Origin of the sequence: Terribacillus halophilus, assembly GCF_900162685.1 — a bacterium.
Taxonomy (GTDB): domain Bacteria; phylum Bacillota; class Bacilli; order Bacillales; family Amphibacillaceae; genus Terribacillus; species Terribacillus halophilus_A.
This window is the reverse complement of record NZ_LT727828.1, coordinates 990400-1047456: the sequence shown is the minus strand read 5'-3', so window position 1 is coordinate 1047456 and position 57057 is coordinate 990400. Positions and strand designations below refer to the sequence as shown.

The following is a 57057-nucleotide window of genomic DNA, read 5'->3' as shown; positions in this document are numbered from 1 at the left end:
ACTGGTTAATCCGATCAAAGATAACATCCGCAACAATAATCTCAATGCAGAAGCTGCTCTTGACGAGACAGCGACAATGTTCATCGACATGTTCCGCAGCATGGATAATGAATATATGAAAGAACGCGCAGCTGACATCCAAGATGTTACCAAGCGTGTGTTGGCACATTTACTTCAGGCGTCATTCCCTGACCCAGCACTTATAGATGAAGAAGTTATCATTATTGCAGAGGATCTTACACCTTCTGATACAGCGCAATTAAACAAGCAATTTGTGAAAGGGTTTACAACCGATATCGGCGGCCGTACTTCTCACTCCGCTATTATGGCTCGATCTCTTGAGATTCCAGCTGTAGTCGGTACAAAATCAATCACTAGCTCTGCTGCTCAAGATAGCATGATTATCGTCGACGGTATAGAAGGTACTGTTATCATCGATCCTACAGAAGACGAGCTATCTGCATACAGAGCAAAACAAGAAGCTTTCGAACAGCAAAAGCAAGAATGGGCGAAGCTGAAAGATGAACCTACTGTCACAACGGACAACGTGCATGTAGAGCTTGTAGCAAATATCGGTACACCAGAAGATGTTACCGGCGTCCTGAACAATGGCGGCGAAGGTGTTGGCCTTTACCGTACCGAATTTCTTTATATGGGCAAGAGCGAGCTTCCTAGCGAAGACGAACAGTTCGAGTCTTATAAAGCAGTTCTTGAACAAATGGGCGACAAACCTGTTGTCGTTCGTACATTGGATATCGGCGGCGATAAAGAGCTCAGCTACTTGCAGCTTCCGAAAGAACTGAACCCGTTCCTAGGCTTCCGCGCAATCCGCCTATGCCTGGAGCGCGATGATATCTTCCGCGTACAGCTTCGTGCTCTCTTGCGTGCAAGCGTATACGGTAATCTGAAAATTATGTTCCCGATGATTGCTACATTGGAGGAATTCCGCCAAGCAAAAGCAATTCTTCTTGAAGAAAAAGACAAGCTTACAGCTGACGGCGTATCTGTTTCTGATGCAATTGAAATCGGTATCATGGTGGAAATCCCTTCTACTGCAGTTGCTGCAAAACAATTCGCAAAAGAAGTTGATTTCTTCAGTGTTGGTACAAATGATTTGATTCAATACACAATGGCAGCAGACCGCATGAACGAACGCGTAAGCTATCTTTACCAGCCGTACCACCCAGCAATCCTTAACCTGGTGCATAACGTTATTGAAGCAGCGCACGCAGAAGGCAAATGGGCAGGCATGTGCGGCGAAATGGCTGGCGATGAAATTGCGATCCCACTTCTTCTCGGCCTAGGCCTTGATGAATTCAGCATGAGCGCAACGAGCATCCTTCCAGCAAGAACACAAATCACAAAGCTATCTAAAGCAGACATGCAGCAGCTAAGCCAAGAAGCATTGACGCTAAGCACAGCTGATGATGTAGAACAGCTAGTCCGTCAAAGAACAGGACAGTAAAAAAACAGCTCTCCAGTATGGGAGAGCTGTTTTTTCCTTATTTACTTTTCTTATCCAGCATCTGACGAATTTCGTTCATATCTTTTTCTGATAAAGCATCATCTTCAATAAACTGAACTAACATGGATTTCATTGTTCCACCATAGATTCGTTTAAGAAAAGACTTGGCTTCAGCACGCTGACATTCGTCCTCCGCATATAGTGGATAGAAGGTGTATACTCGCTGTTCTTTATTTACACCAACAACCTTTTTTTTCATAAGTCGATCCAGCAGTGTACGAATTGTCTTCGGCTTCCAATCTGCTTTGCCCTGAAGAGCAGATACAACCTCATTCGCGGTCCTCGGAGAATTCTCCCAAAGAATTTTCATTATTTCCCACTCTGATTCGGCTATATTAGGTACTTCTTTTGCCATCATCAACACTCTCTCTTATTTATAAATCTGTTTCTCTTCCAGTATTTTCAATGTAATTTTAGCGGCGTTACTACCAGTTGCATTTCCATTTCTCAGGTTCATTGCAAAATAATAAGTGTCTGATTTTGTTTCTACAAAACCAATAAACCATCCATTCAATGCCTTCCCATTAACAATACCCGTTCCCGTTTTCCCATAAAGAACAGCATCACCCTTTTTCTCTAACATCATAGAAGCTTTGACTGCTTTCCTGTAAGCAGGCTTCACGCCTAATCTATTCTGGTTAAAGTCACGCAATAATTCTACTTGTTCAAATGGAGATATCTTTAATGATGATTCTAGCCAGAAGTTTTTCGCAGATGTATCTATGTTTCCATAATGGTATTTCTCTAGCATATCTTGTATAGTCTTTTTCCCAACCTGTTGATCCAGATAATGAAAGTACCACGTTACTGAATTCTTCATTGCAGATTGCAAATTTTGATTTTGATTCCATGTCTTATACGCATAATTGCTTCCGTTCCATTCTACGTCCGTAGCAGTTGGCTGGATAACACCTGCTTCCAGAGCTATTAAAGCACTAAATATCTTATACGTTGAATTAGGAGAAACTCTTTGCATGCTCTGTTTCTTATTGTGTATATAATATTTATCAGCCTTCATACTATACAAAACAAAGGTACTGCGCTCGCTGTTAAAAAATCTGTTCAAATCTTCTTCTGCTACGTTTTTCCCATCAATATTATACTGCTCATCTGTAGAAGATGCTGCCCTAAATACAGGAATTTGTGAAGCTATAACAATGCCTAAGACTATAAATATGACTACACTCTTCCAAATGAGATTTTTTGCATATTGAATTCCACAGGTTATATGTAATATTCGTTTCTTCAAGTGGCGTTTTGAACTTCTAATTGAATTAATTATTTGGTCGGGCTGTGGCTGCTTTAATCTTTCTGCATAGTGCAATATAGTCCTGCCATAATCTAAATTCTTCTCTTCCCTATTTCCCAAGGAACGCATAACAGCCGCATCACAAGCAATCTCACGGTCTAATCGCATTTCCTTCAGCGCATACCATACAAACGGATTGAACCAATGTAATACAGTTGCAAATAAAAAGAAATAATTCCAGTGCACATGTCGGCTTTTATAATGATGTAATTCATGAAGCGTAACATTTCTGATATTTGTTAATGAACTTCCTTTTTCAGTTGCTGCCGGAAGAATCAGATATGTATTAAAAAAACCACAAATAAATGGTGAAGTAACTGCAGCAGACTGCTTTAGCTTAATTTTTTTCCGGATGGAGAGCTGCGTTTTGCATGTTAGAAAAATCTCATTTATTTCTTTATCATGAACGGGATTTGCTCGATTTATTAAGAGCATTAGTCTTAACTGTGTTATTAAAACCACAATTATACCGATAACAACCCCAGTTATCCAGACAGCATTCGTCAGCTCATCTAATAGAGGGATATTTATACGTGCAACCGAAGTGCTAAAGTTATTCATCCACCCAGTCTGATGAGTATCAGTTGAAACTGAATTACTTACAATATTCATCTTGTGACCATGATGAATTGATAAAGGGTACTTCATTCTAATTTGCTTAAATGGAAAGAAAGGCAGCATCAGAGTTCCTAGCAGAAAAAACCATAAATAATATCGCCAAGCCGGTGCTAATTGTCCAGCCAGAAAACGTCTGATTAATAGAATAATACCTATGGTTGCAGAAGATAAAATCATCACTAGCAGCAGTTCAGCAAAAGTCACTCTCTCTTCCCCCTACCAATCTATTCTATTGCATTTTACAATTGACAGCTTTAGATTACAAGTGTAATATTGATTACACTTGTAATCTTATATAGGAAGGGGTTTACTTGTGAAAACTTTAAGCTACATAGCGAGTGCATTTTTCATCTTTTGTATTCTGGCTGGTTGTTCCAGCAGCTCCAGATTTGAAGATGTATCAATGACAGCTACTCAAGCTCCAGCAGTAAATACAGACGCATTTAGCCAATTGGAAGAAACCTATGATGCACGCCTTGGCATTTTTGCAATTGATACGGGATCCGGGGAAACAATAGCTTACCGAGAAGATGAACGATTTGGTTTTGCTTCCACTCATAAAGCTTTATCAGTAGGTGTTTTATTGCTACAAAATTCTGTTGAGAATCTTAATAAAAAAATCTCAATTACAAGCGATGACCTTGTCAACTACAATCCGATTACTGAAAAAAACGTGAATACGCAAATGACGCTAAAAGAGTTAAGTGAAGCTTCTATTAGTTATAGCGATAATGCAGCTGCAAATTTAATCTTTGCTGAAATAGGTGGGCCTAAAGGATTTGAACAAGGATTACGAGCTGTCGGCGACCAGGTAACAGACTCTTCAAGAATCGAGCCAGAATTAAATCATGTAAAGCCTAATCAAATTCAAGATACTAGCACACCAAAAGCTATGACAGAAAGCTTGCGAGCTTTTACGTTAGAAGATCACCTATCGTCTGAAAAACGACAACTACTAATCAAGTGGTTAAAAGGCAATACAACTGGTGACACCCTGATTCGAGCTGGTGTACCTGCAGATTGGGAAGTCGGTGACAAATCCGGTGCTGGATCCAATGGTATTCGAAACGATATTGCCATTCTATGGCCACCTGACAAAGAACCAATTGTATTGTCTATTATGTCCAGTCGTGATAAAGCAGGAGAAGAATACGATGATAGTTTGATTTCCAAAGCAACTGAAGAAGTTATCACGCTGCTTTCTGAGAATGAATAAATAATTCGTTTTGTTCTTCGAGTCTAATTCTTGAGACGCCCGAATATTTCTGTTGAGCTATACTTTAAAAATCCAAACAGTACTGCATATAATAGCAGTATCGTTTGGATTCTTTACAGCGAAACTTATTTCTAATGCACTGGCAAATTTGTGTTATAGGAAAGCTACACTAGAGCAACAAGCAAACGGAAACCTCTCGAAAAATCACTACTTATTCTTCGTGTAATGTTACATGTCGAAGCATTTTTCATACATCATTTACCAATCCGCCAAAGTATGGCAAACTAAAACCATTGCTGGAAATCATAACTTTAAAAGTTGCTTCTTCTTTCGGCTAATCTGTTGCAAACAAAAACTTTGCCGCAGAGTTATTTATCTAAGTTAATATAGTAAAGGTCGCGGGGTGAGCACCATATCCGCAATTATAATCGTTTTCGGTTCGGTAGCAGCCTGCACAACGATTCCGAAAAATCTGAAGTTCGCTAGTCTCAACCTTTCAAGCTGTATCTTGCCCGAAGCAGTATAGCGGCCCTATCATCAGCTCTCTTAGCAATGACATTGTATTATGTTTTAAGCCGTATCATGCTTCCTATTTGATTAAGGACAGGTCTAACGAAAGGAGAAGAAAATGGTACAATTCTGGCTTATGGCCTTTATTCTTACACTGATTATTATTGGCGTTTCATTATTATTTAAAAACAAGGTTGCAATCATGTTTTTAGTTCCATGTATCTTTTTATTGATAGGCATTGTTATTCTGATAGTGAGCTTTATCATCGGTCGATGGACAGGTATGAGCTTAAGTATTGTAAGTATTTCCGTCTTTATTGCTTCTGCAATCTCTTTGATTGTATTAGGGGTTATCGGCTACATACGAAGTAAATGATGATGTAAAGAAAGGGTAATTCTCCACATATTCGTTTCGGAGAATTACCCTTTTCATTTTAATTATACGATTTTGCTTACGGATTCGTAGACCAAAGACCTGCAGATTTAATGAATGTACGGCTGTTTAATTTCAGCTGTGCTACGATAAATTCTGCGATATCTTCTGGCTGCATGACTTTTTCCGGATTACCGTCTGTCAGTTTGTTTTCGACTGCCATATCGGTAGCTACAGTGCTTGGAGTCAGCGCAGTAACACGGATGTTATGCTTCCGAACTTCCATTGCCAATGATTCTGTCAATCCAAGTACACCGAATTTTGATGCACTATAGGCGCTTGTAGCAGGTGCCCCTTTTTGTCCTGCTGTAGATGAGATGTTAATGATGTCGCCTGATTGTTGCTCAATCAAGTCTGGAAGCACAGCACGTGTAGTGTTATAAACTCCCATCAAGTTAACATCAATTATTTGTTTCCACTCAGCTGGATCTAAATCCATAAAGCCGCCGAACTTTGCAATACCCGCATTGTTGATTAAGATATCAACGCCCCCGAGTTCTTCTTTAACCTTCGTGATTGCTGCTGTAACATCTTCCAGACTGGAAACATCCGCCGCAGCGTACGCAGTCTTCACCTCATTAAGAGAATCTGCTACTGTTTTCACGTTTTCTTCTGTACGTCCAATCAAGCCTACGTGCACACCTTCAGCAGCTAACGCATTTGCAAGCGCGCGGCCAATACCACGTCCTCCACCTGTTATGATTACTTTCTTACCTTGTAATGATTGTGCCATTATATGTATTCCTCCCTTATCAAACCTGATTTATCGTATCAAGGTCTTCCTAAATCAACAAGCTATTTGCTCACTAGCAGTATTAGTATCACCGAATATACGAGTATCACTAGTTTTTTTTAGTAAGAAAAAGGATGAGCAGTTTTCCTTGCTCATCCTTTTCTTATACTTATTTATTTAGGTTATAGAAAGATGCTAGTCCGCCGTAGATGCCGGATGCTTTCAACTCGTCTTCAATACGAAGAAGCTGGTTGTATTTCGCAACACGGTCTGTACGGGATGGTGCACCAGTTTTAATTTGGCCAGCGTTTGTCGCTACAGCGATGTCAGCGATTGTTGCATCTTCAGATTCACCAGAACGGTGAGAGATAACAGCAGTGTAGCCAGCGCGTTTTGCCATTTCGATAGCGTCGAATGTTTCTGTTAGTGTACCGATTTGGTTCACTTTTACAAGGATAGAGTTGCCAACACCTTGCTCGATACCTTGTTTCAAGCGTACTGTGTTTGTAACGAACAAGTCGTCACCAACAAGTTGTACCTTGTCGCCAAGACGGTCAGTCAATAGCTTGTGACCTTCCCAGTCGTTTTCATCCAAGCCATCTTCGATAGAGATGATTGGGTATTTGTTTGTCATTTCTTCATACCAGTTAACCATTTCTTCAGATGTGCGGACAACGCCTTCACCTTTTAGGTTGTATTTGCCATCTTCGTAGAATTCAGAAGAAGCAACGTCCATTGCTAGTTTTACTTCCTCGCCTGGTTTGTAGCCAGCTGCTTTAATTGCTTCTACAATTGTTTCTAGTGCTTCTTCGTTAGAAGAAAGGTTTGGTGCGAAACCACCCTCATCACCTACACCAGTATTCAAGCCTTTGCCGCTTAATACTTTCTTCAGGCTGTGGAAGATTTCAGCTCCCATGCGAAGCGCTTCTTTGAAAGTAGGAGCGCCTACAGGCATAATCATGAATTCTTGGATATCTACGTTGTTATCCGCATGCTCTCCGCCGTTTAAAATGTTCATCATTGGCGTTGGAAGTGTTTTTGCATTGAATCCGCCTAGGTATGTGTAAAGCGGTACACCAAGGTGATCTGCTGCAGCATGCGCTACTGCCATGGATACACCAAGAATAGCGTTAGCACCGAATTTACCTTTGTTATCTGTACCATCAAGATCGATCAACAGCTGGTCGATGATCACTTGGCGTGTTACATCAATACCGATCAATTCTGGTGCGATTTTTTCGTTTACATTGGCAACAGCTGTTTGAACACCTTTGCCTAGGTAACGATCTTTGTCACCATCACGAAGCTCAACTGCTTCGTATTCACCAGTAGATGCACCACTTGGTACGATTGCAGAACCGAATGCTCCGGATTCTGTTAAAACTTCTACTTCAACTGTAGGGTTACCGCGGGAGTCTAGGACTTCGCGCGCATATACGTCAGTAATGTATGGCATTGTTTATTCTCTCCTCTTATTCTTTAATTAAGCTGCTTCCAGTCATTTCTTCTGGCTTCTTCACATCTAGAAGATCAAGTAATGTTGGTGACAAATCAGCTAGAATACCGCCGCTGCGGAGTTCTGCGCCTTCTTTTGTCACAATAACTGGTACAGGGTTCGTCGTGTGGGCCGTCATTGCTTTATCATCCATCGTCACTACTTCATCTGAGTTACCGTGATCTGCAGTGATGATGGCATGACCGCCTTTTTCAATAATTTTGTCAACGATTTTGCCGAGGCATTCGTCTACTGCTTCAATTGCTTTCACAGTTGGCTCCAGCATACCGGAATGACCAACCATATCCGGATTAGCGAAATTCAAAATAATTGCCTGGTGTTTGTCCTGATCCAAGTCATCAAGTAACGCGTCCGTCACTTCATAGGCACTCATTTCAGGCTGCAAATCGTATGTCGCCACTTTCGGGCTGTCAATCAAGATGCGATCCTCACCAGGGAACTCTTCTTCGCGGCCGCCGCTCATAAAGAACGTGACATGCGGATACTTTTCTGTTTCGGCAATTCGCAGCTGTTTGATGTTATTTTGAGAAAGTACTTCCCCAACCGTGTTGTCCAAGTTGACCGGTTTGTAAGCTACATCGCCGTCCACTGTTTCACTGAAGTTCGTCATGCAGACGAAGTGATTGATTGTCGGCGGATGTTCACCGCGGTCAAAGTCACGGAAATCTTTGTTAGCAAATGTCCGTGAAATCTGGATAGCGCGATCCGGACGGAAATTGTAAAAGATGATCGCGTCATCATCTTCTATTTTCGCTACCGGCTCACCGTTCTCCTCTGTAATAACAGACGGCAACACGAATTCATCGTAGATTTCATTTTTATAAGAATCTTCAATAACATCAGAAGGATTGCTGTAAGCAGGTCCTTCTCCATAAACCATGGCATCGTATGCTTTTTTCACACGATCCCAGCGCTTGTCACGGTCCATAGAATAATAGCGGCCTGTAAGCGTCGCAATCTTACCAACGCCAAGCTCTTTCATCTTATCTTCTGTTTGATCAATAAATTCTTTTGCACTGCGCTGACCAACATCACGGCCATCAAGGAAGCCATGAATATAAACTTTCTCCAAGTCATGCTTTTTCGCAAGCTCTAATAGTGCAAACAAATGCTCGATATGACTGTGTACGCCGCCGTTGGATAAAAGACCGAAGAGGTGCAGACTCTTGTCGTTCTTTTTCGCATGCTGGACAGCATTCACAAGTACATCGTTATCATAGAAGTCGCCTTCCTTAATGGACTTGTTCACACGAGTCAAACTTTGATACACGATGCGGCCAGCACCGATGTTCAAATGTCCTACCTCGGAGTTACCCATTTGTCCTTCAGGCAAACCGACAGCCTCTCCGCAAGCTTCCAATTGGTTATGCGGATACTTGTTCCAGTAACGGTCAAAGTTTGGCTTCTTGGCATGCTTCACTGCATTTCCCTTTTCCTCATCACGGATACCGAATCCATCAAGGATAATTAGGGCTGCTAGTTTATCCTGACTCATTTTGTACCAGCCTCCACAAGCGCTAGGAAGGAATCTGCTTCCAGGCTTGCACCGCCGACTAGAGCGCCGTCGATATCAGATTCAGAAAGTAATTCATCCACATTAGCTGGCTTCACGCTTCCCCCGTATTGGATGCGTACAGCTTCAGCTGCTTCTGCAGATACTTTCTCTTTTACAACATTGCGGATAAACGCACAAACTTCATTTGCTTGCTGCGCTGTTGCTGTTTTGCCTGTACCAATTGCCCATACTGGTTCATAAGCAAGAATAAGCTTGCTTACTTGATCAGCAGAAAGACCTTCCAAGGCTTTCTCTACTTGGCCGCCAACAATTTCATTTGTTTTATCAGCTTCACGCTCTTCTAACGTTTCACCGATGCAGACGATTGGTGTAATACCATGATTGAAAGCTGCGTGTGTTTTTTTGTTAACAGAGTCGTCAGTCTCATTGTAATATTCACGACGCTCAGAGTGACCAATTACGGCATACTCAACACCAATGCTTTTTAGTGCTGCTGGACTGATTTCACCAGTAAAAGCACCGTTGTCTTCATAATGCATTGTTTGAGCTGCGATTTTTAAATCTGTACCTTCCGTACGTTTCACAAGCTCAGTCAAGTACAAAGCTGGTGCACAAACAATTGCTTCCGCTTTGTCGCTGGATGGAATTTTCGTTTTTGTTGCTTCGATGAATTCCTCTGCTTCAGAAAGTGATTTATTCATTTTCCAGTTTCCTGCGATTACGTTTTTACGCATTTGTTTCCCATCCCTTCATCTTTTTTATTTGTCGTTTAGTGCAGCTACGCCTGGGAGTTCTTTACCTTCCATGAACTCTAGGCTGGCACCGCCGCCAGTCGAGATATGATCCATTTTGTCAGCTAGACCGAACTTCTCTACCGCTGCCGCGGAGTCACCGCCGCCGATGATGGAGAAGCCTTCCCCTTCGGCTAATGCTTCACCGACTGCTTTCGTGCCGCCAGCAAATGCGTTTAATTCAAACACACCCATAGGTCCGTTCCAGATAATCAATTTAGATTCTTTCACGATTTGCTGGTATTTTTCGCGTGTTTTCGGTCCGATATCAAGTGCTTCCCAGTCGGCTGGAATCGCATCAATCGCTACTTCTTTTTTATTGGCATCTTCGGAAAAATCATCTGCAACGATGACATCTACTGGCATCACCATATTGACACCTTTGTCTTTCGCTTTTTGCATGAATTCCTTCGCCAAATCGATTTTATCTTCTTCTAGCAAAGATTTACCAATTTCATACCCTTGGGCTTTCACGAATGTATAAGCAAGACCGCCGCCGATAATTAGATTATCGACTTTATCAAGCAAGTTGTCGATAACACCGATCTTATCTTTTACTTTCGCTCCGCCAATAATAGCTGTGAACGGACGTTCCGGATCAGATAATGACTTACCAAGAACCTCTAGCTCACGCTCCAGCAATAGACCTGCTACAGCTGGCAAATGCTTTGCTACGCCTTCGGTAGATGCATGTGCACGGTGTGCAGCACCGAACGCATCATTCACATACACATCCGCCATGGATGCAAATGCTTTGGCAAGTTCTGGGTCATTTTTTTCTTCACCAGGCTCAAAACGAACGTTTTCAATCAGCAGAACGTCACCATCAGTTAGATTATCAATCGCTTCATTTACTTCTTTGCCGTGTACTTGGTCTGTTTTGCTAACTTCTTTGTCTAAAAGGTCACTAAGACGCTGTGCCACTGGATCCAAACGCAATTCGTCCTTTACTTCGCCTTTCGGACGACCAAGATGGCTGGCAAGAATCACTTTAGCTCCTTTTTCGACAAGATGCTTGATTGTCGGAAGGGCAGCCTTGATCCGTGTATCATCAGTTACTGCGCCATTTTCCATTGGTACGTTGAAATCCACACGGCAGAAAACGCTTTTGCCGGCTACGTCGATATCGCGGATAGATTTCTTGTTCATACTACGCCTCCTCGAATAACTAGTACCTATGTATCTGTTCTTTGTATGTATTCGCCATTGTCAGGTTCTGTTCCTTCTTGTCGAAAACATAAAAGAACAGGCATAGGTCAAAAGGGAGGGAGGTGCGCCTCCCTCCCTTTCTACCGTTGTTTAATTAGATGCCTTTGCTTTTCAAGAATACAGCCAAGTCTACACAACGAGAGGAGTAGCCCATTTCGTTATCGTACCAAGATACAACTTTCACCATGTTATCTTCCAATACCATTGTAGAAAGAGCGTCTACTGTAGAAGAGTTTCTGTTTCCGATGTAGTCGGAAGATACAAGTGGCTCTTCAGAGTAGCCTAGTACGTGGCTAAGTTCGCCTTCTGCAGCTTCTTTAAGAGCAGCATTTACTTGTTCAGCTGTAACGTTTGTATCGAATTCAGCAACCAAATCGATAAGAGAAGCATCTTTAACTGGTACACGCATAGCCGCACCATTCAATTTGCCTTTGAGTTCTGGCAATACTAGAGAAACTGCTTTAGCTGCACCTGTAGTTGTTGGAATAATGTTTTCACTTGCAGCACGTGCGCGACGATAGTCTTTATGCGGCATATCATGGATTTGCTGATCTCCAGTATACGCGTGCACTGTATTGACTAGACCGCGTTTAAGACCGAATGCATCGTGAAGTACTTTTGCAACTGGCGCCAAGCAGTTAGTTGTACAAGAAGCGTTAGAAATAATTGTGTGTTCAGCTGGATCGTAGCTGTTTTCATTAACACCCATTACGACAGTAAGGTCTTCGCCTTTAGCTGGTGCAGAGATGATAACTTTTTTCGCTCCCGCATCAACGTGTTTCTTCGCATCTTCACCATTTGTGAAAATACCAGTAGATTCAACTACTACTTCTACACCAAGATCTCCCCAGCCAAGGTTAGCAGGATCGCGTTCAGAAAGAACTTTGATCTCTTTGCCGTTAACAACTATGTTAGAGCCGTTAACAGAAACTTCTGCATCAAGGGTACCGTGTACAGAATCATACTTTAACAAATGGGCAAGCATATTCGCATCAGTAAGGTCGTTGATTGCAACTACCTCTGCTTCGCCGTTAGTTAGTGCTTGACGGAATACGTTACGTCCAATACGTCCAAAACCGTTAATACCAATTTTTACTGTCATAAAAAATTCCTCCTTGTTATATCTAAATGTGTAAAGAGTTGTTACCCCTTTATTAACTGGTTCGCTGCCGCCTCATCCGTCACTAGGATATTGTTTCTTCCCAGTTTGAAATAGGAGGCGATTGCTCGAGCTTTTGAGGCACCGCCTGCAATAGCTATTACATTTTCTGCTTTATCTAAATCCTCCAGCTGCAATCCGACCGTGCGTACACGATGAACCACATTCCCCTCAGCATCGAAGTAATAACCAAATGCCTCACTTACCGCGACACCGCTCTTGATTTGCTCAACAAGCGGTTCAGGCGTCCGTCTTCGTTTCGCCATCGTCATAGCGTCACCGATACCGTGAATGACTATGTCTGAACGGTTGATGATGGACAGGACTTCCTTTACGGAAGGCTCCTCGATAATTGTCTGATAAGATTCTTCCCCGATTGGATCAGGAACATACAACAGCCGGTACTGGCTTCTGGCTCGCTTTGCCATCGCAGCACAAATGGTGTTCGCTTCGTTTTCCACCTGCTCGCCAATACCACCGCGTGCAGGTACGAACATAACATTCTCAGCTGTATGGATCGGCGGCATAGCCGCGGCCAATGCTGCCATCGTTGTGCCTCCTGTTACCGCAACCGTATAATTCGGATGCAGCATCTTCTCCAGAAGGTGCGCACAGCGTTTTCCCATCTCTTGTTTTACCCAATCCTGGGTATCACTATCACCGGGGACTACTATACAATTATCTATTCCTAGTGTTTCCCGTACACGCTGTTCCAAAACACTTATTTCAGAGGCTTCGAGCATAAAAGCTTTCAGCTGCTCGTGAACATCAAGTCCTTCCTTGGTGATCTGCACTCCTTTTGTTGTAGTGAAAATCAAACCTTGGCTTTGTAAGAACTCTATTTCACCTCTTACTACCCGTTCTGCAAGATTCATGTTTTCAGCAAGTGTGCGACGTCCCAGCGGTCCCATCGTTTTGACAAACTGCAGGATGCCGTATCTTCGCTGCATAATTGTCAGTACATCTGGGAAAAGCTTCTTTTGTAGATCAATTATCGATCGCATAACATACCCCTTTTCACCAAGCTAAATGGGTCAAAAACGTCCCGGTATGCCATATATTGTCCCACTTGCTATAAAAAAAATTCCTCTTGCAAATTCATCATAACAGTAAGGCCTCATACAATCAACTTAAAACTCCTAAAAAAATAATTAATTCATATATTTTTTTAACTTAACAATTTAATAACAAAAAGGCATCGACCTGCAGCCGATGCCTTTTTGTTATCATTATGAGATTGCCGTTTCCGGAACAGCTGCTTTTTCTTTTTTCTCCCATGGACGAGAGCGCCATCTGCGATATGCAAAGATTCCGCGGAACCATTCGTCGAGACCCATTGCAATCCAGACACCTAATAATCCGAGACCAAAGGATACGCCTAATCCATAACTCAGAAGAACCGCAATCCCCCACATGCTAATCACACCGATAATAGCCGGGAATTTCGCATCACCTGTTGACTTTAATGAACTCATTAACACAATATTCATCGCACGACCAGGTTCTGTGAACGCAACCGCCCAAAGAATAGGAATACCTACAGCCAAGATAGCTGGGTCATCCGTAAACATTTGTAAAATAGGCGCACCAGTCAGCGCAAAGCCCATTGATACGATGAAAGAAGCAACCATGGCGATTTTTAATGTTCGCAGTCCGCGTTTCAGCGCCTTGTCATATTGTTTCCCTCCAATATAACGAGATACAAGCAGCTGAGTTCCTTCTGCGATAGCTAACGTAAACAAGTAGCAAAGCATAGAAATATTATTAATATAGACACGTGCTGCCAGCGACGCATCACCAAAGTTCGCAACAATTGCAGTAATGACAATTTGCGAATATTGATAAGACAAGTTCTCCGCTGCTGACGGAACACCGATAACAAGGATGTCTTTAATGTCTGGCACGTGCAGCTTGATCAAATGTGTACCAGTAAAACGAATTGCCAAGTAGCGATATACAAAATAAAACAGTACAACAACGGCAAATATACGCGCAATCACGATTGTCCAGGATACACCGACAACTCCTGTAATTGGCATGCCGAATAAACCAAATATCGCAACCAAATAACCAAGCACACTCAATACATTCATTAAGACAGCGACAACCATTGATACTTTTGTCCGGCCATTCGCACGAAGAATCGCACTAAGTGTCAAGGACAGAGATTCCAAGAACAGTGAAGCACCGCATATTTTCACAAAGGTGGTCGCATAAGCAAGCGTATCACCTTTCAAATCAAAGAAACTTAAAAATGCCGAACCAAAAAGGACGACGACAGCAGAAACAATCAAACCGAACCAGAAGTTCATGCCGAAAGCTGTCCGGGCAGTCTGCCGAGCTTTTGCCAAATCTTCTGCACCGAGCTTCTGGCCGATAATAATCATAGAAGCAATTGACGTGACGTTAAAAACCAAAATAAAAATGCTAATCAGCTGATTGGCTACGCCGACTCCGGCAGCAGCTAAATCTGAGTAATGACTCAGCATCAGTGTAGCAACGATACCCATTCCCATATGAAGTGCTAATTCAATAAACAGCGGCCAGGAGATACGAAACAATGTTTGCTCAGAAGCAGTAGAAGTTGGATGACCCAACAGACATTCTCCTTTTCATTAAAATCAAACTCACTCTATATTAATCCTTTTTTCTGGAATGTAAAGGGCTTTGCGCTAATTAATTGAAACAATTTTCTCCGTTTATAGCAACGCTTGTCACGGTAGCGTTTTCATTCGAATAAACATAATTTATTGAGAAATTAACAAGATAGGATGGATACAAATGCGAATCCCTGCTGCCGATTTAGGCTTAATGACCGAGCATCTCCAATCACACAAAGGCGAGATCAATAAACTGACACGTTATAGAGAGCTGATTGCCAATCCTGCCTTACAAGCAATCTTACAATCCCACCTGCAAATGCTGCAGACACACACAGCTGTCATGCTGGAGCTAATCAATCCGTCAAGATATTCTCACGTAGCGCTTCCTGTCCTTTCCTTAAACGAACAGGTGACTTACGGAAGTCTTACACCCCAGGAGCAAGAGCTGTTACTAGAGCTGCGCAGTACCGCCAAAATGATGGGAAACGTCAACTTCCAATCAGCACAAATGATGAAGGACAGCAATGTCAGACATGTGCATTTACAAATGGCTTATCAAAACAGCATGCTGCAAGATGCATACACGAGACTGCTGCAGCAAACCGAAGGAGAACTTATCCCGCTGGCTGACATGACTTCTCAACAGGCCGTTTATAATAAGTTCCATGTTAATATGCGTGCAAATAAAGACAGCCCTTATTGAGGCTGTCTGTCTTGTCTGTAATCGATATATAAGTTGTCGTTTTGGTCCAGTTGGGCGACGAAAACATCTTTCAGCTTCGTCTGGTGAGAAGCTAATAGATTATCCAGCCACTTTTTATCCTTATTCAATGTCTGTAAAGAATCCTCCAATACTCGCCCGTCAATGATGAAGGTTTGCGGCAGCCCTCTTCCGCTGCTCTGCTCACTTTGCGGCTTTTTTGGATTAGGGGAAATCGTCCCATCTGTTTCGAAAAAAGCAAAATCTACATCATCCAAATAAAAGATGTTTTTTTTCCTTAACTGGTGCAGCAGACTATCAACAGAAAGTCTGGCATGCATCATGCCTTGCTCGTATATTTTGCCGTCTTTGATAATTAAAAGCGGCTCGCCACTCAATACTTTTCGCGCCGAAAAAACTTTGATGGTTAACAACCCTAAAGCTAATGTCAGCAAACCAAAGATTAATAACGCATACACACCCGTTGTCAACCGAATTTGCTTGTTTAAAATAAGGTTAGCGGTAACGGAGCCAATTGTAATGCCGGTAACAAAATCAAAGAATGTCATTTGTGCAATCAGCTTTTTTCCTAAGACCCTCGCAACGATAAACAAGACCGCAAACCCGATTAGACTGCGCAGTGTAACTTCTGCAATCCCCATTGTTTCTTACCCTTGCCCTGGTGGTTCCATCTTGCCTGTGCCGCGCTGGATACGCAGCTCTTCCGGCGGGGTACCATGGATATAAGCAGGTCCCGGCTGCAAAATAGGTATCTGTCCCATTGGCTTTGGCGCTGCGTCATATTCAAAAGTAGCTTGTCCATCTAGGGTTGGTCCATTTGCCCAGCGTCCGCTCTTGCTTTCTTCTCCCTCTGAGAAGTTCATGAACGAATAAGATACTTCTTGCTTTTCCACCTCTTGGTTGAAAGTACTTGGAACAATTGCTCCCTGTGTAGCTTCCAACTCTTCAATGGCAGCCATCCATTGGTTTTGGTGCATCGTATCTCTGGCAATCAAGAAAGAAAGCATATCCCGGACACCAGGATCCGTCGTCATTTCATAAAGTCGGCATACTTGCAGACGCCCTTGTGATTCAGCATTCAAGTTGGCCCGGAAGTCTGCTAGCAGGTTGCCGCTGGAAATGATATAGCGCGCATTCCAAGGATAACCGGTGCTATCATCCGGTTTCGCTCCCAGACCGCCAACAATCGCATGCTGCGGATTCATACCGCCTAGAACTGCTTCTACTACAGGGTCTTTTGCTGCCTCATCCTGGGCGTGCGCTGGCGCACCATCAAGCAGCTGTGCAATCATCGTTGCAAGCATTTCCACATGTGCGATTTCTTCCGTCGCAATATCTAAAAGCATATCTTTGTATTTTCCTTCTGCACGACAATTCCAGCCTTGGAACATATACTGCATCATGACAGAGATTTCACCGAACTGTCCGCCTAAGACTTCTTGTAACTTTTTCGCATAAACTGGATCTGGACGAGTAGGTTTCGCGTTATATTGTAATTGTTTGACGTGATAAAACATGAAATTGACCCCCTAAATACGTTTCCTTTAGGTTGTCCGTTTGCCACTTAACTATTCTGCATCAAAAAAGCCGGCGCACAGCCGACTCTTTTATTACCCAATCTTCTCCATATGCTCCATTATTTCTTCTGAAACTAAGGACGGGTTATCAATCATGCAGAAATGCCCGCATTCTGGGAGTACTTTGAAGGTAGAATCAGGTACTGTCTGGTGGAGCTTCTCTCCCCAATAAGCAGGCAGCAGCCGATCGTATTGCCCGTATAAGAAGGTGGCAGGCAATCGTATTTCCGCAAGTGCCGGCACAAGATCTTCTGTTTGATGGTGGTTAAGCGCCATTGCCGCCTCTTGTAATGCAGCCGGTCCGCCTACGTTATTAAACGGTTCCAGCATAGCGGCAAGCAGTTGAGTGGTTAGAGATTGTTGGTGAAATGTTCCTTCCCTCATCATTTTCTCAATAAAAAATAAGGATGGCTGGAATTCTGGAGCGGTTGGATAGCGTAATGCAATGACATTCGGTAACGGCCAATTGCTGAATGCGACGCCGTCCACAACCATAAAGCTTTCTACTCTTTCTTTATGGTGAACTGCCATAATTTGTGCCACACCGCCGCCCAAATCATGGCCGATTACAGTAGCCTTCTTTACTCCTAATGCATCCAGCAGCGCTATCAAATGCTCTGCTTGTTTCGGAAGTGTTAACTCTTCTCTAGAAGCACGGCTTGATTTTCCGAACCCAACCATATCTGTTGCAATCACCTTGTAGTTTTCAGCCAACTTCGGAATGACATGCACCCATAAAAATGAGTTCGTCGGAATACCATGCATAAGCACAATGACCTTGGAGCCAGTTCCTGCAGTGCGGTAATGTATTTTATGACCTCCTGCTTGTATGGTACTTTCTGTTATATCCATTCTTATCTCCTCCTTCCACCTTATTAGTTACCTCCAGGAAAAAAATTACACTTATTTCGTGTATTATTTCATAAAAAAAACGCCTCCAATTACTTGGAAGACGTCTTTAATGCTAGTTGTTTATCTAATTCCCGCTGCTTCAACTCCCGTCGTAAGATCTTGCCGCTAATCTGTGTTTTCGGCAGTTCTGCCAGCACCTCAATTTCCCTTGGCGCAGCATGTGCGGCTAGATTTTTACGAACAAATAAACGAAGCGAGTCAAGCAGCTCCTGCGTTTCCTCAAAGCCATCCCGTAATGTGATAAACGCTTTAACTATTTCGCCGCGAACAGGATCTGGTTTACCGATAACTCCTGCTTCGGCAACAGCTGGATGCTCAATCAGCTTGCTTTCTACTTCAAAAGGACCGATCCGCTCGCCAGAGGAATTAATCATGTCATCATTACGTCCTTGGAAGAAAATATAACCATCCTCGTCTTTTAGTGCAAGGTCACCGGATATATACCAGCCAGAATAGACAAAATAACTAGCGTATTTGCCTTTGTCTCCCCAAATATCCTGCATTAATCCTGGCCATGGTGTTTTAACAGCCAGCTGACCAATTGTATTGGCGGGTAATTCATTTCCCTCTTCATCCAGGATACCAACCTGGATTCCCGGAAATGCCCGGCCCATCGAACCAGGCTTAATCGGCTCAGCAGGCAGGTTCACAATAATATGACCGCCTGTCTCCGTCATCCACCATGTATCATGGATTCGCAGCTGTAAGTTTTCCCAAGCCCATGTAATTACTTCTGGGTTAAGCGGTTCTCCTACACTTAAGATATGCCGCAAGCTAGATAGATCATAATCTTTATATAGTTCCCCTTTTGCCTTCAGCAGACGGAAAGCAGTTGGCGCACTATACAAGGTTGTCACTTTTAGTTCTTCGATAATCTTATACCACGATTCTGCTTGAAAACGCCCCCCCTGAATGACGATTGTTGCGCGGTTGAGCCATGGAGCAAACAGGCCATAAACACTCCCTGTCACCCAACCAGGATGGGAGGTGCACCAGTAGACATCCTCATCATTGATATCCAATACCCATTTACCAGACACAGCATGGTGAACAAGGGAACGATGGGCATGCAGCACACCTTTTGGTTTGCCCGTTGAGCCGCTCGTATAATGAATCAGCAGTCCATCTTCTTTATCCACCCATTCTACTTCTCCTGAATAAGCAGCAGCCGGATTAGCGGCATTAATGTCTTCTATTAAAAGAATTTCCTGCAAAGAAGGAATATCGTCAGCTGGCACACGATTAATCAAATCTCGATCTGTAATTAGCAGCGTTCCTTTGCAATCATTGATTCGATCGCGAACGGCATCTTCCATAAATGCTTCAAATAATGGTCCTGCGATTGCTCCTACCCGTATCGCTGCCAAGATGGCAACATAACATTCCGGATTTTTCGGAAGAAAGATAAAGACACGATCACCTTTTTTCACACCCTGCGCACGAAGAACCTTTGCATAATGCTCGATCTTTTGCTGCAGCTGTTCGAACGTTAGACTATCCAGTAATACACCGTCTTTCACATAATGCAGCGCTGTTTTGTTGCCATATCCTTCTTCCACATGACGGTCAACAGCTTCATAAGCTGCATTGCACTTCCCGTTTTTTCTGTTTAACAGCTTCTCCTCCAGCGAATTCCAATCATGCGTATTTAATGCTTCTTGATAACTTGCTAGATTATGCTTTCTGTCCAACTTCGGTGACAAGGCTGTAATCATATGCCGTATCCTTCCCTTCTAATAGATTTAGTAAATCTTCTTTCCATTTTCCTAAGCTAGCACTTCCTCGGGAACGAGGCCTTGATAATGCTATTTTCAAATCTTTGGCTAATGTCGATGGCTTTCCTTGCAGCAGCAGCACACGATCGCTTAAGTACAATGCTTCATCAATATCATGCGTCACGAGAACAATCGTAGTGCGGATTTCTCCCCATATTTTCAGCAGCAGTTCTTGCAGCTGCATCTTAGTAAAAGCGTCCAGTGCACTAAATGGCTCATCCAGCAAAAGAATATCCGGTTCGGTGACAAGCGCGCGAGCAATAGCTACCCGCTGTGCCATACCGCCAGAGAGTTCACGAGGATAAAGCTTTTCTGCTTCTTTTAACCCGACAAGCTCTAAATACCGACGGGCTTTTTCCTCATTTAATCGTTTGTCACCTTTCAGTCCGAAAGTAGTATTCGCTAACACGGTCTTCCAAGGCAGCAGTCTGGGTTCTTGAAATATGAAACCGATACGCTGACCTAATTCAATTGTAATACTTCCTTCATATTCCTTATCCAGTCCAGCTAGTGCCCGCAGAACAGTACTCTTGCCGCATCCGCTTGTACCGAGCAGACTTACGATTTCTCCCTGTCCGACAGAAAAATCAACTCCTTGTAATACTTGTTTTTCTCCGAAGCACCTTCCAAGCGATTGTACACGCACCGTCATCCTGCTCCCCCCTATCATTTTGCTAAAGCTGTATCCTGCCAATGAAGCGATCGTTTCTGAATAAGTTTCAGCACCCAATCGGTTAGTTTACCTAGCAGCGCAAATAAGAAAATACTAGCGATAATGACATCAGGAGCATATGTATTTTGACCAAGAATGAGCAAATACCCAAGGCCTTGGCTTGCTCCCATGATTTCTGCTGCGACGACAAACATCCAGCCCAGACCAAGACCACTGCGCAGCCCAGTAAGGAAGGAAGGCAGAGATGCCGGCAAAATGATTCTTCTAACGAGTGCCACTCCGTCCAAACCATACATTCTTCCAACCTCAATTAGTTTTCGATCAACTCCGCGGATGCCATCCACAATGTTCAAGTAAACTGGGAAAAATACGCCGACTGCAATTAACGTCACTTTTGAAGACTCGCCAATTCCCATCCACAGAATAAAAAGCGGTACCCAAGCAAGAGATGGGATAGAACGAAATGCTTGCATCAACGGGTCGAATATCCTTTCCGCGAGTTCAGAATAACCGACAAGCGTTCCAAGCAGAATCGCTGCGATAGTACCAATCACGAATCCGACAAACAGCCGGTAAACGGTAAGTAAAATATGATCTTGCAGGGAGCCATCTTGCACGTAAGCCAAAATGGTAGAAAGAATAGCACTAGGAGCTGGCAGCTGATAGGCAGGAATGATTCCTGCCCGGCTCATTATCTCCCAGACTGCTACTAATAGAATCGGCAGCAGGGAACCGAGCAGTACAGGATGTGTTCGCAGTTTCTTCCACATAAAGAATCATTCCTCCTCTAGTTCTTTTGCGAATGTCGGTTCCAAATAGGCATCGACTGTTTCCGCTATCTCTTTGTTGCCCTTCCATAGATTTGCCTTTTCCAGAACAGCACCTGACTGATTCAGTATTTCCTGTTGTACCTGTCCTGGAACTGATTCGGAGAAATCATTCCGTTCCAGCTGTTTGACGGCAACTTCTTGGCTAATCCCAGCTTCTTTGGCAAGTATCTCTGCTGACTCTTTCGGATTTTCGTCAATCCATGCTCTCGCCTTGTCATAAAGCTTCAATACTTCTTTTACTTCTTCGGGATGATTCTCAGCAAATTCTTCTCGAACATTCAAGAAATTATACGTATTATAATCTGCATTACGATAAAATAGCTGTGCTTCGTTTTCTAACTCTAGTTTTGCCATATGCGGATCAAGTCCCGCCCAAGCATCTACATCGCCAGAAAGCAAAGCACTCGCTCCATCTGCATGCTGCAGATTAACAATTTCGACATCCTGTTCATCCAGACCGGCTTCCTGCAATGTTCGCTGAAGGAATATATATGGATCTGTTCCTACTGTAGCGGCAACTTTCTTTCCTTTTAGGTCAGCTGGATCAGCAATTTCACTTCCCTTTGTCGTCACGAGCGCTGTCCATTCTGGTTTAGATGCTAGGTAGATACCTTGAATCGGATTGCCATTTGCCTTAGCTAATAAAGCTGCACTGCCCGCAGTAGATCCAAAGTCTACACTGTTGCTATTGAGGAATTCCAGCGCCTTATTGCTGCCTTGACTGAGCGTCCATGTTACTTCAATGTCCTGATCCTTGAACACATCCTCCGCCCAGCCTTTGTTTTTAATGACGAGACTTGCTGGCGAATAATAGGCATAATCCAAACGTATCTGCTTCAGGTCTCCCGAAGCACTGCTGGCACTGCCGCATGCTGCCAGGATAATGATTACAAACAGACTGATTAACGCTAACAGACTTCTTTTATCAATAACTGGGATTTTACTCATCAACACGAACCCCATCTTTATTCGTTTCACCTGTATACGTACTAATTGTTCCGCGAAGACGTTGTGCTTCTTTATAGGTGCAGCGATTGTGAACTACTTCCAGTCCAGCTTCCCGTGCAATTGCTGCTGCTTCATGTGAAACGACGCCTTCCTGCAACCAAAAAATAGCTGGTCGAACTTCTGCCGCTTCTTTAGCCAGCTCTACTGCTGCCTCGGGGCTGCGGAAAATCTGCGCTATATCTATTTTCTCCGGTACGCTTGTAAGATCCGGATAAGCCGTTTCACCTAACACCGTTGTTTCTGCTGGATTAACTGGAATAATTTTATAGCCTAGTCGCTGCATCTTTCTTGCCAGGCGATGACTCGGCCGCTGCTCCTTACTGCTCAGACCAACCACAGCAATCGTTTTTTGACGGCCATCAGTATCTTTATCACTGCCGAGTGCATCTCGGATAACAGCTTCGTCATTGATAACTATCTCACGTGATTCAGAGCGGATACCTGTCGCCTTCTCCAAGGCACGGTCCAAGTCATGGAGAAGATCATCCACTGATTCAATACCAACAGACAATCGAACTAATTCTTCTTTTACCCCTGTTGCTGCCAACCCTTCAGCATCCAGCTGCTGGTGCGTAGTAGAGGCTGGATGGATAATCAAAGATTTTGCGTCCCCTACATTGGCTACGTGCGACCAAAGTGCAACATTATTAATTAGCGCAGCACCCGCTTCTTTTCCGCCTTTTATACCAAAGTTGACGATGGATCCAGCACCTGTCGGAAGCACTCTTTTCGCTATTTCGTATGCAGGGTGGCTGCTTAGTCCTGGATAAGCAACCCAATCAACCGCCGGATGCTGTTCCAAATAATTCGCCAGCTTTTCTGCGTTTTGTACATGGCGCTCCACACGCAAATGTAATGTCTCCAACCCTTGAATGAGCTGCCATGCATTAAACGGACTGAGCGCAGCCCCTAGATCACGCAGCAATTGCACGCGTAACTTCGTGCTGAAAGCAAGTGTGCCGAAATCAAATGCGTAGCGGATGCCATTATAGCTTGGGTCCGGCTCTGTGAATGTCGGAAATTTCGGTGAATTCCAGTCAAACCTTCCCCCATCTACTATCAACCCGCCAATTGAAGTACCATGGCCGCCAATCCACTTTGTTGCACTATGGACAACAATATCTGCACCAAGTGTAATCGGTTTGCTAAGGATTGGTGTAGCAAAGGTGCTATCCACAATAAGCGGAATACCCGCAGCGTGCGCTACCTCTGCAACTGCTTCTACATCCAGTACATGCAAACTCGGATTACCGATAATCTCTGCGAAAACAGCTTTTGTGTTAGCAGTAATTGCTGCGCGGAATGCCTCTGGATCGGTTGGATCAACAAATTTTACATTTATCCCATAGCGGGGAAGTGTTGTTTGGAACAAGTTATATGTTCCGCCATATAAATTTGCTGCAGCTACAATTTCATCTCCGGCACTAGCCAAATTCAGTATGCTATAGCTGATTGCTGCCATTCCGGAAGCAACTCCAACAGCCGCGACACCGTCTTCTAATAAAGCAATTCGTTTTTCCAGTACATCTACTGTCGGATTTCCGATACGAGAATAAATATTGCCGGGCTCATCCAATGCAAATAGGCGCTCTGCGTGGTCTGTATCATGGAACAAGTAAGAAGTCGTTTGATAAAGCGGTACCGCTCTGGAACCAGTTGTCGGATCAGGTGCTTGCCCGCCATGCAATGCTAATGTCTCTGCTTTGTATACTGAATTTGTCATTTTTCATTCCTCCAATTTTTCTTTTAATGAAAAGAGCAGCTTCGGATAAGAAGCTGCTCTTTAAGCATAGAACTTCTTATCTCTCAAACTTTCGCTTGCTGGATGTAGCACCTTCTAAGCATTATTGCTTGCAGGTTGCCGGGCTTCATCGGGCCAGTCCCTCCGCCTCTCTTGATAAGCTATTATGAAATTTTCATCGGCTGCTGAAGCACTTCCCGAATATGATGGCCCCATTTCTCAAACTCGAGCAGAAAACCGTCATGTCCGTAAATTGTATCAACGTATACATGTCGTCCTTCCGGAACTTCTGCTGTAAATGCTGAAATGTCTTCTGACGGAAATAAAAGGTCTCTTGAAAAACCAACGGTCAATACAGCTGCCTTCACTTTACTGGCCGCAGTCTGCCATCCGCCTCTTCCTCTGCCAATATCATGCGTGTTCATTGCTTGCAATAATGTCAGATAACAGTTAGCGTCAAATCGGCTGACAAGCTTTTCTCCTTGATGATTGAGATACGATTCGACTTCGAATTCAGTATCAGATTTAGAGGATGCGGCACGGCGGAAGCGTTCATTGTATTGATGATTGGAACGATATGTGATCATGCCAACCATTCGCGCAATTGCCAGACCGGCTGCCGGCTTCCTGTCTGCCGTATATTTGCCATTATTCCAATCAGGATCAGAGATAATAGCGGACTTAGCAATATGATTATAAGCCATCGCATAGTCACTCACATAAGGTGTAGCTGCTAGCGGTATGAGCACATCCATGAAACCAGGGTACATAATGCCCCACTCCATTACTTGCATGCCGCCTAGTGATCCGCCAATTACTGCTCGTAAGTGGGTGATTTCTAGTTTATTTAAAGCGAGGTGCTGTACTTTCACCATATCTCGAATGGTGATCTGCGGAAAGTCTGCCGCATACACTCGATCTGTTGCAGCGTTTCTTGATAAAGGACTTGTCGTACCAGTACATCCGCCTAATACATTGCATGCAATCACTTGATATTTATTTGTATCAACATATCCGCCGGACTGAAGCAAGCCATTCCACCATCCAGGCTGAGATGCTGTGCCTTTGGCAAACTGATCTCCTGTGAGTGCATGACAGATTAACACTGTCTCTGCGCCTGACGGACCGCTTCTTTCATAGGCTACTTCTACATCCGAGAGGCATTCACCTGATTCAAGCTTCACATCTCCAATGTTGATTTTGCCTGCATAATATGACTGTGCAGTCTTCATTTCAGTACATTTGCCTCCCCTCAAATAAAAAAGCCACCCTGAGAGGACAGGGTGGCAATATGTACCGTCATGTCTCTCTCATCTCTAAAGTGTGTACACACTTTCAGGAATTAGCACCTTAAAAGCATTGCTGCTTATAGGTTGCCGGGCATCGTCGGGCCAGTCCCTCCGCCTCTCTTGATAAGAGTTCTATTTATTTGTTAACAGGATTGTAGCATGAGTTTTTTCTATCGTCAACTATGTATTCAGAATTTTTCATCAAGAAAAAATCTTCAAGAATTTGGACGCCCCGCATCGGCAGCTGCCAATGCGGGGCTAAAATGTAACTTTTCTATTGTTAGTGGAGAATGCTTACTTCTGCAAACTCCTGCCGCGGTACTTTTTTCTACATGGTAGTTTTACTTATACGATACAATCCCTACCTCTATTGCATCCTCACGGCTCCAAGGCCGCTCCAGTCTGAATAAGTACTTCTAATTAAACTATAGCAGAACGCCAGAGATCTTCGCGTAAGTTACTTAAAAACGAAGACGTAAACTATTCTATCATGCTTTACAATAAATGTAAAGCCTATCATGCAGCATCTCTCCGCAGCTACTATGCTATTCCCTTTTCCTCCGACTCCAAACCACTTTTATTTCGAGTTTTTTAGATTTAGACCCTTTTCGTAACTTTATATGACATAAATGTTGAAAACACTTACATAACTTGGTTAGAAATATTCACGTAAGATAACCTTACAAGTTTGTTACATTTTTTCACCTGTCACTTATAATGAGAAAAGATTTAAATTTTCAAACAATTAAAGAAAACACAGGGGGTAGAGAAAATGGATATGGCAAATACGGTATTCATGTTTGTCGCAACTGTACTCGTATGGTTGATGACACCAGCACTTGCACTCTTTTATGGCGGTTTAGTAAGAAGCAAAAACGTACTGAGCACAGCGATGCACAGTTTCACCACACTGGCAATTGTCTCCATCATTTGGATTGTTGTTGGCTTTTCCTTAGCATTCTCATCAGGTAATGGAATTATTGGCGGATTAGAATATTTCGGATTGAATAATGTTGGGTTTGACCCTGCGGAAGGTCACACTATTCCCTTTAACTTATTTATGATGTTCCAGATGACATTCGCTATCCTGACAACAGCGATTGTGTCTGGCGCTTATGCAGAACGTATTCGTTTTCCAGCATTCATACTATTCACAGTACTTTGGGTACTCATCGTTTATTCACCGCTCGCACACTGGGTTTGGGGCGGCGGCTGGATTGCGGAAATGGGCGCACTTGATTTTGCAGGCGGTAACGTTGTTCACATTTCGTCTGGTCTTGCCGGCTTGGTTGTTGCACTCGTTATCGGCAAACGAAAAAATGCAGGTGCTACTGCACCGCATAACCTTATCTTCACATTAATTGGCGGTGCATTGCTTTGGTTTGGCTGGTTTGGCTTCAACGTCGGCAGTGAACTAGCTTTTGATGATGTAGCAATGTATGCCTTTATAAATACGAATACTGCTGCTGCAGCTGGTGTACTCGGCTGGATGATCATTGAATGGGCGGTTAACAAAAAGCCCACACTATTAGGAGCTGTGTCTGGAGCAATTGCCGGTCTTGTCGCCATTACGCCAGCTGCCGGATTTGTATCCCCTATTGCCAGTATTCCGATCGGCTTTATTGGCGGCATCGTCTGCTTCTGGGGAGTTGGCTGGCTGAAAAAGAAATTAGGCTATGACGACGCTTTGGATGCCTTCGGATTGCATGCAGTCGGCGGTACATGGGGCGGTATTGCAACTGGTTTGTTTGCTAGTGACTCCATCAACGCAATTGTCACAAATAACGGTCTTTTCTACGGTGGTGGTATTGATCTATTATGGAGACAGGTAGTTGCTATCATTGCAACTTACATCTTTGTTGGTGTGGTAACATTCATCTTAATCTCAATCGTTAACCTGATCTTCAAGGCACGCGCTACAGAGGAAGAAGAAGCAAAAGGCTTGGATCTGACCATGCATGGCGAACGCGCTTATCAGGATTAACTTAATAGGAGGAACTGTATATGAGTGATATGTTTAAGGTGGAGATTATTACAAGAAATTCGACGGACCTTGAGGCATTCAAGATGAAAATGGCGGAAATTGGCGTATCCGGTATGACTTTTTCTCACGTACAAGGCTGCGGAATTGAAGAGGGTTACACAGAATTGTATCGGGGCGTAAAGAAAGTACAAAACGTATTTGATCGTCTCAAAATAGAAATTGTCGTCAGCTCTGTTCCAGTAGACGATATCATCAAAGCTGCTGTAAGCACGCTGCATACTGGTAAAGCTGGTGACGGGAAGATATTTGTCTACCCTATTCAGCAAACCATTGATATCAATACAGGTAAGCAAGGTCCAGACGCTTTATAGGAAAAACGCTCCTTCGGGGGCGTTTTTCTACGTAAAAAAGCCAGCCCTCTTCAGGACTGGCTAAGGAGAAAATTATGAGCAAGCTAGTAACATTAGGGCTATTGTTCGCATAAAATGCAGCAGAAAGATTGTAGAAGCATTCCCGCTTTCGGCCGGCTACGCCTAGCGGGAAAGTTCTGCATTACATTACTGTTCTAGATGATAAATCTTTGCTGTTTTTGGATCATTGCGATCATAGTGGCGGTCTTCATCTACTAGACTTTTAAGCTTCTTTACTGCTTTATCAAATTCGTCTTTGGATAACTGATTCGTCGCAAGCAGAGAGCATAACATGGCGTATGCAATTGGCATTGTATTTACTTCTACGATTACATCTACATCAGAGTTACCGCTATGCGCAACATTAGATTTGTTATCGTTTCTTCCTGCTGTGAACGGATTTTCGTATTTTCTTAAATTGCTCATTTTTCTTCTCCTTTTTCCATTTATTTGTGACCGTGGCCGTGGCCACCTTTACACTTATCATGCTTTTTGCACTTATCTTTCTTCTTTTCATGGCCGTTTTCGTTACCGCCGTTTTCCTCTTGGCTATCAAATTCAAATTCTTCTTCAACGTCAGCGCGTGCTCTTACTCGTACATCAACATAAGAATTGCCGCTGTCTTCTACTCGTGCATAATTGAAGTTTCTAGATCTGCTTTCTGAATCGTTCTCTGAATCCACGCGAACATCTTGATCCTGACGGTTATAACTCATCGTTTGGTTTCCTCCTTCATATTGGTCTTTCTTTTCCCAGTCTTTACTCATCTTGCATTCCTCCTTGTTTTTTTGTTTTCATCTTACAGTTATAAGGTATGCAGCTACTTTAGAGCGTGTATGGTGTAAGTGACCGAGGGCATACATGGAAATTGATTACACGGCAGAGAATCTGCTGCAGGAAGGGTTACTTTCAAGGAAAAACTCTAGATTGATGGATTGATTATCAACATCTTTTGGACAAGTATGCTGTGACGAAGGGTGAGGAGGTTAATTCTACCATTTGTTTTGTCCGAGATAAGGACAAAAAAATCATCGGGTTGATTTGCATTCCGACAGTTTCCTAAAGTGGCGGGATGAAAGTAAAGGAATAACCTTTATATAAAGTTGCAAGTGCAAAGATTAGTGTTATCATTCAGCAACTCCAGCAAGAGATCTGCTGATTTAACGAATTAAATCGTAAAGCCTTTGCGGTTTATAGTTAGGGATATTCCCACTATGAAACGCAAAGGCTTTTTTTGTTTTAATCGTGAATTCTTCGAGAAACCAGGCTTTTCGTTTTTCTGCATAAGACATATAAGACGGGCTTCTGCTGAAACCCGTCTTCCTGTTTATCTGTTTTGCTCTTCATATTCACTTGTTAGGTTAGCCACTTCCTCTGGCATTTCTTCGTGCCGAGTATAATCGCCACCATCCATTTCTTCATAAACAATCTGCTGCTCTTCTCCATTTGCACCATTATAAAGCAGCTCTACATAGCCGCCATCTGCATACACATGAATATCCGACTCTTCTCGTGCCAGATCCATATCTTGCCCTTCACCCGAGAGATGTTCGTTTTCTAACGCTATGACATCTTCAATTTCAGTATCATACGTTGAACCGCAAGCAGCTAAAAGCAGTAAAAATACGGGAAGTGCAAGCAATAGTTTTTTCATCATAAAATCCTCCATCAACAGCGTTTTACTATTCCTTAGCCTTTTTTCTTCCTGTTTAAACTACTTGTCTGCTGGTGGAGGCTTTCTTGTGAGGAGCGAATTATATATTCCGGTGCTTGCAAGTCCAGCAATACCTCCTGCCCAAAGTCTTGCCGTTAGCTCGAAGTCCGTAAACGGATATGCTGCAGCGCCAAGCAGCGCTCCAACGACAACACTAAGTAACGCAAGATAAGGTTCCAAGCGAGGCAAGCTTCTCTTTATCAGTTCCACTACGGCGGTCACAATGGGAGCTAGAATCGTGGAAAAAACGAGTACTTGATACATCGTCTCATTTTGAATTGGATCCATATGCACACCTCCTTCTTGTACAGCATATTGCGTGGACAAGAAGAAACGTGCTGTTGGGGTAACCCAAATAAAAAAGACGCACAAGCCCGGCGCCTGTGCATCTTTCATATTACATCATCGATTTTGGCGGCATTGTATCATGATAGAGGAAAGGAGCTGGCTTCAGTTTTGGCGCTGGACCAAACGGCTCTGGCTCTGCTACATAATTGAACTGCCCTCTGCCATCCATACTCGGCCCATGCGCCCAGCGGCCTTTCGAGCTAGCATCACCACGAGAGAAGTTAAACAATGTATACGCCACTTCATTTTTCTCCAAGCTTCTCGGGAAAGTAGTCGGAACAACAATATCTCCTTCTCGCTCTTCTAGTTCTTTAATGGCGGCAACCCACTGGTTTTGGTGCATTGTATCGCGAGCAATCAGGAAAGACAGCATATCACGCACGCCAGGGTCATCCGTCATGCCATAAAGACGTGTAACTTGCAAACGACCTTGCGATTCCGCATTCAAGTTGGCGCGGAAGTCAGCGAGAAGGTTTCCGCTCGAGATAATATACTTCGCATTCCAAGGGTAACCAGCTGCATCCGCAGCCATCGCACCAAGACCAGCAACAATACCATGCTGTGGATTCGTTCCACCTAGGATAGCATTTAGTGCCGGGTCTGTTTCATAGGCGTTCTTCTGATCCTCAAATGGCGCATCATCAAGCAGGCGTGCAATCATTGTTGCTAGCATTTCAACGTGCGCAATTTCTTCCGTTCCTGTATCAAAAAGCAAGTCTTTGTATTTATCCTCACAACGCGTGTTCATCCCTTGCATCAAATACTGCATCATAACAGAGATTTCACCGTACTGTCCGCCCAACACTTCCTGCAGCTGTCTTGCGAAAACCGGATCCGGCTTGGATGGCTTAGCTTGATATTGCAGCTCTTTGATGTGATAAAACATGCTTTGCCCACCTCTTTCGTTTTTTTCCCAACGCAGAATTTTATGCGCCCAAATAAGTGAATATGCAATACGAAAGCAGTAGAACAAGCAGTTTCTTTAATAAGTGAACTCCTTAGCTGCCCCTAACAGCTGTCTTTAAAAGAATACATATATAAATTGCTCCTAATGCCCTTACTCCGATAGAAAGTACAAAAGAATCCAGCATCCTGCTCAGTTAGCTTATATAACCCCGTTTTGCTTGAATGCTTCAATTTGATCAGAAGAATAACCTAAACTTTGTAAAATAGCTTCATTATTCTCGCCTAAATCCGGCGCAACGGAACGAATGCTACCCGGTGTCTTTTCGAACTTAGGAACAATCCCCGGCACTTTGATGTTGCCTAGTCTTGGATGCTTTACTTCTATTATATTCTCACGCGCTTGGTACTGCTCGTTTTGAAAAATATCGGCAATGCTCAGAACCGGACTGATCGGTACACCTGCTGTATCCAGCATTTCCAATAGAGCCTCTCGTTCATGCTCGCTAATCCAATCCGCAACAATCTGATTCATTGCTTCATTGTTTTCCAAGCGACTTGCATTCGTATGATAACGTGGATCCGTCAGCAAATCATTTCGATTCATGGCTGCTGCCAGTCGATTAAAAGTGGTATCAGTGCTCGTCACAAGAACAACCCAGTGATCATCTTTCGTTATAAATGTCCCGGATGGGGAGGAATGTCCTGCTAAACCAGGGGAGCGTTCACGTATTTTACCGAGCTGATCATATTCTGCCACGAGAAATTCCATCATGCGAAAGACAGATTCATAAAGTGCGACATCAATCATCTGGCCTGTTCCCGTTTCTGCCGTATCCCGGTGGTATAACGCGGTAACGGCAGCAAAAGCGACATAAATGCCGCAAATATAATCTGTCAGTGAAAACGGCGGGCTTACCGGATGACGATCAGTAAAACCTTGCAAATACGTATAACCGCTGAACGCTGTAGCCGGCGTCCCGAAGCCGGCTTTTTCCCGGTAAGGTCCGGTCTGACCATAACCTGACACACGAATCATAATTAAGTCTGGATTAATTTCTTTTAAGACATCATAGCCTACGCCCCACTTTTCCAACGTTCCAGGACGAAAATTTTCTACCAAAATATCATGGGTTGCTGCCAGCTTTTTCATGATTTCAACACCAGCTTCTTTATGCAGATCAAGTGTTAGAGACTTTTTATTACGAGACAAACCCGGCCAGCGCAAAGGCTCTTCCTCTTTAAAAGGACCGACACTTCTGGACGTATCTCCTCTGCCTGGAATTTCAACCTTTGTAACTTCAGCACCAAAATCACCTAATAATGCTGTTCCGAATGGTGCAGCTATCATGGTGGAGACATCCAGCACTTTGACACCTTCTAAAGGTGTGGGCATATTTCAGCCTCCTTTCTTATGGAATGCTTACATGAGACTTATCATCATCGGGAGAATAAATGTCATTGATATTCCACTTACCATCAGTCGGAACAGGTTCATTTTTCATAGCTACATCAATAACAATTGGTTCATTCGCGGCGATTGCTTCTTTTAACGCAGCTTGGAATTGCTCGGCACTGTCAATTTTGATTCCTTTTATGCCATATCCTTGGGCAATTGCTGCGAAGTCAGGCGAATAACTTTTGCCATCACTTTGGAATCTAGTGCCAAATGTTGTATCGTAATGCGCCATTTCCAAGCCCGCAATTGTTCCGAAAGCACGATTATTCATCACGACCCAAACGACTGGAATATTTTCTTCTTTTGCTGTTGCGAGCACCGATGGATTTTGGCCGAATCCTCCATCACCTATTAGGGATACGACGACCTTCTCCGGATCGGCTACCTTTGCTCCAAGTGCGGCGGAACTGCCGAAGCCCATTGTCGCAAATCCGCCTGGTGTTAATATAGAACCTGGTGTATAGATAGGAAATTGCTGGCCGACACCATTTTTATTCCAGCCAACGTCAGTAGTAATGTAGGCATCACGCGGCAGCACTTTCCTTACGTCTGCCAAAATACGTTCTGGCTTCATTGGAAAAGCTGTGCTGTTAACATTTTCTGAAATACGTTCGTGCAATGTTTGGCGATGGTGAATAATCTCCTTTTTCAATTGCTCATTACGCTGAATTCCGTTTGGATATATACGTTTGGCTACTCGGTTTAAGATAGTAAAGGCTTTTTTTAAATCAGCAACCGCTCCGATTTCAACCGGATAGTTGCGGCCAATTTCACTTGGATCTATATCAAGATGAATCAATTTGGTTTTCGGAAAGTTGAAGGTAACATCGTTGTACCAAGAGCTGGAATCTGCTTCCGAAAAGCGTGTTCCTGCGCCAAATAGATAATCAGCATGTTTTGTTTGCTCATTAATGAAGCTCGTTCCCCAGAAACCCGTCATCCCTAATGTTAGTTCATGATCATCCGGAAGTACGCCTTTCCCCATTAAGCTATGTGCAACTGGAATATTCATATGTTCAACAAACAGACGTAACTCCTCAGCAGCATCAGCGAGTACGATGCCTCCTCCGGCATAAAGCACAGGGCGTTGGGCTTTTGCTAATTTTTCCACAATACGTGCAGCTGTTGCTTCATCTAATGCTGGTTTTTCTACGACTTGCGTATGGTGCTGCAACATTCGGAAACTGTCTTCTTCTATCTTTGTCGAAAAAATATCCATCGGTACAGATACCAATACCGGACCTGGGCGGCCGCTTTCTGCCAGCTGAAAAGCCTTTTGCAAGATTTCCGGGAACAGTTCTGCTTGATCTACTCGCCACGCACGCTTTACAAATGGACGATAAATTTCATATTGTGCACCGTCGGCGTGCAAGTTCACTTCTTGGTGCGGGTGTTTCCCGTAATAATAGCTCGGCACATCCCCAGCGATGACTACCATTGGTGTCGAGTCCAAGGCAGCATTGGCAACCCCAGTCGCCGCGTTCGTTAGACCAGGTCCTAAATGACTCAGTACAACAGCTGCTTTTTTCGTCACTCTGGCATATCCATCAGCTGCATGCGAGGCAATTTGCTCATGGCGCACATTAATAAACTTGATCTTGCTTTTCTCGAGTTCCGCCAACACCGCGATATTCGTATGTCCGCACAATCCAAAAATATGTTTCACACCGCGTGATTCCAAGTAAGTGACTAACTGTTCTGAGATTAGTTTTTTCATTATACGTATCTCCTCTCGTTCTCCGTGTTTCGCTTACAGCAAATCCTGCAGTACAACCATCTTCATTTCTGTCATCTCTTCAGCAGCAAATCTTGGACCTTCTCTGCCAATCCCGCTATTCTTAATACCGCCATAAGGCCAGTGGTCTAATCGAAAATTTGAGGATCCATTCACGACAACACCGCCGACCTCCAGTTCGATTGCTGCCTTCCTGATTACCTCAAGTGAGTTTGAAAAGATACCGGCTTGCAAGCCAAATTCTGAATCATTCACTTCTTGTATCGCTTCATCTATATCACGATAAGACAGCACACTGACAACCGGTCCGAATACTTCCTGACAAACAACCTTGCTTTGTTTTTTCGGTTTTAACAAAATGGCAGGCTGGACCGACGCACCGTTCACTTTACCTCCATGAATGAGTTCTGCTCCTTCAGCTACCGCTTCTTCCATCCATTCATGCACCCGTTCTGCTGTCTGTCTGTTCACTACACATCCCACATCTGTCTGTTCGTCTTCTGGATTGCCCACAATAAGTGCTGCAGTATGCTGTTTCAGCGATGCTGTAAATTCATCCAGTATCTTCTCATGCACATAAACTCGCTGGACAGATATACAGCTTTGCCCAGAATTGCTGAATCCGGTTTTCGCACAAATAGCGGCTGCCCGCTCGATATTGGCATCTTCATGCACAATTGTTCCGGCATTCCCGCCAAGTTCCAATAACACCTTTTTCATACCTGCAGTTTTGCTGATCTTCTTACCGCCAGGTACACCTCCGGTAAAAGAAACTAGATTGACACGATCATCTTGTACGAGCTGCTCCCCAATCTCGCTTCCGCCTAATACCATATGAATCGCTTGTGCTGGCATGCCGGCATCCAGCAGTAATTCTACGAATGCGCTCGCAATCAAAGGAGCTTGCGGAGCCGGCTTGACAATGGTGACATTGCCAGCAGCAAAACTCGGTCCGATTTTGTGGCAAATTAAGTTAAGTGGCGCATTGAACGGCGTAATCGCTGCTACGACCCCAACTGGTATACGAAATGTTAACGCCATGGATGAAAGTCCACGCTCGGAAGCACCTCCAGGCAACGTTTCTCCAAACAGTCGTTTTGCTTCTTCTGCAGATAGCTGCAATGTTTCAATCGACCTTGCCACTTCATCTCGCGTATTTTTCAGTGCCTTTCCAACTTCTCTTGCAATTAAATTCGCAAATACTTCTTTACGCGCTTCCAGCAGTTCGGCAGCCCGGTACAACACCTTTGCGCGGAATGCCGGTGAGAAGGCAGCAATTTGCTTTTTATTCGCGTGCGCTGCTTGCAATGCTTCATGAACTTCTGCTTTGTTTGCCGCCAATTGGACCCCGATGCATGCATTCTGATAAGGACCAAATACAGGTGTGGCTTCCCGATTATCATCAATCCATTGACCATTCACATAAGGTCTTCCCTTTCGCATCCCTATCACTCCTTTGACTTGTTTTCCGGAACTTCCCCTGTGTAACGTACAAGATGCGCTTCATTCGGACACGGACCTTTAATCAAAGTCCCTTGCTTCAATTCTTCATAAGCATGCGCTACAATACCCATCCCCCGTGAAAGAGCAAAAACGCCCTTTGCCGCTTCTGCCGGAATGCCAAGCTCGCATTGAATAGCTGCTGAAATACCATCCACATTAATTGTAAATGTGCGTTTCTTTTGTTCAGAAATAGCCTCTCGATAACTCTCTAAAATAGTAAGGTAACTGCCGCTAATTTCTCCATTGTTTATTACTTGCTGCGACAATTCGTACAAACGGTTCACTCTCGGATCGTGATCATGCAGCTGGTGACCGAATCCGGGCAGCTTCTCACCTGCAGAAAGAAACAGCTGCAAGTTATCCGCCACTGCATTCGGATTGATCGCGAGCTCTGCCTTGGTCTTATACAATAATTCCATCGCCCCTTCTACAGCACCGCCATGAATGTCACCGAGCATATTTATGCCTGTGGCAATAGCTGAATTAAAAGACACACCGCATGTCGCCGCCATTCTTGCTGCTGCTATCGAAGGAGCACGCGGGCCATGATCGGCTCCAGCTACAAGCACACTTTCAAACAAGGCAGCTTGCGCTTCGGTCAAGTCTTTGCCTACTAACAGGAAATACAGCATTTGGCTGTACGACACATTCCCAATCAGATCTTCCACTCGCTTTCCGCGGAGTACAATCTCATTTTTCTTAATATCGCTAATCTCTGTTTCCCACCAAGCGCCTCCATTTTTGTAATGCTCTAACGCACTTCGTCCACTCATCTTTTCACTCCTCCACTCTAAGATACTTGTATACTAGGATATGTTTGCATCGCCCATAAACAGACTGATATATTTCTTAGCTGATACTAAACATCTTCTGGCATACTCCTCAAACCCTAATTCTTTCGCGCGCTGCAGATGCGGTATTTCAAGCGAATACGGAACCTGTGGTATATGCTGCAAAATCTCCTTTATAGGAATACCGCCTTCGCCAATGTAAAGACGCTCTTCTCTCATAATCTTTATCATCTGCTCTTTCGCAGATGGAATCTCTTTCACTGCGTCGCATAAGTGAAACATATGAAACCATTGCGCAGGTATATATTTGATATCGCTTACAGTTTCTTTTGACCGATGAAAATGATGGGCATCAATCATCAGACCTGCATTATCTTGCGCAGCTGCCCGCAGCATGTGAACTGCTTGTTTTAGCGTCGCCACGGAAGCCACTGGAACAAATTCCAATTCAATCGTCAGGTGGTAGTGTTTGGCCAGTTCGCATAGCTCAATAAAACGCTCATTCGCAAAAACATCATCATCCGTCCATACACTGCATAGCACATGCCGCGCGCCAAGCTCTGCTCCTACCTCAAAAGCAGGTTCATACTGCAACGGAATCATTCCTTCTTCTATCTTGACCAATTCGATGTCTAAGACTTGCAATCCAGTTTGTCGGAGTGCTGTCTTCGTATCACGCAACATCGATTTATTTTTTGCCAGATTGTAATCTGGTTCATTGTTTAAATTCATCGTAATAGGTCTGATACTCACAAAATCATAGCCTGCCCGCGCAGCAATATAAGTTAACCTAGGAGGGGGACAAGCCAAAGCCGTCAGATGCGCTAAAGAAAATTGATTTCTCACTAAAACCAACCTTTCTATATTTGCGGTCATACGTGCTGCTTACTTGCCGCCTAAAAAGAGCAATGTGAGATCTGGAATCAAGATAACTAGAATCAGCGCTACGAGCATGACAACAATATAAGGAACGATGGCTTTTGAGATTTTCATAATAGATAAACCAGAGATTTCACTAGCGACAAATAAATTAACGCCTATTGGAGGTGTAATAAAGCCTATTACCAGCGATAAAATAATCATCATTCCAAACTGGACAGGATCAAATCCTAGCTCCATTCCCACTGGAATTAATAGAGGTGTGAAGATGATAATTGCTGCTGTTGTGTCCATTACCATTCCAATTAGAAGCAGCATGATAACAACGAGGGAAATGAGTATGACTGGATTATCCGAAACAGACAGCATAGCATTTGCAATGTGAGCTGGCATTTGCTCCAAAATCATCACTTTCCCGAATGCAGTTGCAGCACCAATAATCAGCATAATCGTTGCAGTCGTCAAAGCAGCATTTCGAAACACATCATATAGATCTTTCAACTTCAGCTCTCTATATAGCAATACTCCGGCAATTAAACCGTACGCAACCGCCACAACAGCAGCTTCTGTTGGCGTAAAGTACCCGCCATAAATACCGCCTAAAATAATTATTGGTACTAACAGCGCCCATTTCGCATCCCAAACTGCACGCAGCACACGCTTGATTTGGAAAGGTTCTCCTGTTCCGCTGTAGCCTTTTTTCTTTGAATAGAAGTAAACATAAATCATTAACAAGATAGCAATCAAAATACTGGGAAGGATGCCGGAGATAAACAAATCACCAACAGATGTGCCGCTCGTTACACCATACACAATCATGGGAATACTTGGAGGCAGAATAACACCCAAAGTACCCGCAGCAGCCACTATGCCAGCAGCAAAGCGTCTGCTGTACCCCATCTCTGCCATCATCGGAATCATAATCCCACCGACTGCCGCAACTGTCGCCGGTCCAGAACCGGAAATGGCTGCAAAGAAAAGGCAGGTGATGATTGTCGTCATTGCCACGCCACCGGTTACATTGCCAACGATGGACTTCGCGACGTTGATCAGTCGCTTTGAAAGGCCTCCCTTGCCCATTATTTCACCGGCTAAGATAAAGAATGGCACCGCCATAATGGGGAAGGAATCTACCGATGTGATGAGACTTTGTGCAAGAAATGCGAAGGATATATCTTGAGCAGCTATGATCGTAGCAATACAAGCCAAGACCAATGCTATACCAATAGGGACGCTTAATAGCAATAAGAGACCGAAACTTACGAACATCACGATTGCCGTCATTTTTCACTCTCCTTGTCAGCTTGTTTTCAACACTAGTTCACACTTGTTTCTTGTTCATTTGCTGCACGATGTGATTTGAATTGGAGAAACAGCTGCTGTGTTAAACGCAAGGAAGTAAGCAGCATAGCAACAGGTGCTGCCATGTAAACCAGCCCCATATTCACCTGCAAAGCTGGAGAACGCTGACCCCACATGAAAATTTGGGTACTGATCTTACCGCCATAAATAAGCAAAAAGATGGCGAATAGAAGAAATAAAATATTCACTATAATCTCAAGCTTAATTTGCTGTTTTGCATGTAATAATCGTAAGAACGCATCTATCTTTATATGCCGCTGTTTTTTCACACCATAGCTAATCCCGATAAAGACAAGCCAGATAAAACAATACCTTGCCAATTCTTCTGACCAGCCAATAGACGAACCAAGAATAAACCGCATCCCAACTTGTGCTGTAATAATAACTACCATGACACTCAGCAAAAACACCATCATGCTTTCTTCTGCATATCGGTTCACCCACCGTATAAGCTTCATAGGTTCCTCCTTTAGGTTATTTATTGGTTTGTGCTTCTATTTGCTTCAGCCATTCATCTCCATACTCTGCCTTGTAACTTTCGCGGACTTGCTCTGTTTTTTCTTTGAAGCGATCCATTTCTTCCTCACTTAACTCGGTTATCTTCATCCCTTTGTCTTTCAAAAACGCGAAGCTCTCCTCTTGCTCTTGCAGATTCATTTGGCGCTGCTCCTGCTGCACTTCATCCGCTATTTTCTTCACAGCACTTTTCTCCTTTTCGGTAAGCGACTCCCAGAACGGCTTACTCACCATAAAAGGACTTGCATTGTAAATATGATTCGTCACCGTCAGGTAATCCTGCACTTCATAAAAATGACTGTTCACTACATTTCCTGCAGGGTTTTCTTGGGCATCTACCGTGCCTTGTTCCAATCCTATATACAATTCGCCGTAGTTCATTGGCGTTGGATTTGCACCAAGCGCACTCCAAAGGTTCATATGCCATTCATTTTCCAATGTTCGGATATCGATTCCTTCTACATCTTCTACCGTTTGGATTTCTCGTACATTATTGCTAAGCAGCCGAAAGCCATTTTCCCAATAATTCAGACCAATCACATTTTGTTCTTCTAACTCATTCAAAAGACGTTCTCCGACCTCTCCGTCTAACACATGGTAGGCCTCTTCTTCATTGGCGAACAAGAAAGGAAGATCCATCACATTGAATTCATCTGCAAACTGGGCAATCGGCCCTGTAGACATGGAAGCACCCTGAACGGTATTCAACTGCAACCCCTCAAATATCTCTCTGTCTCCGCCAATTACACTATTTGTGAACACTTCCACTTCAATCGATCCATTTGTCTCCTCTTCCAGCCTTTCTTCAAATAAATACATTGCCTTACTGAGCGAGCGGTCATCCGGCGTTGCGTTTGCAAGACGCATCACCTTGACTTCCTTCTCCGCTGCAGGACCACTATTGCAAGCGCTTACAAAAAATAAAATACTTAGCAATGACATACACAACATCAATCGTTTCATACAACCCCCACTTTCTTCTATATAAAATAGAAACGTTTATTCACTCCGAAGGCTAACCTTTCGCTTCTCTTGCACAGAGAGGTTGATTGCCTCAAGTATTTCTAACGTTTTCAGACCTTCCTCACCTGTTACACGCGGCGAAATATCACCTTTTAGTACTGCTTCAAAATGCTCCAATTCTGCAGTAATCGGATCACCAGGCGCTTCCAGTGTAAAACGCTCCTCTTTTAACGCATGCTTCCATCCATATTGATCTTCACTGTAACGGAAGCAGCGAAAGCTAGGAAAAGCCAGACTTCCTTTTGTACCGAAAAAGTGATAGCAATCTTCTTCATAAAAGTGATAAATTGGGTTTTCCATCACATTGAATTCATAAGACCATGGGGAAGGCACGCCATCCGTAAGGAAGTAGTGAATAACCGTTCCATCTGACGCTTCTAAAATCGCTGTTACAGCATCTTCTACTTCAAACCCACGTATCTTATTACACGCAATAGCGTAAGCGCTTTCAATTTTGAGGTTTGTTACATAAAGCAAATTATCTAAATCATGAATGCCATTGATTAATAATGGCCCCCCACTCGCTTTGATACGCCAAGCTTCTTTATAGTAGTTTCGATCCTTAGCAAGCGCCCACACCATATTAACCCCAACTAACTCACCAATTATGTCACTAGCTAACAATTGCTTTAAGTGATTGATTTTCTCAGAGAACCGGCGATGATGGCCAACCATAAGCATTACCTGCTTTTGCTCGCAATAATCAATCATCTCACGCGCAGCATCTGTTGTATCAGCAATCGGTTTTTCTACTAAACAGTGCAACCCCTGATCGGCACAGTATTTAACAGCTTCTTTGTGCAAATGATTCGGCAGTGTAATGATGACACCATCCAATTGACACTGATCAATCAGCTTTTTGTAATCTTGATACAACGGGACCTCCAGTTCATTTGCCCGTTCCATAGCAGCAGCGTTATTCCCAGCTACAGCAGCTAATGTTAATCCCTTCATTTCCTTTATTTGCTTCGCAAACGTGTAGCCATGATTCAATCCCAGAACTGCAATCTGCATCGTACTAGTCTCCTTTTCGCATACTAGTATACAAGTCTTATCTCATGATCGTTCATTTACTCAGCCTGTGCTACAAAGTAATCCGCATACTTTTCCATAATCTCATCATAGTGATGAAAAGCTTTCCCAAGATGCTGCTTCAGTCGCTCAACGACTCCGTTTGTATCATTTTGCTCAATCAAGGCAAATAATTCTTCATGATCGTGTATGATCCGCTCCATGTCTCGACTTTCAAAGAATTCCAAGTACCGAATTCGATTTACATGCCCTCTCACCTGCCGCACAATAGCACTTAACGTCTGATTACCGCACATCTCTAAAATTTTATCGTGGAACATTTCATCATGTTGATAAAAACTATCTACATCCTGTTTTTCCGACGCAGCTTTTTGTTCGTCTATGATATATGCCACATCTGCCTTAAGCCGTTTTGTCTGTAAAAGAGACGCGTCCCACCAGCGAGCAGCTTCCCGAAAAGCAATGCCCTCCAAACTCTCCCGAACCTGAAACGCTTCTTGCACTTTTCTTTTCGAAATATAACTAACACGAATACCTTTCTGCGGAATAACTTGCACAAATCCCTCGGCAGCTAATAAATGAATCGCTTCTCTGACAGGCGTTCTGCTTAAACCGAGCTCATCCGCTATTGCTGTCTCAAAGATCATATCACCCGGCTTGTGTTTTAACGTAATAATCATCGTATAAAGATGCTTATACACATCATTTGCCAACGTCTTCCGCTGAACAGAAAACTTATTCATTTTTATCAACTCTTTATCTGCCTAATTTTCTGGACAAAATAATACTAGTATACAAGTTAGAACATTATTTGGAGTGATTGCTCCTATACATCCACTGTATGCAGCTGCCTACGAGATATTCCTGAATGGCAAGCCTAAGTTTTAAGTACGGCAGCCTATCTGTAAAACTCATTTATTGTATTTACTGTTTTGTCAAATGGTGGATTTATATGATTTATTGTCCTTCAATAATATTTACATTCTCATCACAATAAAAGTTGCGCTACTTCAAATATTTCATTCAACATACAATTCACTCCTAGACGAAGTTAGTCTCATTCATTTAGGTCCTCTTTTATTAAGATTTTTGTTGCAAATACAACATAATTTAATTACTATTTTACTTAGCAATTACTTTTGTAAAGGGAGATTATATATGAAAGAGGTTCTTAGAGAGATTGGTATGGTTGCCAGGGCATTAGATTCTATTAGTAATATAGAATTTAAACAATATGCCCTTTCAAAAGGGCAATACCTCTACCTTGTCCGGATTTGTGAAACACCCGGAATCATCCAAGAGAAGTTAGCAGAAATGATAAAAGTAGATAGAACTACTACAGCTCGTGCGATAAAGAAGCTTGCAATGAATGACTTTATTGAAAAGAGAGACGATGAAAACAATAAAAAAATCAAAAAACTCTTCCCGACAGATAAAGGTTACAATGCTTATCAATTTATCAGAAGAGAAAATGACTTTTCAAATAAAGTTGCATTAAGTGGACTTAATGAATCAGAGATAAATATTCTTTTTAAACTTCTACAAAGGGTTCGAAAAAATACCGAGAAAGACTGGGAGTATGTAAAGAAAGGTAATAAAAGAATTTATTAATACAAAAGGAGATGTAGACAATGTCTATAAATATTATAAGATGCAACCATGAGGATTTAAATTTACTACAGGTAATCAGTATTGAAACATTCAATGACACTTTTAAAGAACAAAATTCTCCTGAAAATATGAAAGCTTACTTAGATAAAGCTTTTAATACGAAGCAATTGCAAGGTGAGCTATCCAATGACTCCTCAGCGTTTTATTTCATTTATTCAGATGATAAACTTGCCGGATATCTTAAGATAAATATAAATGAAGCTCAATCTGAAAAAATGACCGACGAGTCCCTAGAGGTAGAAAGGATTTATATACGAAAGGATTTCCAAAAAGAAGGATTAGGAAAACATCTTATGAATGAAGCCATAAAGATTGCATCATTACGAAATAAAAAAATAATCTGGCTAGGTGTTTGGGAAAAAAATCTGAAAGCAATAGAATTCTATAAGAAAAATGGGTTCGTTCAAACTGGAGTTCATTCTTTTCATATGGGTGACGAAGAACAGAAAGATTTGATCTTTAAAAGAGCACTATAGTGTCACCCTAAGGTTTGCAAACTGCTTTTGAACAAAAAAATAGCAAGGCGGCAAACTGCCATCCTTGCTATCTCTGTATTTATTAGCGCGCTCGGAGGGATTCGAACCCCCGGCAGACGTGGTACCGGAAACCAATTTTTAATTATGAGAAGATAACATAAGGTTTCATCACTATGCTAATCCTTGATTTAGCGCATGCATATATTATTAGTTTACATTGCTTACGCCTTATGTTGGCTCAGTATGTTAGCCTTTTGGTTTGCAATCAGGTTTGCAAACCAACTTTCAAATTCTTAATCAGTGTATCCCTTTGACCCCAACCTTACCATGGTTCATGTCCTGTACGACAGTGTTCGGGGAGATTGGTATAAATGTTGTCGTATCAGCAGGCTACTTTATGGAAGATTAGTGATTTACTGGTCGACTTAGATTATGGTTATCAATACCAAGAGAAGTTAGAAAGTTCTCATTATATTTGGTAGTTATCTTTATTGTTGGTTTAGTCATATTTAAGGGCATAAACATTATATTAAATTTCAATCAACTAGATGGTAAAGAGGTGTTAGTAAGCGCAATTGCTGCAATCGTTATAGTTACAATTATGGGCGTTGCAAAGAGAAAGAGTTAAATTTACAAAAATAGTTAAATCTAAGCGTTCCCAACTCCAGGTGCTCCCCTCGTTAACCAGGCATCCTTCACAGTCGTGCAAAATCAGGCTAGTACGTCTTGATAAAGGAAAAGCGCTTCTCCCAGAGGTTTTTTTGCCTCTGAGAAAATTGTAGGGTTTTTGCAAATAAAAAAAGGTACCCAATTTGGTACTTTTTTTGTCCAATTATTACTCGTTGAACAAAGTAAAAAAAGCTGCAATGGAGTTTTAATCCACTACAGCTCAATTATTTCTCTTCATATTTATGTAATCTTATAGAATCATGAATATCCAGTACACAATAGTATCGGCATCTTTCTTAGAGACTCCAGCTTTAATTAATTGGTCTCTCACATACTTTTTGCTTGCTTTTTCTGGCTTACCGAGAGCTTTACCGATTTTTTTTGAATTTTTCTTAACAGCTTTAGCTGTTTTCGCACTAAAAGGTTTTAGAGCCCATGATAATGCACGTCCTCCATGCTTCACCATAGTACCGATAGCTTTAAGCCCTTTTAGCCCATGACCGAATACTCCCTGAGTTGTAAATTGTCCCTCCACCGAATTGTTTCTACCATTCATTTGTTGATTAAATTGGGATCTCAATTCGAGTAATTCAGCGTTAAAATTAGGATTGGACATCATATTTTCATTGTAAAACTCATGAAATGCTTCTTCATCATACATACCTTGTGCATCAGGAAACACATCTTGAGAGGGAATAAAGTCATCAACATAAAAAGAATCTTCAACTTTAACTGGAACTACTACCTGTTGTTGCTCAGTAGTCACCTTTTTTTCTTCCGCTTTTGCTACAAAACCTGGAGAAATTGTACCAAAAGCTAAAGTTAGCGCAGTGGCACTGACAGCTGTCTTAATTAGTAAGCTCTTTTTTAACACCATTATCTACCCCTTATGTAATATATTTACATATGATACAATATAAACATATTACAAGAGGGAGATTCTGTCAATGAAACTACCAAATATGTTTAGAAATATTTCTTCGGGAAACCTAATTGGAATTATACTAGTTGCTGGATTAGTTGTTATTGCTACAATCATTGTCTTATCTGTACCAACACTCGGTTTTTACGGTCTGTTCACTTTTCTTGATAGAACTGGCATTGTAAGAATAGATTTGCTTGATGGAGCATTTAAAAACTTCTTATATTTTGGCGCTGTTGTTATTTGTCTGTATACAATTGGTGTTCTTGTAGACTTACTATTTATACTAGCTACCAAAGTTTTATCTATTCCATTCACTCTAAAATTGTTAATTATGTCATTTTTCGCTCAGACAATTCTTGCAACAATTATAGCTCTAGGAGTCGTCCCTACTTTGTTTAACAGAATACACATATCTGCTATAGGCATGCTCATTATCTTTGCAATCCTTGAACTAATAAGTATTGTATTCAGTGATGATCGCAAAAAGCTTGAGGAAAACTAAGAAAGCAGACTTTATGGTCCGTTTTCTTATTTACTTCTCAAACTATTCCTAAGGCTGTTGCTAACCTAAACAATGATAATTTCTTCTTTTTATAATATTTCCCTTTTTTAATTCCTAAATCCATGTATATATTGAGATCATTGATTTCCTTCGAGTTTAAGTATTTCTGATTAATAATTTTTCTTTCAATAAAGTCGAGGGATCCATCCAAAGCCCGCTCCATCTGCCGCACTTTAATTTCATTCAGCTGCTCTGTCTGTCTTAGGAATAAACCTACTACACCAGCATCCTGGTTCCTTTCTATTCTCTATTTGAATCTTCAAGGCCCGATACTGCTTTAGCTCCTTTATAACAAATTGCTGTACTTCTTTTTCATTTATCTCCGGAAGGAGCGTCAGCTCTTTGCGTTCACTTGTCATCCTCCTCTCTTTTTTCATAAGAAAGGTACCGATCCTTTCTTATGAAAAAAGAAATGATGGCTAATAGGCACATAAAAGAGAGGGTACAAATATGAGAGGACATATCAGGAAACGCGGAAATAAACATAGCATTGTAATAGACATTGGTCGCGATCATTTGGGAAAACGTAAACAAAAGTGGTTTTCTGGTTTTGATAGAAAGAAAGAGGCAGAGAAGGAACTGCCCAAGCTAATTCAACAGCTAGAATTAGGAGAAATGTAGATAGTGAAAATATAACCTTTTCGGATTATATGGAAAAGTGGCTGGAAAGGAAAAAGAAAAACGTTACATATGGTACCTATCGTCACTACGAAGCATATTCAAGAAATCATATAATTCCATCTTTAGGGAAATGGCAAACTAACAAGGTCAAGGATTATCACATTGCTGGGTTCTATCGTGCCTTTTTTCTTGGTTCGCTTTATGTCTCTTAAGAAGTATTATCGTTTCCTCATCTAACGAGATAGTCCGATAACTGGTAGGAGTTTTAAGGACGTTTGTCAGTTCGTACCGTCCCTTACCGTCTAGTTCCTCTTTTATCTTCAGTTGTTGCTGGACCGAAAGGATACGCCGATCCAAATCAATTGAATCCCATCGTAAACCCAACACTTCTCCTTGGCGCATACCTGTCATTAATATGCTGATTATAATCTAGTTAATGCAACCGATACTGGAAACTATATTACTCCGCCAAATTTAAATAAGGTGTTTTGGCGCACTATAGAGAATTCAGGTGTAAAACGAATATCAATTCACTCGTCGCGGCACACTCATGCAACTCTTTTATTGAAGATGGGTGTTCATCCTAAGGCTGTGCAAGCGATTAGGGGCATGCCAGCATACAAATAACCTTAGATACCTACTCTCATTTAATTCCAGGTATGCAATTAGCAGCTGCTGATATGTTGGGTCAGCTTTTCAATAAAAGAAGGGATTAAATTCATTTCGGAACACGAAGGTTTGCAAACTGCTTTTGAACAAAAAAATAGCAAGGGCGGCAAACTGCCATCCTTGCTATCTCTGTATTTATTAGCGCGCTCGGAGGGATTCGAACCCCCGGCAGACGTGGTACCGGAAACCACCGCTCTATCCGACTGAGCTACGAGCGCATATGTATTTAATGTGACAACGATTATTATATCGTTAATCGCCTTTTTACGCAAGTCTTTTAATCGAAAAAGACCCGCCAAGGCGGGTCCTGATTTATTACTTCGGATACATATACGCTGGCGCTGGCTCCAGTTCTTGTGGGCCGCCATGTGCTTTTGGTTTAGATTCGTATTTGAATTCACCGCCATCAGGAGCTTGTCCTGATGCCCAGCTTCCTTCTTTGGATTCTTCGCCTTCTGAGAAGTTGATTAAGCTATGGGAGAAGCCATCTGCTTCCAACTCTTTCGGGAAGGAGCCTGGAACAACGATGCCGTTTTTCTCTTCCAGTTCACGTGCTGCAGCAATCCATTGATTTTGGTGCATGGAATCACGTGCTAATAGGAAGGATAGCATATCGCGTACACCTTTATCTTCCGTCATTTCATATAAACGTGCCACTTGCAAACGTCCTTGAGACTCGGCGTTAATATTGGCACGCATGTCAGCAAGCATGTTGCCGCTTGCGATAATGTAGCCGGCATTCCAAGGTACACCGTTACTATCTGTTGGACGAGGTCCCAGACCAGCAACAATTGCGTGTTGTGGGTTCATGCCGCCTAATATGGAGGCAATGATTGGGTTCTGTGCAGCTTCTTCCTGTTCATTGACTGGCGCTCCTTCCAACAGACGCGCAATCATTGTGGCAATCATTTCAACATGACCAATTTCCTCAGCAGCTGTATCCATAATTAGATCTTTATACTTTTCTTCCCCCCGGGCGCTCCATCCTTGGAAGAGATATTGCATTGCAACGCTTATCTCTCCGTATTGCCCTCCTAGGATTTCCTGCATTTTCTTGGCGAATAGGGCATCTGGTTTGTCTGGCTTTGCTGGATATTGCAGTACTTTTTGATGACTAAACATGTTTGAGACCTCCTAATGTGATTGCTAGTATGCTAACTGCTTTCCACGCATCAAACTAAACTAAACCAAAATTTTCATCGATTGTTAATTATGAAATATAATGCATTTGGCAGGAGAATGCCGATGAAAAGTCAAACTTACAAAAGACGGTAAAACAAGCGTTTACAAGCCCCAAATCAAGGGAAGCATGGAATAGGCGAAAGAAAGTTAGTATTTTGTTTGACCTTTATTGACCTTTTAGGTAAGATAAGGTTAGTCATTACTTAGAATAATGAGCTCATATCCAAAGGAGGATCTACCATGAATCTAATCCCTACAGTTATTGAACAAACAAACCGAGGCGAGCGTGCTTACGATATCTACTCTCGTTTACTGAAAGACCGGATCATCATGCTAGGCAGCGCGATCGACGATAATGTTGCCAACAGCATCGTTTCTCAGCTGTTATTCTTGGCAGCGGAAGATCCAGAAAAAGACATTTCCCTATACATCAACTCACCAGGCGGATCCATCACTGCAGGTATGGCTATCTATGATACAATGCAGTTCATCCAGCCAAAAGTATCAACTATCTGCATCGGTATGGCTGCATCTATGGGTGCTTTCCTGCTAACTGCCGGTGAAAAAGGCATGCGTTATGCACTTCCAAACAGTGAAGTGATGATTCACCAGCCGCTAGGTGGTACACAAGGTCAAGCTAGTGATATTGAAATCCACGCTCGCCGTATCATCGAGATGAGAAAGAAATTGAACGAAATTATGGCAGAACGCAGCGGCCAGCCACTTGAGGTAGTTGAGCGTGATACAGATCGCGATAACTTCCTTACAGCTGAACAAGCTGTCAATTACGGCTTGATTGATAAAGTAATGGAAAAGAAACCTTCATAAAAACATAAAATAGCCCTCCAGCTGTTTAAGCTGGAGGGCTATTTTTTTTATCTCTCATGAATAACGAGTGTATCGGCGAACAAATCGTGTACGCCTTGTTTCTTTGGTGTAAAAGCGACTACGATATAAATGAGAAACATCCAGAAAATGAAACGGTGAATGAAGCGGCCGACACCTTCTCGGATAAATGTATCCAGCCAAGACAGCTGTTTACCGTCTTTTCGAATGACACGCAGACCAAAGATCATCTTGCCTAATGTCTGTCCTCGCCATTTAGTCATAAATATGAAATAGGCGAAAAATACAAGCCCGCTAAGAAATGCGCTCAAACTCCAAAACCAAAGCGTTGCTTCCTGGAAGGAGTCAATCATCGTGAAAGGCTTAACAAGAAAGCCTGTCAGGCCGAATACGACGAGAAGATCTACCAGGTATGCCCAGAAACGCATCCAGAAGCCTGCATAGCGTCTGTTGTCTGCTGATGCAGCTTGCACTGTCGCTCCGTGAACGCCATGCTCCTCTTCTTCTCTGTCCTCGTATGTCCATTCCTGTTCCTCTGTTTGGCTGACAGTTGAATCAAGAGGCGTTTGTTCATCTGGATGCACGTTTTTATCTTTATCCATATACATAACGCCTCCTATTCTGCGTAAAGATACATAGCTTCAGGTGAATTCGATTTGCCCATTAATTCCTTGATGCCGAGCAGATCTGAATCAGATACAAACAGACCTTCTGCAGCTGTAGCCCAGAAGGAGCCCATACCAAAGCCATCTCCTGTATATTCGAATACTTCTGCATCTTTAAGTCCTTGCTCTTCTTTCATCATCGCAATTGTATCTTCTAAATCTCCCAAATCATCTACTAAGCCGTTATCCAACGCCTGCTTACCGGAATATACTCGCCCGTCGCCTAGTTCACGTACTTTGGATTCCGGCATACCGCGTCCATCGACAATAACCTGTACGAAATCAGCGTACATATCATCGATGATAGACTGGAGAATTCCTCTTTCTTCATCCGTCATTTCTCTTGTAGAGGACATAATATCTTTGTGTTCTGCACTTTTGATTACTTCTTGTTTAATACCAATCTTGTCAGCAAGCTCTGCATAATTTACCGTCGACATGATAACCCCAATGGAGCCAGTAAGTGTTGCTGGGTGCGCTACAATCTTATTAGCGCTTGCCGCTAAATAATAGCCACCAGATGCCGCTGTGTTGCCCATACTGATATACACTGGCTTTCCATATTCTTCTTGAATCTCGACGACTTTGTCATGAATCTCAGCACTCTCGACGACGCCGCCTCCTGGGCTGTTCACTTCAATTATCACACCGCCAACTGTGTCATCCTGTCCCGCTGCCTCTAATCTTTCTAGAAACTTATTGTGATTGTATGTAGCACTGCCTAATAGAGAAGATTCTTCTCCTGTATCTTGGATGGTACCTTCAACATGCAGTACCGCAATCCGGTTCATCGGATCTCCGTCTTCCATTATTTCTTCACTCATATAGGAGGTTCCGGTTGCAGAGTCGAATGCTTCTGTAAAATCACTATTGATTACGGAGAACAAAAGTTGTAATCCTACAGAAAAAATAACCAAGAACACCGCAATTCCGATTGCCACCCAACGTTTTGTGTTCAAATTATAATCTCCCTTCTATCCTGTTAAAAATGTTACACTACAAGCCTACACTAGGATAGCATCTCTTACCACAAATTAGCAAAAAAAGCCCTGAAATATTCAGGACTTTTTCTGCCAAAATCAGCTGGCTGCTGAAGGTGCTGTGATGAAAGCGGTAAGTTCTTTCATGGCTTGTGCTTCATCTGCTCCGTCGATTTTCAAGGTAATCAATTCATCCTGGGCAATTGCTAGGCTCATTAACCCCATGATGCTCTTCGCATTAACCGATTTGTTCTCTTTTTCCAAATAAACTGTGGCGTGAAAACGATTGGCTTGCTGTACAAAGCTTGCTGCAGGTCTGGCCTGCAAGCCAGTATCCAAGGTGACACGTAACGTTTTTTGAATCACATGTGGATCCTCCCATCCTTCAAGTAAGCGCTACCAAATACATCGAAAAAGAAAACACTCATTTGAGTGTCTTCTAAGTATACCACAAGGCATATATGCTTCATACCTGCTTATGCTTTTTTTATAGATGTCCCATTTCGCAGTCTGTCAGCGAACTCATCAATTTTACGCAAGCGATGGTTGATTCCTGATTTACTAATCTTTCCGGTCGAAACAAGTTCTCCAAGCTCTTTTAAAGATACATCCTGATGCTGCACCCGAAGTTCTGCTATTTCCTGCAGTTTATCAGGCAGCGCTTCAATCCCAACCGTATTTTTGATTAAGTTGATATTCTCCACCTGACGGAAAGCAGCGCCAATCGTCTTATTCAGGTTGGCTGTTTCACAGTTTACAAGCCGATTAACAGAGTTGCGCATATCCCGGACAATTCGCACATCCTCAAATTTAAACAATGCACTATGGGCACCGACAATATTGAGGAATTCCGTAATTTTCTCTGCTTCCTTTAAGTACGTAATATAACCTTTACGCCGCTCGGTACAGCGCGCATGCAGGTCGAAACTGTTCATCAGCTCACAGAGTGCATCACTATGGTCACTATGTGTATGGAAGATTTCTAAATGATACGAAGATGTTTCCGGATTATTAACCGAACCACCAGCTAGGAAGGCACCGCGTAAATAGGCTCTGCGCTTCTCCGCAGTTTCGGTAAACGTCGAACTAATTGTGCGAATAAAGGTAAAGTGGTTTTCCAGAATCTCTAAACTGCGCAGCAAACCCTCAACTTCTTTTGTCAATCTAACTATATACACATTGTTTTTCTTCAGTTTCATTTTCTTCCGCACGAGCAGCTCGATCGGATGCTGATAAATTGCTTTTAGCAGCGTATAAATACGTCTGGCAATTGCAGCATTCTCGGTCTGAATATCCAGTGTATAAACTTGTCTCGAGAAGGATACAGATCCATTCATCCGAATCAGAGCAGCAAGCTCACTTCGCACATCCGTCGTCTCAATCGGTATGTTCGTCAATTCTTTTTTTATTTCTGATGCAAAGCTCATGATGTTCCCCCCTTCTCAGCGCCTGTTCGCTATTACAGTATATCGTAAAGCAATTTTGCTATTTTATGTGTATCATGCCGCAGTTTTCGTTGGTTGTGATCGATGATGTCGGCCTCAATCACTTCAACACCCAAAACCTTCAACCGCTCCATATCATAGACTACTGGAGCAGCGTGCTCCTCTGCGTAATTCTTTCGGATGTCTTGCTCAATTTGGCTATTATTCACGATAATTGCCGAAACAATATCCGCACCGATATGATTATGAATTGCTTCAATATGATCGCCGGCTGTATAGTTCGTCGTCTCGCCGAATTGTGTCATCACATTACACACATAGACAACTTTACCACGCGCTTCTCGTAGGGCATGCTCAATCTCCGGCACAATCAAATTGGGCATCACACTCGTATAAAGACTTCCTGGACTAATGACGATTAAATCAGCCTGCTTAATTGCCTGAATTGCATCTGGCAAAGGTGTAACGGGCAGCGGACTGACAAATACACGTTTAATACGTTTATTAGCAAGCGGAATATTCGACTCACCTGTCACAATCTCTCCATCCTCCATTTCCGCATGGAGCACAACATTCTGATTGGCGATCGGATAAATATTTCCTTTCACTTTCAGCACACGCGAAATCTCTTTAATGCCATTATAAAAATCACCAGAAATAGATGTCATCGCGGCAAGCAGCAAATTTCCCATTGAATGCCCGGATAAGCCGTTTTGACCGGTAAAGCGATGCTGAAATAAATCAATCAGCATTGGCTCTGCTTCCGCCAATGCTGCAATAACATTTCGGATATCACCTGGTGCCGGCATGGCAAGCTCATTTCGGAGTTTTCCGGAACTGCCACCATCGTCTGCTACTGTTACAATCGCTGAAAGATCCACTGGCAGCTCTTTTAACCCTCGCAGCAAAACAGGCATACCTGTCCCGCCGCCGATTGCGACCATTTTTTTCACCATCAGTGGCTCTTCCTTTCTACATCGCGATGCGTCACATGTGTCGCATACGAATTGCTGTATCGTTTTGCCAGATATTCCGCAATCGCGACGGAGCGATGCTGACCGCCCGTACATCCAATCGCAATGATAAGCTGGCTTTTCCCTTCCTTGCGGTATTGCGGCAGCATGAAGGTGAGCATATCCTCCAGCTTTTGCAGGAATGTATGGGTATCTGACCATTTGAATACGTAAGAGGATACCGGCTCATCCAAGCCTGTCTGTGGTCTCAGATTCTCGACATAGAAAGGGTTTGGGAGAAAACGAACATCGAACACAAGATCTGCATCAATTGGTATGCCGTATTTGAAACCAAAGCTTAGCATTTGAACAGTGAAATCTTCATAATCAGCATCTTTGAAACGCTTCATGATTTTTTCCCGAAGCTTTTTCGGTTTCAATTCAGATGTATCTACAATGTACTGCGCTCTGCCCCGCATTTGATCAAGCAGTGCACGTTCCTGCTGAATGCCTTCGAGCGGAAGCCCTTCTGGTGCAAGCGGATGGGTTCTGCGTGTTTCTTTATATCTAGTCACGAGTACTTCATCTTTTGCATCAAGGAACAACACTTGCGGTTCCAGCCAATGCTCTTGCGACAGCTTGTCCAGTGCTTCAAACAAAGAATCAAAAAATTCTCTGCCCCGCAAATCCATCACGAGCGCCACTTTTTTAATATCATTCGAAGCATCTCGCATCAGATCAAGAAATGTCGGCAGCAGTGCCGGCGGGAGATTATCAACACAATAATAGCCCAAATCCTCGAAGCTTTGAACAGCAACTGTCTTTCCTGCTCCGGACATACCGGTGATGATGACGAGCTTTGTTTCGTTCAGTTGTATCTCCATACGTATCCCCCCTACTTATTCTGCAGTCTTCGGATCCAGCTTTGCTTGCAGCAGCTCACGATCCTCCGTGTAGACAAATGTACCATATAAGGGTTCATCTGTTTTAAACACATGGGCAAAGATGTTCCGATCACCCTCGGCCATTGGCAGGTCTTTTATCTTGTCTAGATCAATCCATTCCAGCTTGCCTTCCTGGCTTTCTTCAAGCAGTTCACCAGTATAACGATCAGCAAAGAAAGTGAACATCATCCACTCATGGACAACTTTCTCGCCATCTTTTATTAGAAAAGTAAATGTACCTCGAAGTTCCGGTTCATGTACAGTAAGTCCTGTTTCTTCGCGGAACTCACGAACAGCGGTTTCCTTAACAGATTCTCCTAATTCCATCTTTCCGCCTGGAGCTGAGTACCAGCCCTTACTTGGCTTTTTCAATAAGAGAACCTTGTCATCGACTGCTAAAATACAGTTTGCAACACGTTGCATGCTTCCACCTCTTTCTCTGTGTAAGTGGAGATGTCGATTCAATTTACACATCACTATATAGTATACTATTTCTGTTTCGCTTCAAACAGTATAATGTTTCCTCAAGCTCTGCCAAAATTAGCCGATTATCTCCAATAAGCAAAAAAAAAATGCATAGGTGCTAAGGCACCTATGCCAATAACTAATTTATCTATTAAAAGGGGGTCAATTAGTTAAAGCCATTATAGCAAATGAATATGTCGCCCGTGTTACAGCAGCATTAAGAATCATTTACAACATAGCCTGGCCTGCCTTTTAACCGATAGCGTTCAATTCTTCTTTCAGACTTTCCACATATGCTTGTGCAGCTTGAGCAGCAATACTGCCATCTCCTGTTGCTGTCACGATTTGTCGAAGTTCTTTGTCTCGGATATCGCCAGCAGCGAAAATACCCGGTACATTTGTTTCCATACGGTCATTTGTGTGAATATAACCAAGGTCATTCGTAATACCAAGAGATGCGAATGGCTCGCTCAATGGTACCATACCGATATAAATGAACACACCATCAGCTGATTTTTCATATTTTTCTCCTGTTACGTGGTTCAACAATGTCACACTGCCTACTTTGTTATTCTCACCATTGATTTCCTCAACGGTTGTATCCCAAATAAAGTCAACTTTTTCGTTCGCGATTGCGCGCTGCTGCAAAATAGGCTGTGCACGCAATTTATCACGGCGGTGTACGATTGTCACTTTATCAGCAAAGCGTGTCAAGTATACCCCTTCTTCAACAGCGGAATCACCGCCTCCGACAACAATCAGTTCACGGTTTTTAAAGAAAGCACCATCACAGACAGCGCAATAAGAGACGCCGCGTCCGCTCAATTCATCTTCGCCAGGTACGCCAAGCTTCTTCCACTTCGCCCCTGTAGTGATGATCAATGCCCGTGTTTTGTACTCTTTGTTTCCGGCAGTAATTGTTTTATATTCCTTGCCGTCTTTCACTTCCTTGATGTCGCCATAAGCATATTCCGCACCGAATTTCTTCGCATGCTCGAACATTTTATTGGAAAGATCAGGACCAAGAATAGAGTCATAACCAGGATAGTTCTCAACATCTTCTGTATTCGCCATCTGGCCCCCTGGAATTCCTCTTTCTATCATCAACGTATCAAGATTCGCACGAGATGCGTAAACAGCTGCTGTCATACCAGCTGGACCTGCTCCTGCAATGATTACGTCATAAATTCTTTCTTCAGTCATGAAAATGAACCCCTTTCGTCGTACTCAATCGTAGTATCTACGCATAAGCATATAAGATTCTATACGCTGCGTCCATCTATCTGCTTATAACTCAGGAAAGCCAATAAAAATCATCTTTGGACAGGTGATTGAACCGGCGGCTTCCTTCTTTCCACAGCTTTTCCGCATAAGATCCGTTCCCTGCTTTTTGGGCAGCCAAACTGAACCACTTATAGTAGGAAGCATGTCCTTTCACGCGTCTTTTATCCAAATGGAGAAAGCGATCAACTGCTTCTTCATAAGATCCAGTCATCGAAAACGCACACGCAATGCGCAAGTGCTGTTCTTCATGAATCGGAAAAATATTTCGAAGCAAACGAAGATGTTCATCCCGTTGGTCCAAATTACCTACTTCATGATAGAAAACAGCCAGATTTACATGCGTGTATACCGAAACATGCTCCGTCAGCAGAAGTTCTTCTTCCATTCGCACAGCTTGCTTTTGGTCACCAGAAAAGAAAAGTGCCTTAGCATATTCGTGTTTTGCCAGCATATGTTCTGGGAACAAGCTCATCATTTCTTCCAAGATTGGTAAGGCGAGCTGCCACTCTTCCCGCTCTAAATGATAAAACGCGGACTCTTGGAACATGATGAGTTCATCTTCTTCCTCTGTCGTCCACAGCTCGTCATCTTCCTCTTCTTCTTCCACGTAGGAAAGCAGCTCTTGCGCTTGCTCATAAAAGTCCCCTTTAGGTTCCATCTTTAAATAAAGATTGGCGAACTTTTCGGCATCATGCATGTAACCAAGCTTTGAATAATTGTATGCCAGCATATAAAAACATTCCGGGTAGTTATCGTCATGTTCTTTAATAATGTCATCTAAAATGTAAATTGCTTTATGGAAAGAACCGAGTTCCGTAAAAATAACCGACTTCTGCAAGTGATAGATCACTTCCGTCGGCTCCATTTCAATCGCTTTATTAAGCCATTTCATAGCTTTTTCCAGCTTACCGTTCTGATAGGCTTCGATGCCTTTTGTATAATAGAAATCTCCTTCAGGAATGAAAGGGATAATATTTGTCGATCGTGCCTGCTGCTCTGCTGGTTCCAGCGTTTGCATGTGTTTCCTCCTACTGCGTTAGATATCCCAAGAAGTATACCATATTTCCGTACTTGGTCCTACACTTGAAGATAAAAAAGACTGCCTCCCCTTATGGGAAAGCAGTCTTCGTGCTGATGTGCCTTACACGGTTTGCAAGTCGTCTTCTTTAACTGGTACTACTGCTTCTTTGATTAATACATCCAATTCACGAGTGTATTCTTCTTTTTGTTCAGCAGAGTAGCCCAATGTGTTAGCCAAGTAATCGATCACAGCATCTTTGTGTGTACGAACAAAGTTGATATCGAAGTATAGCGCGCCAGTACGGCGGATGAAGAAGTCAACAGGTTTGAATGTGAGCTCTTCTTCGATTGCGTAAC

The 57057-nt window shown here is 42.9% G+C and carries 60 protein-coding genes, 1 tRNA gene, 1 pseudogene and 2 riboswitches (2 of these 64 cut by a window edge); of the genes and pseudogenes, 13 read left to right on the top strand and 49 right to left on the bottom strand.

What is annotated here, in order from left to right; all coding sequences use genetic code 11:
* A protein-coding gene (ptsP, locus tag B1K52_RS09740; protein ID WP_077307707.1) for a phosphoenolpyruvate--protein phosphotransferase crosses the window boundary here: on the top strand, positions 1-1465 show its 3' portion. The gene continues 251 nt to the left of window position 1, outside the view; the window shows 1465 of its 1716 coding nt (coding positions 252-1716); its start codon lies beyond the left edge, outside the window; the stop codon is at positions 1463-1465.
* Between the two features lie 37 nt (positions 1466-1502).
* Here the strand turns inward: ptsP and blaI are convergent, their stop codons facing one another.
* The gene (gene blaI / locus B1K52_RS09735; protein WP_077310565.1) at positions 1503-1880 is read right to left on the bottom strand and encodes a penicillinase repressor BlaI; all 378 of its coding nucleotides are present in this window, start codon (positions 1878-1880) and stop codon (positions 1503-1505) included.
* 15 nt (positions 1881-1895) lie between these two features.
* Positions 1896-3656: a BlaR1 family beta-lactam sensor/signal transducer gene (locus tag B1K52_RS09730; protein ID WP_077307705.1), complete on the bottom strand. Its 1761-nt coding sequence runs from the start codon at positions 3654-3656 to the stop codon at positions 1896-1898.
* 109 nt (positions 3657-3765) lie between these two features.
* On the opposite strand from B1K52_RS09730, the gene bla reads away from it, so the two are divergent.
* Together bla and B1K52_RS09720 are read left to right on the top strand one after the other, a co-directional pair.
* Positions 3766-4668 carry a class A beta-lactamase gene (gene bla / locus B1K52_RS09725; protein WP_256855890.1) on the top strand — a complete coding sequence of 301 codons (903 nt, stop codon included), beginning with the start codon at positions 3766-3768 and terminating at the stop codon, positions 4666-4668.
* Positions 4669-5296: 628 nt separating this feature from the next.
* On the top strand, positions 5297-5554 hold the full coding sequence (locus B1K52_RS09720) for a YesK family protein (protein ID WP_077307703.1): 258 nt from the start codon (positions 5297-5299) through the stop codon (positions 5552-5554).
* A 76-nt stretch (positions 5555-5630) separates the two neighbouring features.
* Here B1K52_RS09720 and B1K52_RS09715 read toward each other — a convergent pair whose 3' ends face one another.
* The 8 genes from B1K52_RS09715 to B1K52_RS09680 all read right to left on the bottom strand — a co-directional run bounded on the left by B1K52_RS09715 (position 5631) and on the right by B1K52_RS09680 (position 15132).
* On the bottom strand, positions 5631-6344 hold the full coding sequence (locus B1K52_RS09715) for a 3-ketoacyl-ACP reductase (protein ID WP_077307701.1): 714 nt from the start codon (positions 6342-6344) through the stop codon (positions 5631-5633).
* A 169-nt stretch (positions 6345-6513) separates the two neighbouring features.
* Positions 6514-7800, bottom strand: a complete 1287-nt coding sequence (eno, locus tag B1K52_RS09710) for a phosphopyruvate hydratase (RefSeq protein ID WP_077307699.1) — start codon at positions 7798-7800, stop codon at positions 6514-6516.
* A gap of 16 nt (positions 7801-7816) precedes the next feature.
* Positions 7817-9355: a 2,3-bisphosphoglycerate-independent phosphoglycerate mutase gene (gpmI, locus tag B1K52_RS09705; protein WP_077307697.1), complete on the bottom strand. Its 1539-nt coding sequence runs from the start codon at positions 9353-9355 to the stop codon at positions 7817-7819.
* Entirely contained in the window at positions 9352-10110 is a 759-nt protein-coding gene (gene tpiA / locus B1K52_RS09700) for a triose-phosphate isomerase (RefSeq protein ID WP_077307695.1), read from the bottom strand. The genes gpmI and tpiA overlap by 4 nt, the downstream gene beginning before the upstream one ends.
* 24 nt (positions 10111-10134) lie before the next feature.
* Positions 10135-11316 (bottom strand): phosphoglycerate kinase, encoded by a 1182-nt coding sequence (locus B1K52_RS09695; RefSeq protein ID WP_077307693.1) that lies wholly within the window; start codon positions 11314-11316, stop codon positions 10135-10137.
* Positions 11317-11470: 154 nt separating this feature from the next.
* The gene (gap, locus tag B1K52_RS09690; RefSeq protein WP_077307691.1) at positions 11471-12478 is read right to left on the bottom strand and encodes a type I glyceraldehyde-3-phosphate dehydrogenase; all 1008 of its coding nucleotides are present in this window, start codon (positions 12476-12478) and stop codon (positions 11471-11473) included.
* A gap of 41 nt (positions 12479-12519) precedes the next feature.
* The gene (locus B1K52_RS09685; protein ID WP_077307689.1) at positions 12520-13539 is read right to left on the bottom strand and encodes a sugar-binding transcriptional regulator; all 1020 of its coding nucleotides are present in this window, start codon (positions 13537-13539) and stop codon (positions 12520-12522) included.
* Between the two features lie 225 nt (positions 13540-13764).
* Positions 13765-15132, bottom strand: a complete 1368-nt coding sequence (locus B1K52_RS09680; RefSeq protein WP_256855889.1) for an MATE family efflux transporter — start codon at positions 15130-15132, stop codon at positions 13765-13767.
* Positions 15133-15316: 184 nt separating this feature from the next.
* Here B1K52_RS09680 and B1K52_RS09675 point away from each other — a divergent pair, with 184 nt between their 5' ends.
* Entirely contained in the window at positions 15317-15841 is a 525-nt protein-coding gene (locus tag B1K52_RS09675) for a hypothetical protein (RefSeq protein ID WP_077307687.1), read from the top strand.
* On the opposite strand, the gene B1K52_RS09670 is transcribed toward B1K52_RS09675, so the two are convergent.
* The 9 genes from B1K52_RS09670 to metX all read right to left on the bottom strand — a co-directional run bounded on the left by B1K52_RS09670 (position 15835) and on the right by metX (position 25607).
* Positions 15835-16500 carry a DUF421 domain-containing protein gene (locus B1K52_RS09670; RefSeq protein WP_077307685.1) on the bottom strand — a complete coding sequence of 222 codons (666 nt, stop codon included), beginning with the start codon at positions 16498-16500 and terminating at the stop codon, positions 15835-15837. The two genes, B1K52_RS09675 and B1K52_RS09670, sit on opposite strands and share 7 nt — an antisense overlap.
* 6 nt (positions 16501-16506) lie before the next feature.
* Positions 16507-17376, bottom strand: a complete 870-nt coding sequence (locus B1K52_RS09665; RefSeq protein ID WP_077307683.1) for a manganese catalase — start codon at positions 17374-17376, stop codon at positions 16507-16509.
* Positions 17377-17469: 93 nt separating this feature from the next.
* Positions 17470-18288 carry an alpha/beta fold hydrolase gene (locus B1K52_RS09660; protein ID WP_077307681.1) on the bottom strand — a complete coding sequence of 273 codons (819 nt, stop codon included), beginning with the start codon at positions 18286-18288 and terminating at the stop codon, positions 17470-17472.
* An 89-nt stretch (positions 18289-18377) separates the two neighbouring features.
* A complete protein-coding gene (gene acsA / locus B1K52_RS09655) occupies positions 18378-20063 on the bottom strand; it encodes an acetate--CoA ligase (protein WP_077307679.1) in 1686 nt (561 codons plus the stop codon).
* Positions 20023-20775: an ABC transporter ATP-binding protein gene (locus B1K52_RS09650; RefSeq protein ID WP_077307677.1), complete on the bottom strand. Its 753-nt coding sequence runs from the start codon at positions 20773-20775 to the stop codon at positions 20023-20025. Before B1K52_RS09650 ends, acsA begins: the two co-directional genes overlap by 41 nt.
* Positions 20776-20789: 14 nt before the next feature.
* Positions 20790-21566, bottom strand: a complete 777-nt coding sequence (locus tag B1K52_RS09645) for an ABC transporter permease (RefSeq protein ID WP_077307675.1) — start codon at positions 21564-21566, stop codon at positions 20790-20792.
* A gap of 6 nt (positions 21567-21572) precedes the next feature.
* Positions 21573-22574 carry an aliphatic sulfonate ABC transporter substrate-binding protein gene (locus tag B1K52_RS09640; RefSeq protein ID WP_077307673.1) on the bottom strand — a complete coding sequence of 334 codons (1002 nt, stop codon included), beginning with the start codon at positions 22572-22574 and terminating at the stop codon, positions 21573-21575.
* On the bottom strand, positions 22567-24357 hold the full coding sequence (locus B1K52_RS09635; protein WP_077307671.1) for a PLP-dependent aspartate aminotransferase family protein: 1791 nt from the start codon (positions 24355-24357) through the stop codon (positions 22567-22569). The genes B1K52_RS09640 and B1K52_RS09635 overlap by 8 nt, the downstream gene beginning before the upstream one ends.
* A gap of 73 nt (positions 24358-24430) precedes the next feature.
* Positions 24431-24538: riboswitch (SAM riboswitch) on the bottom strand.
* A 1-nt stretch (position 24539) separates the two neighbouring features.
* Positions 24540-25607 (bottom strand): homoserine O-acetyltransferase MetX, encoded by a 1068-nt coding sequence (metX, locus tag B1K52_RS09630; RefSeq protein WP_077307669.1) that lies wholly within the window; start codon positions 25605-25607, stop codon positions 24540-24542.
* A 75-nt stretch (positions 25608-25682) separates the two neighbouring features.
* A riboswitch (SAM riboswitch) is annotated at positions 25683-25794 on the bottom strand.
* Positions 25795-26436: 642 nt separating this feature from the next.
* Between metX and B1K52_RS09625 the strand changes: the two genes are divergently transcribed.
* Positions 26437-27648: an ammonium transporter gene (locus B1K52_RS09625; RefSeq protein WP_077307667.1), complete on the top strand. Its 1212-nt coding sequence runs from the start codon at positions 26437-26439 to the stop codon at positions 27646-27648.
* 20 nt (positions 27649-27668) lie between these two features.
* Positions 27669-28019 carry a P-II family nitrogen regulator gene (locus tag B1K52_RS09620; RefSeq protein WP_077307665.1) on the top strand — a complete coding sequence of 117 codons (351 nt, stop codon included), beginning with the start codon at positions 27669-27671 and terminating at the stop codon, positions 28017-28019.
* A 186-nt stretch (positions 28020-28205) separates the two neighbouring features.
* Here the strand turns inward: B1K52_RS09620 and B1K52_RS09615 are convergent, their stop codons facing one another.
* From B1K52_RS09615 to B1K52_RS09545, 15 genes are all read right to left on the bottom strand, one after another.
* Positions 28206-28484: a hypothetical protein gene (locus tag B1K52_RS09615; RefSeq protein ID WP_077307663.1), complete on the bottom strand. Its 279-nt coding sequence runs from the start codon at positions 28482-28484 to the stop codon at positions 28206-28208.
* 20 nt (positions 28485-28504) lie between these two features.
* Complete coding sequence (locus tag B1K52_RS09610; protein ID WP_077307661.1) at positions 28505-28825, bottom strand: hypothetical protein; 321 nt, start codon at positions 28823-28825, stop codon at positions 28505-28507.
* A 560-nt stretch (positions 28826-29385) separates the two neighbouring features.
* Positions 29386-29712 carry a cystatin-like fold lipoprotein gene (locus B1K52_RS09605; protein WP_077307659.1) on the bottom strand — a complete coding sequence of 109 codons (327 nt, stop codon included), beginning with the start codon at positions 29710-29712 and terminating at the stop codon, positions 29386-29388.
* Between the two features lie 60 nt (positions 29713-29772).
* Positions 29773-30060, bottom strand: coding sequence for a holin (locus tag B1K52_RS09600; RefSeq protein WP_256855888.1), 288 nt, complete (start codon positions 30058-30060; stop codon positions 29773-29775).
* A gap of 109 nt (positions 30061-30169) precedes the next feature.
* The gene (locus B1K52_RS09595) at positions 30170-31006 is read right to left on the bottom strand and encodes a manganese catalase (RefSeq protein ID WP_077307657.1); all 837 of its coding nucleotides are present in this window, start codon (positions 31004-31006) and stop codon (positions 30170-30172) included.
* Between the two features lie 219 nt (positions 31007-31225).
* Positions 31226-32419 (bottom strand): CaiB/BaiF CoA transferase family protein, encoded by a 1194-nt coding sequence (locus B1K52_RS09590; RefSeq protein ID WP_077307655.1) that lies wholly within the window; start codon positions 32417-32419, stop codon positions 31226-31228.
* Positions 32420-32435: 16 nt separating this feature from the next.
* The gene (locus B1K52_RS09585) at positions 32436-34199 is read right to left on the bottom strand and encodes a thiamine pyrophosphate-binding protein (RefSeq protein WP_077307653.1); all 1764 of its coding nucleotides are present in this window, start codon (positions 34197-34199) and stop codon (positions 32436-32438) included.
* Positions 34200-34232: 33 nt separating this feature from the next.
* Entirely contained in the window at positions 34233-35660 is a 1428-nt protein-coding gene (locus tag B1K52_RS09580) for an aldehyde dehydrogenase family protein (protein ID WP_077307652.1), read from the bottom strand.
* A gap of 5 nt (positions 35661-35665) precedes the next feature.
* The gene (locus B1K52_RS09575; RefSeq protein ID WP_077307650.1) at positions 35666-36493 is read right to left on the bottom strand and encodes a citryl-CoA lyase; all 828 of its coding nucleotides are present in this window, start codon (positions 36491-36493) and stop codon (positions 35666-35668) included.
* Positions 36494-36526: 33 nt separating this feature from the next.
* Positions 36527-37357, bottom strand: a complete 831-nt coding sequence (locus B1K52_RS09570; RefSeq protein WP_143588865.1) for a sugar phosphate isomerase/epimerase family protein — start codon at positions 37355-37357, stop codon at positions 36527-36529.
* A gap of 39 nt (positions 37358-37396) precedes the next feature.
* Entirely contained in the window at positions 37397-38674 is a 1278-nt protein-coding gene (locus tag B1K52_RS09565; protein WP_077307646.1) for a TRAP transporter large permease, read from the bottom strand.
* 32 nt (positions 38675-38706) lie between these two features.
* Positions 38707-39210 carry a TRAP transporter small permease gene (locus B1K52_RS09560; RefSeq protein ID WP_077307644.1) on the bottom strand — a complete coding sequence of 168 codons (504 nt, stop codon included), beginning with the start codon at positions 39208-39210 and terminating at the stop codon, positions 38707-38709.
* 16 nt (positions 39211-39226) lie between these two features.
* The gene (locus tag B1K52_RS09555; protein WP_256855887.1) at positions 39227-40135 is read right to left on the bottom strand and encodes a TRAP transporter substrate-binding protein; all 909 of its coding nucleotides are present in this window, start codon (positions 40133-40135) and stop codon (positions 39227-39229) included.
* Positions 40136-40267: 132 nt separating this feature from the next.
* On the bottom strand, positions 40268-41305 hold the full coding sequence (locus tag B1K52_RS09550) for a Gfo/Idh/MocA family protein (protein ID WP_077307640.1): 1038 nt from the start codon (positions 41303-41305) through the stop codon (positions 40268-40270).
* Between the two features lie 56 nt (positions 41306-41361).
* The gene (locus B1K52_RS09545; RefSeq protein ID WP_077307638.1) at positions 41362-42066 is read right to left on the bottom strand and encodes a GntR family transcriptional regulator; all 705 of its coding nucleotides are present in this window, start codon (positions 42064-42066) and stop codon (positions 41362-41364) included.
* A gap of 415 nt (positions 42067-42481) precedes the next feature.
* Here B1K52_RS09545 and B1K52_RS09540 point away from each other — a divergent pair, with 415 nt between their 5' ends.
* Together B1K52_RS09540 and B1K52_RS09535 are read left to right on the top strand one after the other, a co-directional pair.
* Positions 42482-42934 (top strand): MarR family winged helix-turn-helix transcriptional regulator, encoded by a 453-nt coding sequence (locus tag B1K52_RS09540; RefSeq protein ID WP_077307636.1) that lies wholly within the window; start codon positions 42482-42484, stop codon positions 42932-42934.
* A gap of 20 nt (positions 42935-42954) precedes the next feature.
* Entirely contained in the window at positions 42955-43470 is a 516-nt protein-coding gene (locus tag B1K52_RS09535; protein WP_077307634.1) for a spermidine/spermine N(1)-acetyltransferase, read from the top strand.
* 919 nt (positions 43471-44389) lie between these two features.
* On the opposite strand, the gene B1K52_RS09530 is transcribed toward B1K52_RS09535, so the two are convergent.
* Positions 44390-45016 carry a hypothetical protein gene (locus B1K52_RS09530; protein ID WP_077307632.1) on the bottom strand — a complete coding sequence of 209 codons (627 nt, stop codon included), beginning with the start codon at positions 45014-45016 and terminating at the stop codon, positions 44390-44392.
* Between the two features lie 70 nt (positions 45017-45086).
* Here B1K52_RS09530 and B1K52_RS09525 point away from each other — a divergent pair, with 70 nt between their 5' ends.
* Positions 45087-45566, top strand: coding sequence for a hypothetical protein (locus B1K52_RS09525; RefSeq protein ID WP_077307630.1), 480 nt, complete (start codon positions 45087-45089; stop codon positions 45564-45566).
* A gap of 37 nt (positions 45567-45603) precedes the next feature.
* On the opposite strand, the pseudogene B1K52_RS09520 reads toward B1K52_RS09525, so the two are convergent.
* Positions 45604-45985: pseudogene (locus B1K52_RS09520) on the bottom strand (ArpU family phage packaging/lysis transcriptional regulator).
* 91 nt (positions 45986-46076) lie between these two features.
* On the opposite strand from B1K52_RS09520, the gene B1K52_RS09515 reads away from it, so the two are divergent.
* The gene (locus tag B1K52_RS09515; protein WP_077307628.1) at positions 46077-46247 is read left to right on the top strand and encodes an Arm DNA-binding domain-containing protein; all 171 of its coding nucleotides are present in this window, start codon (positions 46077-46079) and stop codon (positions 46245-46247) included.
* Positions 46232-46459 carry a tyrosine-type recombinase/integrase gene (locus B1K52_RS18480; RefSeq protein ID WP_373022637.1) on the top strand — a complete coding sequence of 76 codons (228 nt, stop codon included), beginning with the start codon at positions 46232-46234 and terminating at the stop codon, positions 46457-46459. Before B1K52_RS09515 ends, B1K52_RS18480 begins: the two co-directional genes overlap by 16 nt.
* On the opposite strand, the gene B1K52_RS18475 is transcribed toward B1K52_RS18480, so the two are convergent.
* Positions 46395-46649, bottom strand: a complete 255-nt coding sequence (locus B1K52_RS18475) for a site-specific integrase (RefSeq protein ID WP_373022636.1) — start codon at positions 46647-46649, stop codon at positions 46395-46397. The genes B1K52_RS18480 and B1K52_RS18475 overlap by 65 nt on opposite strands.
* A gap of 81 nt (positions 46650-46730) precedes the next feature.
* Here B1K52_RS18475 and B1K52_RS18265 point away from each other — a divergent pair, with 81 nt between their 5' ends.
* On the top strand, positions 46731-46874 hold the full coding sequence (locus tag B1K52_RS18265; protein WP_256855886.1) for a site-specific integrase: 144 nt from the start codon (positions 46731-46733) through the stop codon (positions 46872-46874).
* Between the two features lie 184 nt (positions 46875-47058).
* On the opposite strand, the gene B1K52_RS09495 is transcribed toward B1K52_RS18265, so the two are convergent.
* Together B1K52_RS09495 and B1K52_RS09490 are read right to left on the bottom strand one after the other, a co-directional pair.
* Positions 47059-47134 (bottom strand) — tRNA-Arg (locus B1K52_RS09495).
* Positions 47135-47231: 97 nt separating this feature from the next.
* A complete protein-coding gene (locus tag B1K52_RS09490; protein ID WP_077307620.1) occupies positions 47232-48038 on the bottom strand; it encodes a manganese catalase in 807 nt (268 codons plus the stop codon).
* Positions 48039-48338: 300 nt separating this feature from the next.
* Here B1K52_RS09490 and clpP point away from each other — a divergent pair, with 300 nt between their 5' ends.
* Entirely contained in the window at positions 48339-48926 is a 588-nt protein-coding gene (gene clpP / locus B1K52_RS09485; RefSeq protein WP_077307618.1) for an ATP-dependent Clp endopeptidase proteolytic subunit ClpP, read from the top strand.
* Positions 48927-48973: 47 nt separating this feature from the next.
* Here clpP and B1K52_RS09480 read toward each other — a convergent pair whose 3' ends face one another.
* From B1K52_RS09480 to B1K52_RS09435, 10 genes are all read right to left on the bottom strand, one after another.
* Complete coding sequence (locus B1K52_RS09480) at positions 48974-49546, bottom strand: RDD family protein (protein WP_077307616.1); 573 nt, start codon at positions 49544-49546, stop codon at positions 48974-48976.
* Between the two features lie 14 nt (positions 49547-49560).
* Positions 49561-50568: a signal peptide peptidase SppA gene (sppA, locus tag B1K52_RS09475; protein ID WP_077307614.1), complete on the bottom strand. Its 1008-nt coding sequence runs from the start codon at positions 50566-50568 to the stop codon at positions 49561-49563.
* A gap of 120 nt (positions 50569-50688) precedes the next feature.
* Positions 50689-50955, bottom strand: coding sequence for an HPr family phosphocarrier protein (locus B1K52_RS09470; RefSeq protein ID WP_077307612.1), 267 nt, complete (start codon positions 50953-50955; stop codon positions 50689-50691).
* Between the two features lie 110 nt (positions 50956-51065).
* Entirely contained in the window at positions 51066-52016 is a 951-nt protein-coding gene (gene whiA / locus B1K52_RS09465; protein WP_077307610.1) for a DNA-binding protein WhiA, read from the bottom strand.
* Positions 52017-52048: 32 nt separating this feature from the next.
* Positions 52049-52990, bottom strand: a complete 942-nt coding sequence (locus B1K52_RS09460; protein WP_077307608.1) for a gluconeogenesis factor YvcK family protein — start codon at positions 52988-52990, stop codon at positions 52049-52051.
* Positions 52990-53871 (bottom strand): RNase adapter RapZ, encoded by an 882-nt coding sequence (rapZ, locus tag B1K52_RS09455; protein WP_077307606.1) that lies wholly within the window; start codon positions 53869-53871, stop codon positions 52990-52992. The genes B1K52_RS09460 and rapZ overlap by 1 nt, the downstream gene beginning before the upstream one ends.
* 15 nt (positions 53872-53886) lie before the next feature.
* Positions 53887-54354 carry an NUDIX hydrolase gene (locus B1K52_RS09450; RefSeq protein WP_077307603.1) on the bottom strand — a complete coding sequence of 156 codons (468 nt, stop codon included), beginning with the start codon at positions 54352-54354 and terminating at the stop codon, positions 53887-53889.
* A gap of 294 nt (positions 54355-54648) precedes the next feature.
* The gene (gene trxB, locus B1K52_RS09445) at positions 54649-55599 is read right to left on the bottom strand and encodes a thioredoxin-disulfide reductase (RefSeq protein WP_077307601.1); all 951 of its coding nucleotides are present in this window, start codon (positions 55597-55599) and stop codon (positions 54649-54651) included.
* A gap of 91 nt (positions 55600-55690) precedes the next feature.
* Positions 55691-56698, bottom strand: a complete 1008-nt coding sequence (locus B1K52_RS09440; protein WP_077307599.1) for a tetratricopeptide repeat protein — start codon at positions 56696-56698, stop codon at positions 55691-55693.
* Between the two features lie 123 nt (positions 56699-56821).
* Positions 56822-57057, bottom strand: the final stretch of a protein-coding gene (locus B1K52_RS09435) for a glycerol-3-phosphate dehydrogenase/oxidase (protein ID WP_077307597.1). 1447 nt of this gene lie beyond the right edge of the window; the window shows 236 of its 1683 coding nt (coding positions 1448-1683); its start codon lies off the right edge, out of view; it ends in the stop codon at positions 56822-56824.

Excerpts from the sequence above, each read along its gene's own strand:
- gap (WP_077307691.1), bottom strand. The coding sequence starts at position 12,478 with ATGACAGTAAAAATTGGTATTAACGGTTTTGGACGTATTGGACGTAAC.
- B1K52_RS09550 (WP_077307640.1), bottom strand. The coding sequence starts at position 41,305 with ATGCAGATTGCAGTTCTGGGATTGAATCATGGCTACACGTTTGCGAAG.
- B1K52_RS09535 (WP_077307634.1), top strand. The coding sequence starts at position 42,955 with ATGTCTATAAATATTATAAGATGCAACCATGAGGATTTAAATTTACTA.
- B1K52_RS09660 (WP_077307681.1), bottom strand. The coding sequence starts at position 18,288 with ATGGATATAACAGAAAGTACCATACAAGCAGGAGGTCATAAAATACAT.
- B1K52_RS09555 (WP_256855887.1), bottom strand. The coding sequence starts at position 40,135 with ATGCGTCTTGCAAACGCAACGCCGGATGACCGCTCGCTCAGTAAGGCA.
- B1K52_RS09685 (WP_077307689.1), bottom strand. The coding sequence starts at position 13,539 with ATGCGATCGATAATTGATCTACAAAAGAAGCTTTTCCCAGATGTACTG.
- acsA (WP_077307679.1), bottom strand. The coding sequence starts at position 20,063 with ATGATTACAGCCTTGTCACCGAAGTTGGACAGAAAGCATAATCTAGCA.
- metX (WP_077307669.1), bottom strand. The coding sequence starts at position 25,607 with ATGAAGACTGCACAGTCATATTATGCAGGCAAAATCAACATTGGAGAT.
- B1K52_RS09565 (WP_077307646.1), bottom strand. The coding sequence starts at position 38,674 with ATGACGGCAATCGTGATGTTCGTAAGTTTCGGTCTCTTATTGCTATTA.
- B1K52_RS09595 (WP_077307657.1), bottom strand. The coding sequence starts at position 31,006 with ATGTTTTATCACATCAAAGAGCTGCAATATCAAGCTAAGCCATCCAAG.
- B1K52_RS09480 (WP_077307616.1), bottom strand. The coding sequence starts at position 49,546 with ATGGATAAAGATAAAAACGTGCATCCAGATGAACAAACGCCTCTTGAT.
- B1K52_RS18475 (WP_373022636.1), bottom strand. The coding sequence starts at position 46,649 with ATGCGCCAAGGAGAAGTGTTGGGTTTACGATGGGATTCAATTGATTTG.
- rapZ (WP_077307606.1), bottom strand. The coding sequence starts at position 53,871 with ATGGAGATACAACTGAACGAAACAAAGCTCGTCATCATCACCGGTATG.
- B1K52_RS09560 (WP_077307644.1), bottom strand. The coding sequence starts at position 39,210 with ATGAAGCTTATACGGTGGGTGAACCGATATGCAGAAGAAAGCATGATG.
- B1K52_RS09580 (WP_077307652.1), bottom strand. The coding sequence starts at position 35,660 with ATGCGAAAGGGAAGACCTTATGTGAATGGTCAATGGATTGATGATAAT.
- B1K52_RS09545 (WP_077307638.1), bottom strand. The coding sequence starts at position 42,066 with ATGAATAAGTTTTCTGTTCAGCGGAAGACGTTGGCAAATGATGTGTAT.
- gpmI (WP_077307697.1), bottom strand. The coding sequence starts at position 9,355 with ATGAGTCAGGATAAACTAGCAGCCCTAATTATCCTTGATGGATTCGGT.
- B1K52_RS09635 (WP_077307671.1), bottom strand. The coding sequence starts at position 24,357 with ATGACAAATTCAGTATACAAAGCAGAGACATTAGCATTGCATGGCGGG.
- B1K52_RS09625 (WP_077307667.1), top strand. The coding sequence starts at position 26,437 with ATGGATATGGCAAATACGGTATTCATGTTTGTCGCAACTGTACTCGTA.
- B1K52_RS09720 (WP_077307703.1), top strand. The coding sequence starts at position 5,297 with ATGGTACAATTCTGGCTTATGGCCTTTATTCTTACACTGATTATTATT.
- B1K52_RS09460 (WP_077307608.1), bottom strand. The coding sequence starts at position 52,990 with ATGGTGAAAAAAATGGTCGCAATCGGCGGCGGGACAGGTATGCCTGTT.
- B1K52_RS09575 (WP_077307650.1), bottom strand. The coding sequence starts at position 36,493 with ATGAGTGGACGAAGTGCGTTAGAGCATTACAAAAATGGAGGCGCTTGG.
- blaI (WP_077310565.1), bottom strand. The coding sequence starts at position 1,880 with ATGGCAAAAGAAGTACCTAATATAGCCGAATCAGAGTGGGAAATAATG.
- B1K52_RS09530 (WP_077307632.1), bottom strand. The coding sequence starts at position 45,016 with ATGGTGTTAAAAAAGAGCTTACTAATTAAGACAGCTGTCAGTGCCACT.
- trxB (WP_077307601.1), bottom strand. The coding sequence starts at position 55,599 with ATGACTGAAGAAAGAATTTATGACGTAATCATTGCAGGAGCAGGTCCA.
- B1K52_RS09715 (WP_077307701.1), bottom strand. The coding sequence starts at position 6,344 with ATGGCACAATCATTACAAGGTAAGAAAGTAATCATAACAGGTGGAGGA.
- B1K52_RS09675 (WP_077307687.1), top strand. The coding sequence starts at position 15,317 with ATGCGAATCCCTGCTGCCGATTTAGGCTTAATGACCGAGCATCTCCAA.
- B1K52_RS09670 (WP_077307685.1), bottom strand. The coding sequence starts at position 16,500 with ATGGGGATTGCAGAAGTTACACTGCGCAGTCTAATCGGGTTTGCGGTC.
- B1K52_RS09620 (WP_077307665.1), top strand. The coding sequence starts at position 27,669 with ATGAGTGATATGTTTAAGGTGGAGATTATTACAAGAAATTCGACGGAC.
- clpP (WP_077307618.1), top strand. The coding sequence starts at position 48,339 with ATGAATCTAATCCCTACAGTTATTGAACAAACAAACCGAGGCGAGCGT.
- B1K52_RS09610 (WP_077307661.1), bottom strand. The coding sequence starts at position 28,825 with ATGAGTAAAGACTGGGAAAAGAAAGACCAATATGAAGGAGGAAACCAA.
- B1K52_RS09525 (WP_077307630.1), top strand. The coding sequence starts at position 45,087 with ATGAAACTACCAAATATGTTTAGAAATATTTCTTCGGGAAACCTAATT.
- B1K52_RS09615 (WP_077307663.1), bottom strand. The coding sequence starts at position 28,484 with ATGAGCAATTTAAGAAAATACGAAAATCCGTTCACAGCAGGAAGAAAC.
- B1K52_RS09450 (WP_077307603.1), bottom strand. The coding sequence starts at position 54,354 with ATGCAACGTGTTGCAAACTGTATTTTAGCAGTCGATGACAAGGTTCTC.
- B1K52_RS09600 (WP_256855888.1), bottom strand. The coding sequence starts at position 30,060 with ATGGATCCAATTCAAAATGAGACGATGTATCAAGTACTCGTTTTTTCC.
- B1K52_RS09650 (WP_077307677.1), bottom strand. The coding sequence starts at position 20,775 with ATGACGGTGCGTGTACAATCGCTTGGAAGGTGCTTCGGAGAAAAACAA.
- B1K52_RS09640 (WP_077307673.1), bottom strand. The coding sequence starts at position 22,574 with ATGAGTAAAATCCCAGTTATTGATAAAAGAAGTCTGTTAGCGTTAATC.
- eno (WP_077307699.1), bottom strand. The coding sequence starts at position 7,800 with ATGCCATACATTACTGACGTATATGCGCGCGAAGTCCTAGACTCCCGC.
- B1K52_RS09605 (WP_077307659.1), bottom strand. The coding sequence starts at position 29,712 with ATGAAAAAACTATTGCTTGCACTTCCCGTATTTTTACTGCTTTTAGCT.
- B1K52_RS09665 (WP_077307683.1), bottom strand. The coding sequence starts at position 17,376 with ATGTTTTATCACGTCAAACAATTACAATATAACGCGAAACCTACTCGT.
- B1K52_RS09590 (WP_077307655.1), bottom strand. The coding sequence starts at position 32,419 with ATGCCCACACCTTTAGAAGGTGTCAAAGTGCTGGATGTCTCCACCATG.
- B1K52_RS09695 (WP_077307693.1), bottom strand. The coding sequence starts at position 11,316 with ATGAACAAGAAATCTATCCGCGATATCGACGTAGCCGGCAAAAGCGTT.
- B1K52_RS09515 (WP_077307628.1), top strand. The coding sequence starts at position 46,077 with ATGAGAGGACATATCAGGAAACGCGGAAATAAACATAGCATTGTAATA.
- tpiA (WP_077307695.1), bottom strand. The coding sequence starts at position 10,110 with ATGCGTAAAAACGTAATCGCAGGAAACTGGAAAATGAATAAATCACTT.
- whiA (WP_077307610.1), bottom strand. The coding sequence starts at position 52,016 with ATGAGCTTTGCATCAGAAATAAAAAAAGAATTGACGAACATACCGATT.
- B1K52_RS09440 (WP_077307599.1), bottom strand. The coding sequence starts at position 56,698 with ATGCAAACGCTGGAACCAGCAGAGCAGCAGGCACGATCGACAAATATT.
- B1K52_RS09490 (WP_077307620.1), bottom strand. The coding sequence starts at position 48,038 with ATGTTTAGTCATCAAAAAGTACTGCAATATCCAGCAAAGCCAGACAAA.
- B1K52_RS09645 (WP_077307675.1), bottom strand. The coding sequence starts at position 21,566 with ATGTGGAAGAAACTGCGAACACATCCTGTACTGCTCGGTTCCCTGCTG.
- B1K52_RS09540 (WP_077307636.1), top strand. The coding sequence starts at position 42,482 with ATGAAAGAGGTTCTTAGAGAGATTGGTATGGTTGCCAGGGCATTAGAT.
- B1K52_RS09585 (WP_077307653.1), bottom strand. The coding sequence starts at position 34,199 with ATGAAAAAACTAATCTCAGAACAGTTAGTCACTTACTTGGAATCACGC.